Below are 57,671 nucleotides of genomic sequence, written 5' to 3'. Positions count from 1 at the left end.
GCTTTTAATAATGAATTCAAAATAATCAATCAAATCTTCCAGATCGGCATCATTTAAACCCGCATAACTTGAGCCACTCATTCGGGAATTCGGGAGTTTTCGAACGGATTCTGGATTCCGGATAAATTGTTTCAACTGCTTATTGTCGGGATAATAATCAAAGATAGTTTTCGGAATTATAAGGTCTGGACCTATTGTGGCTTTTCCAATATGTTTTATTGTGTGACATGATGAACAATGGCTAACATAAATATGGTATCCATTTAGATTTTTGTTCTAATTTTTTTCGGTATTTGAGTGGGGGCTGAAATAACAATCGACTCATCAATCTGTTGATGTTCAATAATTTTAACAACACTCCAAGCCCAGTATTCATCCGAGATATAAGAGCGTTCAGGATGAGTCCATATAACAGCATAGGGGCCGGCAGTTGTATTGGTATGGTTGAAAAGGATAGGCCATTTGGTATCAGGTTCAATAGCTAAATAAGCAATAGAAGCCTCTTTTTTACAATTTAAGACCTTTTGAGCTGGTACCAAAACGGAAAAATGGTCATTGGCAACAAACTCTAAAGTACTAGCAGGGCTTATTTCAAATTGTTTCAGTAAATCACATAATCTAATACTTTGATATATCATCCTGGTATTAGGATAAGCTCGATTATAATCCATCTCCACTGCTTCTGTTTTCAAACCGCGTAGTTGTTTCGTATCTAAAATGGTGGTTTGTTTTAGACCAACAATGCTTAATGTGGACGCCTGACTGGGCTGCACAGGGTATGTCAGAATGGCAATAAGGAAGGCCGCGATAATGCTTGAAAATTGTCTCATTGAAATCCCTTCCAATATAAATTTGACCACTTAAATGATCATACAAATTTAAATGAAAGATCATCTAAAACGTATGAAAATCATTGTTTGTTCTAATGGCCTTGAAACCAGTTCCAGTTTACTTTATACAGTATGTCTGGCTTCAGAACCAACACTTTATCCGTACGTACAGGAACTTGGACCATAACATGAATAACAACCTAACTCTATATCCTGCCAAAACAGAAAACCTGATGCTTGTAAATGAACTTATGCGTAATTCCAAAAAATATTGGGATTATGATGAGGAATTTATGAAGAAATACATGGATATTTTTCAGATAACAAACCATTACTTGAGAACAAGCGATACATGGCTGTTATATGAAAACAAAAACCTCATAGGGTTCTTTGGTCTAAGCATGAATTCTGACAATCTGCTTGAACTGGGATACTTTTTTATTGCTCCGAATTATATTGGGAAGGGATTTGGAAGAATATTATGGGAGCATGTAATTGCTACAGTTAAGAATCTAAACAAAAGTGAATTCATTTTATGGAGCGATCCTGGGGCTGAAGGATTTTATAAAAAAATGGGCTGTATAAAAATTGGTTCAAAAAAATCACCCATAATGCCAAACAGAAATCCCGCAATTTTCCAATACATTATATGAGTAACGCTATTATGGTCAGGTGCGGATTGGCCATTAATATAAATAAAGGTAAGCAAACAGCGAAAATGAAGATTTCTCTGCGGTAATTATAGTGATATCTACACAAATGCAATCGAATCCCCGCGGCAGCGACCGCGGGGTATACATGTCTGGCAGTCGAAAATGCTTTTAGATGAATCCGATGTTGCCGAATAGCAATTAAAAGCAGTTAGAAACAAGTCTTTCAAACATTATCCTTCAATTAGCAAAAAACCGATATTCTAAATAGGCTTCGTGTGGGCCCCGCGGTCGATGCCGCGGGGATTCGGAGCGGAAAAACATTTTGTAGATAGCTATGGCCGTAATTATGGAGTCTTAATGCCTGAGCTAATTTTCAAGAGAGCTTACCACCTTGTCTGAAAGATACTCACTCTCGTTAAAACGGAACACTACCTTAAGCTTTTATTAATATTAACACCCTATAATATTACTTAATCCATCCATGTACACTATGGTAATTTTATGACCCCATTATTTCCGGAAGATGGCGAACACCTGACTATGAAGCAGGGAGATACCGGGGACTGCTATTTAATCGCTTCTATCGACTGTATATATAATTCCAGTAAAGAAGGCAGGGAACGGTTTAAATCGATGTTTCACATGCTGGAAAATGGCGATGTCGAAGTATGGATAAAGCGTACAGCGCAGAGCGCCAATCTCAAGCCAGAGATGATTAGTGTAAATTATGAGCATCGCATCGAACAGGTCACACGAGATGAAGCCTATGATGTCATTACTGTTGGCAAAGACTATCTTGCTACAATTGATCAGTCAACCGAGGGGGTTGAAAGCAATTCGCTGGCGGTCAAAATAATAGAACGGCTGAGCTCCTATTATTATGCGAATAATTGGAAATACAAGCCCAATGTAGAAACCAGCATAAGCGCGCATAACACCTCAGGGCGCCACACGACCACCTCAACCCATTTTGTTGCGGCACTTCTTGATTTACATGCCCACGATATTGAACAAATTGGCAATGACAAAATTATTGCTCTAAAAGCCCGCTGGCCGGAGGCCCCAGTTTATATTAGTCTCGATTATGGGCAATTGAATGCGCAGGGCCATTACCATGGCCGTCACGGGTTGAGGCTGGATCGCATCATCCCTAATGACAGCATTCCTGGCAAATTTGATTATATATTAGTTAATCCCTGGAATAATCTTGGCACCGAGACTGTCAATGATATCGAAAGACGTAACACCCGGTTTTGTCTGTTCAGCAAAGATGAGGCCAGTAATAAATTAACTTGGTTAATAGTCAATAATTCAACTGTAGAAGATGGTCAGTATATCTTCGCCAATGAGCAATTAAAACAGGTATTATCCACACTTCAACAGCAAAAAATCGAAATTAATGGAACACTTCTGGAAAACATAGTCAGATTGCATAAAACAGCTCCTGGCCTTTTTGCAATATTCCCGCAACTTCTGGCAAATCCTCCCCAGCGTAATGCTATTTTAATGTGTCTTAAAAGCCCTTCCGCTACTGTATTTGACGATCGATATCAGAAAATGAAACAAAACTATCCGGTGATCAGGGAAAAGGCGAATGTGGCACCTGCTGCAGAGCCAGCACGAGGAGCCAATAATCCTATTCCCCGAAAGCCCGGCTTCGAAGAGGCGCTGGAATTGGCCATTCGTGAGAAAGCGAAGCAACCTGGATTTGCCGACACTGCCAGGGAAACGGTAGAGCAAGGCCTGATTACTTATTATTTTCAGGGTAGATTTATAAACCTGACCGCAGCCGGCGGACTTCGTTCCAAATTTACTCAGGGGGAATTCACTGAAAAAACCATTGCAGCGAGCCGGGTAAACAATAAGTTACTGCCAGGAGGGCTGTTTTTGACCATGAGCGGTAATGTTTCAGGGTTAACTTCCCACGGCAAAACCATGCTTCAGGGCGATTACCCTGTGAGCCGGGAGCTTTATCAGCAGACAATATCCGAATATCAAAATAGTAATACCGATGAATTGCTTGTAGGTTTATATAACTTAAGTTTAATAAATCCCTCAACCGCCGAGAAATTTCTAAAATACGCTAAAGAAGATTTACTTGCAGGCAGGGACTTAAGCGAAGTTATTGCCCGCCAAAAAACTGGCCCTGCCAAAGATTGGCTAGGCAGGCAACTACTTCACAACACACCTCAGCCGGATCCCGGGATTCGCCGTATTGCAGATTTCAAGGCAAGGCTTGATTCATTCCCAGTCGAATATGATGCCTTTGAGGAGCAAAAATACAATGATCGCCTGGCTGCACTGGAGCGGTTTGCTGCAGATTTTAAACGGAACTATGCGCATGAATTAAGTTCCTCCTCTTTGGCCCAGATTGATGAACTTGTGGGAGAAAAAAAGCAAGCCCTGAAAAAATCAGTTCAAACCTATTTGCTTGCAGAAGCAGTATTAAAAACGGCCGCGGAAAAAATTAATTACATAAATACCAAATTTATTACCCATAAGGTATTACGCACGATTCGTCCAGATAAAGAACTTCGAAAAGCAAATGCAAGCAAAATCCTGAACGACCCGACTGTTATTCAGGCCGAGCGATTTCTCGGTTACGAGCCTGGGGAATCTCCCATTATAAAAGGGGCGAAACAGGCGTTTTTTGAAAAAATCGATGCGGAAAGCTCCAAACAAGTGCAGTACTTAAAAAGGCGTGCCCAAAATCTGGTCGCACCTAAGATCGCTGCCATTCATGCATTTCATTACAACTTTGCCGGTTGCACTGATCTCGTACAGGTTCAGAAGCGAGAAAAAGCCATTCAGGGGCAAATAGATATTTTGGTGGAACATGATGCGGCATCCAGAGAAGCAGCAAATATTGAGGGCGCTTTGGGATTCTCACGTCCTCTAAGCAAAGCATACCACGAAAAACTCAAGGAAATCCGAGCCAGTGCCCGGGCGGCTGAAAATAATATAAAAAACGAGAGCTCCAGGGTTATAGATAGAATTATAACCAGACTGCGCAATTTTCCAATCAATTTTACAGGCTGTAAATCTGAAAAAGAAATCGAAGCCAGAAGGGAAGAACTCGAAAAGCAATTGCAAACAATTATTCAAACACCAGCCTATCGAAATGCTGTTGCCAATGGCGCATCCAATGTCCAACAGGTAAATAATATTCTGTCCAATCAGCAAAGGGCTATTGAGCAGAAGTCAGTCGCTGCCATTGTCAGTATTAGAAAGGCAGCTGCGCCGCAGATTCTTGCCAGCATTGACCTGAAAAAATACATGGATAACCTTGAAGATAAAGTTAAGCGGATGGAAAAGGATGCACTCACCAAGCCTGATTATAAAATTCCGTCTAAAAAAGCAAGGCAAATGTACAATAGCCTGGAGCACAATCGGAGAAAATTTTTAGAGGGTGAATTATCTGTGCAAGGGTTTAAACTTGCTTGCAAAACAGCCGTTGATATTGCAATGCCTGATTTAAAGATTCACCGGGGCTGTAAGGAAGCGGTGTATAAGGTTTTAAATCGAGTGATTTCCATTGTAACATTTGGTATATCCGCTGCCATTACCTATGGGTTAACAGGCCGGTATAATATGTTTACACCAAAAACAGAATCCGAGGGCAAAGCCCTGGATGTGGACAAAGCGATTCAGAATATAAAACCACGATAAGCGGTGTCGGCATGTATTACTTTTTAAATTCGAACAATAATTGTAATATAAGCTGCTAGGCTATATAGATTGGTTCAAGATAATTTGAACACTAATTTGGATGAAGCATGTACAAGTGGTTACTCCTGATCGTTCTCGCCATTTTCTCCGGTTTTGGTTTTGCAGCCCCTCTACCCGCAGAAGAAGTGTTTACAGTGAAGGTCAAGCCGATGGACCCCAACACTTTCTCAGTCATTTGGCAAATCAAACCCGGTTACTTCCTTTATCGCGATCGCATAAGCCTGGAGGAGCCCAGTGATTCTGTCCTGCAGTTTGGTTCTATTATTTTCCCGCAGGCCATTGAGAAGAAAGACCGTCAAGGCCATGTCTACCCGGTTTACCGAAATGACCTGTCGCTTTTAATTCCTGTTCTGGGGGAACACTCTGGAGAATCCCTGGTGACCCTGCATTATCAGGGCTGCTCGGATGATGGGTTTTGTTATCCACCAGAAAGCAAACAGCTTAAGCTGGCAGTTAATGATCAGCTAGCGCTTATTTCAGCGTCTGTCGTTACCGAAGTCAATACGCCTCCTGTCGAGCAAGCCAGTGCTCAGGAAGGCAATGCCATAGCGGATATTTATGAAAATTCGCACTGGTTTATGGTCATCCTGAGCTTCTTCGGCTTTGGGCTTTTGCTTGCCTTTACACCCTGCGTTTTACCGATGGTTCCTGTTTTGTCGGGGATTATTGTTGGACATGGCCATGAAATTTCCACCCGGAAAGCCTTTTTTCTCTCCCTCAGTTATGTACTAAGTATGTCACTGACTTATGCAGTGGCCGGTGCAATTGTCGCCACGCTGGGAAGTAATCTGCAAATTATCATGCAAGCTCCCTGGGTGATTGGTTTATTCAGCCTGGTATTTGTGCTGCTTGCGCTTTCAATGTTTGGCTTTTTTGAGTTAAAACTGCCCGTCACCTGGCAGGCAAGATTGGCAAAAGCGAGCCGCAGCCAGCATGGAGGCCATTACCTGGGCGCAGCAATTATGGGTTGTTTGTCAACCCTCATCCTATCTCCCTGTGTCACTGCTCCCCTGATTGGTGCCCTGGGCTATATTGCACACTCAGGAAACGTCCTGTTTGGCAGTCTGACACTGTTCTTTCTCGGATTGGGAATGGGCACTCCCCTGCTTTTGATTGGTACCTCTGCCGGCAAATGGCTGCCCAAAGCAGGAACCTGGATGAATTCAGTAAAGAATTTTTTTGGGGTTTTATTGCTGGCCGTTGCTATCTATTTAATGGGCCGTCTGCTTCCCGCTCCAATTACCATGATTTTATGGGCAGCCCTTCTGGTTTTTTCAGGCATTTTTGCCGGTGCGCTAAGGCCTGCATCAAGTAACTATGAGAAAATGCATCAAAGCACTGGGATTTTGCTGTTGGTTTATGGGCTGTTGATTCTGGCTGGCGCCAGCATGGGCAGCAAAGATCCTTTATTGCCCCTTGCTGGCATCTTCAGCAAAGCCACTGCTGCCAGCATGGAGCAGGAAGAGCTGATCATCAAAACACCGGCGCAATTGCGTGAAGCCTTTCAAACTGCTGAAGGCCGGCCCGTCATGCTTGACTTCTATGCGGACTGGTGTGCCTCTTGCAAAGTCATTGCCTCTTCTACATTAAACAACTCAGAAATTAAAAAGACCCTGGGAAATTTCCTGGTATTAAAGATTGATGTCACTGCCAATGATGCCGCAGCGCAGGCCATTATGGCGCAATTTCGGGTTGTAGCCCCACCCACCTTTCTTTTCTTTAATTCAGCCGGAAAGGAGTTAAGCGGATTACGGTTAGTTGGCGATGTCTCGACCCAGGAATTTTTGGATCGTTTGCAAAAGGTTGAGACTTTAGCAAGAAATTAAATTTATTATTGTAGGGTGCATAAAAGCCTGAGAGATCCTCATCAAGTTTGAACGGCCCAAAGCTTCAGCTTTTATCTCAACCGTTCGGCCTGAGGAGCCGCTTTAGCGGCGTCTCGAAGGCTTCGAGACGGCGCTTTGCCTCCCCAGGCCAAACGGGTCTAATAGAAGAGCAAACAGTATCTAAAGACATTTTAATTAAAACCTGGCTTAATTACCTCACCTTGCTCATTGATAACACTCATCTCTCTTAAAGTCTGGAAGGTACGATTTTTAAAGCCAAAGAATGTTGTCTTTTTAGCGTGGCTAAGAATGGTTTGCATATTATCGTAAGCAGGGAGATTTGTCCGGCTGAAAAAACTCCCGAACCAGCCGCCATGGAAAGATGCTTTATGCTTTTGACGAAACTCGGCTAACATTTGATATTTCTGAGCAGCCTTGTCGTATTCTTCTGAGTTAAAGTGATTTCTGTCTATTGTTGGCACATTTAAATTGCCAGAATTGGCAATACAGAACTTCATCAGCAAATCCACTTTATCCGCCCTGTCTTTCAAACCCGGGAAAACCGCTTCTCCCGGACCACTGTCCGTTAATCGCGTTTGTCTTTTAAATAGTTCCCCATTGAATGCATGCGGGAGGTTGCGCAGGGCTTCCTCGCCGATAGCGGTCATATATTCAAGCTCATTGACCCTCCCATGCAGCATCCCCCAACTTAGGTCTCTTCTCATGTTGGCAACGGTTTCTGCAGGATAAAGCCGGATAGGGTATTGACACTCCTGATCATCCTGGTTTAAAGCATAAATAATCCCTCCCATAAACAGAGCAATCATTTTATGCTGAGTATTCTCTTCGTCCAGGAAAGCGAGGCGCTCCAGTTCATATATCATGAGTTGCAAAAACCATCTCGAATTCACACTTTGAGTTCGTGAAACGTCATTCTCCATTGAATGAATTAATTCATTCAGTAAACTGCGAACGTCTATTTTCACAACGGCAACCTCTTCAATTTAGACTATGCACATTCTAACACAATAAGAACAAACTTTGAACAAATATTTGCTAATTAATCTGCTTCCCCGCCTTCAAATTAGACAGCATTTACTTCAAAATGTTATAATTCAGCATTTTGCAACCGCCTTGCATTATGCGGGGATGGTTTGATTAATCGTATTAACTGGAGACTTATCAATGAATCATCGCGTGGGCTTTGTCAGTCTGGGTTGTCCCAAGGCATTGGTTGATTCAGAGAGAATTATTACCCAATTGCGCGCCCAGGGCTATGAGCTTGTTTCCAGTTATCAGGATGCTGGCGTGGTTGTCGTGAATACCTGCGGTTTTATAGATTCCGCCGTGACTGAGTCCCTGGATACGATTAGGGAAGCAATGGCTGAAAATGGCCGGGTAATTGTCACTGGCTGCCTGGGCGCTAAAGCCGATATCATTCGCGAAGCCTGTCCCGATGTGCTGCATATCAGCGGTGCGCATGCTTATGAAGAAGTACTGCGCGCAGTCCACCGCCATCTTCCGCCGCCGGCGGATCCTTTCACGCAATTAGTGCCTCCCCAGGGGATTAAATTAACGCCCAGACACTATGCTTATTTGAAAATATCTGAAGGCTGCAATCAGAAATGCACTTTCTGCATCATCCCGACTATGCGCGGAAAACTCCAGAGCTACCCTCTGACACAAGTTCTTAGCGAAGCGCGGAAATTAAAGGAGGCCGGTGTTCAGGAGCTTCTGGTTATTTCCCAGGATACCAGCGCCTATGGCATTGATACGCGCTATCAATCAGTTGAATGGCAGGGGCGCAGCATCAATACCCGTTTTCTTGATCTTTGCCGTGAATTGGGCGAGCTGGACATGTGGGTACGGCTTCATTATGTGTATCCTTACCCTCATGTGGATGAAATCATCCCCTTAATGCGAGACGGCCTGATTCTCCCTTACCTGGATATCCCCCTGCAGCATGCCAGCTCTCGCGTACTGAAAGCGATGAAACGCCCGGCCAGCAGCGAAAATACCTTGCTGCGTATTGCCTCCTGGCGGGAAGTTTGTCCTGAAATTACCATTCGCTCTACTTTTATCGTTGGCTTTCCTGGCGAAACAGAAGCGGAATTTGAAGAGTTGCTCGATTTTCTTGAAGAAGCCCAATTAGATAGAGTAGGCTGTTTTCAGTACTCTCCTGTAGAGGGAGCCAAGGCTAATGAGCTGGCTGATCCGGTACCCGATGAAGTGAAGGAAGAGCGTTATCATCGATTTATGCAATTACAGGCAGAAATCAGCCGCAATAAGCTGGCTGCCAAGATAGGCAGTGTACAAACAGTCCTGGTTGATTCAGTCAATGAAGAGCAAATCATTGCCCGCAGTAAAAGCGATGCGCCAGAAATCGATGGCCTGGTTTATTTACCACCCGATAGCAAGGTTCAAACCGGCCAGATGCTTGATGTGAGCATTGTTGATAGCGATGATTATGATTTGTATGGGGAGTATCTTTAGGGGGCACACCCTAAACCCCTAGGTATCGCGACTTGTTCGCGATATCCAGACTAGTACCTGCTGAGCCATCCACCATTGCTGGAAACTGCGGACAAGCCGCAGTAAGTAGCCGCCTTGAAACGGTCATAACAGGAGGCACTTTAGCGGCTTTCTCCTTAGCCCGCTTAAAATTTTAATCCCTTCTCTGTACCTGATCCCCATTCCATGCGTATACTCATAGGATATTAATAAATAACAGGTTTGCTTTTAATGAAGTGGACTTTTTGTAACTCCCAATCGCGTTTACTGCGACCGCTTCTTCTGATATCGCCGCTGATATTGCTGACGGCCTGCGGGGATAAACCAGCTCAGCAGGGCTGGGGGGAGCCCGAAGTAGGCGTTGTCCAATTAGCGTTTCAGCCCTTTCCCATTACGGTTGAATTACCAGGCCGTGTACGCTCTTACCGTATTGCTGAAGTTCGCCCTCAGGTCAATGGAATTATTCTAAAAAGGCTATTCGTTGAAGGGACTGACGTTAAGGAGGGGCAATCACTGTATCAAATTGACCCTGCCCCTTACCAGGCTGCTTTGGATACGGCCAAAGGTGATCTGAGCAAGGCAGAAGCCAATCTCGAAATCGCGAATCTTACCGTCAATCGCTACAAGCCTTTGCTGGGCAACAAATTCGTCAGCAAGCAAGACTATGATACCGCCGTTGCCAATGCCAAACAGGGAGAAGCCAGTGTTGAATCGGCCAAGGCAGCGCTTGAAACCGCAAAAATTAACCTGCAGTACACTAAAGTGCTTGCCCCCATTAGTGGCCGTATTGGACGCTCGAGTGTTACCGAGGGCGCATTAGTCACAGCCAGTCAGCAAAATGCCCTGGCCATCATTCACCAGCTGGATCCCGTTTATGTAGACATCACTCAATCAAGTAATGAATTTTTCAGACTGCAGAATGAATTAAGTAAAGGGGAAAAACAAGGAAAATCACAGAATATATCGGTCAATTTATTCCTTGATGACGGCAGTACTTATAATCAGACCGGCAAACTGGAGTTTTCAGAAGTGCAGGTCGATGAAACTACCGGCTCCATCACCCTGAGAGCCATTTTTTCAAATCCCAAGAACAAACTTTTGCCTGGTATGTTTGTCCGCGCCCAGTTGAATATGGGTATTAACCCTAAAGCGCTGCTCGTGCCGCAACAGGGGATTACCCGCAATAACACGGGTAATGCGACTGCCCTGATTGTTAATAATGAAAATAAGGTGGAGGAACGCAAGGTGACGGTCACTGAAGCGGTTAATGACAAGTGGCTGGTTACAGAGGGATTAACTGCCGGGGACAAAGTTATTGTTAGCGGTCAACTCAAAATAAAACCTGGTTCAAAGGTCAAAATTCTAAACAATCAGGCAGAAAAAGACAATAAAAATACCAAAGTGGATAGCTGAATATGTCTGATTTTTTTATAAATCGTCCTATCTTTGCCTGGGTTATCGCCATCATGCTGATGGTGGCCGGCCTCATTGCAATAATCCAGCTGCCTATTTCGCAATATCCGACGGTAGCCCCTCCTGCTATTTCAGTACAAACCGTCTATCCCGGTGCAGATGCCCAAACGATGCAGGATACTGTAACCCAAATTATTGAGCAGAACATGACAGGCCTGGATAATTTGCTCTATATGACCTCCCAGAGCGATTCTTCAGGCAGCATGACCATCACCCTGACCTTTGATCCAAAGGCTGATCCGGATATCGCCCAGGTGCAGGTGCAAAATAAGCTCCAGCTCGCCACACCCTTACTTCCCATTGAAGTGCAGCAGCAAGGAATAGTGGTGCAAAAAGCCAGCAGCAGCTATCTTTTGGTCGTGGGGGTATATTCTGATAATGACAATTTGGATCAATATGATTTAGGGGATTATCTCGCCTCCTATCTGCAGGATCCCATTGGCCGTATCAATGGCGTAGGGAATGTGGAATTATTCGGTGCGCAATACGCAATGCGGGTCTGGATGGATCCGAACAAACTTAATAATTATCAGTTAACTCCTACCGATGTTATTTTAGCCATTCGCGCCCAAAATAATCAGATTGCGGCCGGTCAATTGGGCGGTCTCCCCGCCCTGCCTAATCAACAGCTTAATGCGTCCATTATTGCCCAAACCCGATTAAAATCCCCTGAAGAGTTTCAGAAAATTCTTCTGAAAGTGAATCCTGATGGTTCCCAGGTACGCTTGAAAGATGTGGCAAAGGTTGAGTTGGGCGGTGAAAATTATGACATGATTGCGCGTTATAACGGCCGTCCTGCCGCAGGCTTGGGCGTGAGGCTTTCTACCGGCGCTAATGCGCTCGATACTGCCAACGCTATTAAAAATGAATTAAAACGGATGACCCCTTATTTCCCCGCCGGATTAAAAGTGGTTTATCCCTATGACACGACCCCTTTTGTAAAGATTTCAATTCATAAAGTCGTTGAAACCCTTTTCGAAGCGTTCGTACTGGTATTTTTGGTAATGTATCTGTTTCTACAAAACCTGAGAGCCACTCTGATCCCTACCATTGCTATCCCGGTAGTGATATTAGGTACATTTGCCATTCTCTCCCTTTTCGGTATGTCGATTAATACGCTTACCATGTTCGGCATGATATTAGCGATTGGTCTTTTGGTTGATGATGCCATTGTGGTAGTCGAAAACGTTGAACGGGTGATGGCCGAAGAAAACCTGCCGCCTAAAGAAGCGACTCGCCGCTCCATGAAGCAGATCCAGGGCGCTTTGATTGGAATTGCAATGGTACTCTCAGCAGTTTTCATCCCCATGGCTTTCTTTGGCGGATCAACAGGCGCGATCTACCGTCAATTTTCGATTACAATTGTTTCTGCCATGGGACTTTCAATTTTAATCGCACTTATTTTAACACCCGCCCTTTGCGCAAGCCTTTTGAAGCCTTACTCGGAAGAACACCATGACAGGCGGCTTTTCAGCTGGTTTAACCGCTTTCTGCACTCAGCAACAAATGGCTATCACAATTCAGTCGCCAGAATTTTAAAGCATACTGGCCGCTATCTTTTAATATATCTGATAATTATTATTTCCATGGTGTATCTATTCTTTCGTTTGCCCAGCTCCTTTTTACCAGAAGAAGATCAGGGAATGCTGCTGACCATGATCCAGTTACCTGCGGGAGCGACCCAGGAGCGCACGCAAAAAGTCGCTGACGATATTTATCAGTATTTTGCAAGCAAGGAAAAGAACAATGTTATCTCCGTCTTCTCAGTAGTGGGATTTGGATTTAATGGCAAGGGACAAAATAACGGGATTGCCTTCCTCACCTTAAAAGACTGGGCAGAACGCAAAGGAAAAGAAAACTCTGTCCAGGAGATTATTAATCGGGCAGGACAGAAGTTCGCAGAAATAATTAATGACGGTATGGTTTTCCCATTTAATTTGCCAGCGATTATCGAGCTGGGCACCGCAACAGGATTTGACTTTGAATTAATTGACCGCGGTGGCCTGGGGCATGACAAATTGACCGAAGCCCGGAACAAGTTAATGGAGTTAGTGGGCGAGCATCCGAATGTTCTGGTGAGAGTACGGCCGAACGGATTGGAAGATACCCCGCAATATAAACTGATTATTGACCAGGAAAAGGCAGAAACCCTGGGTGTATCTATTGAAAACATTAATAATACTATTGCTGCCGCCCTGGGCAGCGTGTATGTCAATAACTTTATTGATAGAGGACGCGTCAAGAAAGTATACGTTCAGGGAGCAGCCCCTTTCCGTATGCTCCCCCAGGATATCAATGAATGGTATGTTCGCGCCGCCAATGGGCAAATGGTTCCATTTTCGGCTTTTGCCAGTTCAAAATGGGTGAAAGGCTCTCCCCGTCTTGAACGTTATAATGGGTTACCCTCCATGGAAATTTTAGGGGAAGCTGCAGAGGGTAAGAGTACCGGTACTGCGATGGCGTTAATGGAAAAATTAACTTCACAATTACCGGCCGGCATTGGTTTTGACTGGACAGGCATGTCTTATCAGGAAAGACTCTCTGGCAATCAGGCACCAGCTCTTTATGCCATTTCGCTTTTGGTTATATTTCTATCGCTGGCAGCGCTTTATGAAAGCTGGTCGGTTCCTTTTTCTGTAATGCTTGTCGTTCCATTGGGGATCATTGGTGCATTGATCGCTGCCAAACTGTTTAATATGTATAACGACATTTACTTTAAGGTAGGCTTGCTAACCACCATGGGCCTTTCCGCCAAAAACGCCATTCTTATCGTTGAATTCGCAAAGGATCTGATTGAAAAAGAGCATAAGCCCCTGATTGAGGCCACATTGGAAGCCACCAGAATGCGTTTACGCCCCATTCTTATGACTTCACTGGCCTTCATTTTCGGCGTATTGCCGCTGGCTCTGGGAACAGGCGCGGGATCTGGGGCGCAAAATGCGGTAGGGATTGGCGTTGTCGGCGGCATGTTCACCGCCACCTTTCTGGCCATCTTTTTTGTGCCAATATTCTTTGTGATTATCAGACGACATTTTGGAAAGAAGGTGATCGAGGAGAGTAATTAATTGGCTCAGTTAAGCCTAGCCTACACACCACGCATTATGCCTGCAATCCGTTCGGCCAGAGGAGCCGCTTTGCTCCCCCTCAGGCCGAATGGTGCTAATGCAAAAATCGCGGTATCTCGGCGATGAGCTCAAGCCTATATTTTAGCCCTATCCAGAATTCGACCCAATTCACCTAAATCAAACTCAGAATCATTATTTTTCTTTGAGTTAGCAAGGGTGTAATGTTTTGAAAAAAACCATGAACGATTAAATTCACTCTTAACGAGGTCTTTATTCGCCTGTTTATATTTCCCAACATTAATAGAGGTCTCTTTTTTAATTTGTTCAGCCAAAGCTTGTTTTTTTGCAGCTAACCCAAATTGGCCAAAAGAAAAAATCAGCTTTCCATATGCGATTACTTTATTAGAAAACGAAGTGTATTGGTCTAAATCTTTCAGCAGTTTTTGCGCTACATTGTGTCTGCGTGCAGCAGATTGTCGCTCAACTTCTGCTTGCCGGAACCCTACTTCCACCCCCAGCTCCACTGCCTTTTGTATGTTTAAGCCCGTTTTTGCTGAAGTTTCAATATAGGACACATTGTATTGCTGTTCTCGCAGATTATTAACTATCTGTTGGAATAGAGTATGATCACAGGGGCGCTCATCTGCTTTAGTGACAAGTAAAACAATTGGCTTTTTAGGGTGAGTGTGTGAAACCCGATCAATATGAAATTCAACTCGCTTAACCCAATTGGCATTTGATAAATCGACAGTGATGAAGAAAGTATCTGCCTTTTCAGCCCTGCTAATTTGCTGATTTTCATGTTTGGGTTCAAAAAAAACTATAATCTCTTCATTCCCATAGGAATAAGTCTTAGCTTTGCCTCCCGGAAATAAGTGGCCATAAGGATTAAACAAATCAAGGGCAGCTCTGTCTACGAAGCTTCTTTTACCTGAACCTTCATCACCTACCACTATAAAAGACAAGTGTTTCATAATAAATTTGTCAACAATAAAATTCGCAAAAATATCATTAATTGGTCGATAAGTAAACAAAATTATGTTTATTAAAGCTTGTAGAGCCATTGGCTCAGCCCTGTGTAACACTGGATCGTTGTCAATCTACACCAAAATAGTTATACTAATAATAACCACTTTGTAAATTATTTAGCGCTGTATGCCTAATTATTATCAAATCCTGAATGTTTTACCCTCATCTTCCGATCGTGACATCAGGATTGCATACAGAAAGCTGGCATTGAAACATCACCCGGATAAAAATCAATCCGCCAATCCTGAAGCCTTTCATGCGATTCAGAATGCTTATGAAATTTTATCGAATGAAGCTCGCCGCAAAGAATTTGATAGCTTATTGTCAGCAAGCCAGAATAATGATTTAAACGCTTTTTTTGATCGCTTTTTTGGCATTCATCGGGACACTTTCGATACCTGCCGATCGTATCTTTTGTGCATTCCAAGCTGGAAAAACAAAATATTGGAAAACCTGATTCCCCTTCAGAGAGAAGCCCATGAGTTGAGAAATTTGTTTGAATACTCATTTTCGGACTTTTCAGAGCAGGTAACCCGACCCAGTTTAATAAAGGAAAAAATCACTATTTATCTTGCCTGGATAGCAAGCAAGGATGATGCCGAAGCATTGGCTAATAAATCTTTTCGCTCAATTTTTGGAAAAAATTATCCCTTCAGCAAAAGCTACTCTGGTGACTCATTTATTATGACTGCAGCCGCTTTAGGTGCCAAACGAGTCATTAAAACCGCTTTTGAATTGGGTTTATTTAATATTATTGACCTTCGTAAGGGGCTCTCGGTAGCAATTGCCAATCATGACCATGATATGACTTTTTTCCTGCTTAGTTGCGCTGAAAGCCGAGCTATCAATGTTAGCCACCTCAATGATGCAGCCTTCTATAAAGAAAAATACGACCCTTTTTTCTGGGCAATACGCACTGATAATGTGATCGCAGTTAAATTGTTATTACACTTAAATATTGACCAGCAGAATTATCAACTGGAATCGATAGAGAATGAAACTTATCTGCATCTTGCTGCAAGGGTTGGCAATATCGATGTGGTTAGAGTACTGGTCAGCGAAATAAATATAGGGCATAAAGATGTTTGTGGAGACACCGCTTTGGATCATGCCCTTGACCATAAAAACACAGCGATAGCCCAATTCCTGAGTAATTACATGAGCTGCATCCGAAGTAGAAAAAACAAAGATCCCGCTTTTTTCAGCAATGAAAATAGTAACGCAATAGAGGGCGATATTGATATCGAATTGCTGCAAAGCCAGCTATATGATTGCATGGAACCCTTTGTTTATTACATCAATGAATCACCAAAGTTACTAGAATCTGTAATAAAAATAGCAGACAAGCCAACCAGGGCTGATCTAGAAGAAATAATTCACCAAACAATTACTGATCCTTGCTTAACATCAAAAGAACTATCGAATTTATGTAATGCATTAATAAAGATTAGCGATATAGCTTTTATGGACGAGCAGCCATTCAGAAAATTCCAAGGCTTATATGCATATGACGATTTGAAGCAATTGGTTTATGATTTTTCCATTGTTAAACTGGCTGAAAAGGCCAGTGCTTTGAGCAGCAAACGTTATGACATCGCCTTGCTCAGGGTAATGGTAAGTTTTTATATCAATAAAATTGCAAAGTATTATATGCATGCAGAAACCTTGCTGAACTGTGCGACTAAAATGGGCTTGAAGACCGAGACTGACTTTGAAGAGATCGTCAAAAATTTTTCGGAAATCAATGAGAATGATGCTCTGACTTTAATTGACGATCTGGTTGAAATTAATCGTTTAGCCCACACTGATCATAAAACATTACGGTTAACAAATTCTACACTTTATCTACCTGAGGAAATTGCTGAAATGGTATGCGGCATTTCATTAAAAGCAGCGAAAGAAAAACATCTGGCAAAAATAAATAAAAATGCGAAATCCATGAGTCTCTCCTCCATTGAATTGCCGCATAATTCTTTCCAAGTGACCTTTAACCCTTAATGATGTATTATTCATTATCATTTTGTATTTAAAAAATTATGCTAGAAATCTACCTGCAACGCCTCAGTCTTATGCTCGAGCGCATTAATTATTTAAAGCTGGATGAACCCTCGCTGACAAAGAGGATGCATATCCTCCAAAACCAACTTGCCAGCCCTGAATTTAGTGCAGAGGTTTGGGAATCCGGTTTTCAAGAGATTGAGCAGTTGATTAATAATTTACGCCTGGCTCAGGAAGCCTGTGAGTATGTCGATCGCCGAATGAAGGCTGCCAATATGCCCCTGTCTCTTGACGGTATGCGCATTCTTGAACACTGTCGTACAAACATTAATGATATACACCTCAGGCAAATATTTAACCGCTTTAAAACAAGACGCGAAGAAATAGGATATCCTGAATTCGAACAAACTGCATTTCGCAAAGGCACGGGCTACAGTATCATCATGCACATAAGCGAAGCCAGGTCTATGGCAATTGCTCTGAACAGGCAAACTGCGCCTTTGTCTTCCTCTATAGTCTGGCACGGGAAGCGCTCAGCAATCATACCGCTTCGCCCGTGCATAGCATTTATCGTGTCGATATTGATAACAAGCCCGGCGGACATACACTCCTTCTGATGAATCTTGAGCATACCAGCCCTTTTCCCAAAACCGCGGAAGCCCTGATAGCCTATTGTAAAAAGCTCCCTTTCACTGTAGTGGTTATTGATCCCTGGAATAAACAACGACCTTATTATCTGGCAGTTGATATGGAACGATATATGCCTGACTGTGGGCGAACGGGTATAGTGAATATTGAGTTCGGTTTAAAATTTACAGCTGAAGAAGCAGAAATGAAACCCCGCCTGTAGGAGCAGGGCTTTGAAAGAAGAGATAATTGCAAATGTCAGAATTTTGATTCTAAATACTATTATTTGAATCCTTTTTTCCCAAAAAACAACTTAAGGTTTAGTTAATATTTATCCAATATAATAAGCGGTTTTGCACTTAGCTTTAATCTAATTGTCCTACGATTAGCTTTTAGTAATAATAACGAGTTAATGATGCTTTTTGATGATTTAAAAGAATTAATTACGCGCTATGAAAACCCTGAGCCTGAACAGTTAAATTTAGCGGAAAGGGATATTGAGCGCTTGACCAGTGATTTTGAGTATGAACCATTAGCCCGGCAAATTGAAGAGCAAAAATTAACAATGCAGGCTAAAATGCATTTTTATACCTGGCAAACTAGTCTAAATCGTCAAATCGTATCCGGTAGCTTCCTGTGTAAACATTTCAGTACTAAAACCCGATCAAAAATATTTGAAATGGCGAACCAATCTTCCGCCAGGAAATATGATAACCTGGTTCACTTCATCGAAGCACTATATGCTCTGAGAGGCTCTCTCGAAGATAAGCAAGAAGCCCAGGCGGTTCTACAATGCATAGTGCTGCTCACAGCGTACAAAACGCTTGCGGAAGCATCCGGAACACCCAAAAAAGAAGTCAAGCGGCCGCAACCAGCGGCGGATTGTGTCAGCAGTAGCGCTCCAAAAACTGCAAACCCTGCAAATAATCCAGTTTCATCTTATGCTGAACTCTTAAAGCTTTTAAGCACCGATCCAGAGTTCGCTGTGCCAGAAGTTATCCGGGTAAACCAGGGAATTAATAGCCGTAAAGAGGCATTACAGCGGCTCGACAATGGTGAAGCGGTTAACTCTGTTGCCGCCCTCATTTCTCAACTAAAGCATATGTGCTCAATGCTTGTCCTGGACTTCAGCTTATATAGCTATCTTGCTGGCACTATCAAGCTATCCAAAACGCATATGGACAATCTAAATGATTTAATTCATTACCTGGAGCATTACACTGCAACCTCACTAAAAGACTTTCTGGAAAGCTATCTGTACATTGCCCCGGGCAAAAAAACAGATGTTAGCGCTTTGACTTGCCTGTTGAAAAATCCCCTGATCATTCCACTCTTTGAGATGAAACCAGAGCTAGTGAAGGCTATCTCCGACCGGGCGATGAACAATTTAATCAGGGAAAACAAGGTTAGAGGCGAATTCCCGGTGTTTATCCTGTTCCTTATTTTTGATGAACATTTCAATTATTTCCAGAAGCAGCCTCGATTGGTATCACTAATTTCTAAACACTATTTTTTGCAAAAATTTTCAAAACTTGACAATTTATCCCCTGCTGAATATTTAATGAACAGGCCTGATAGACGAAGCTTTTTTACTTTAAATCCAGGCTTAATCAACTGGCTGCCGAGCAAGCTAAAAATAACATTTGAGGAACATTTCAGCCCTCGAGTAAGCCCAGTTGGAATAGCCCTACGGGCTCAAGTTCCAGCAATCAAATCCGCTCCGCCAGCCATTAAAATAAGTACAGATATTCCAGAAACCAGGAAGGCAGCCGAAGCGCCGCTTCCAGATAAAATTGAAGAAATCAGCCAAAAAATGGCAGAAACCAAACTGACTGAGCCAACACCGCCGAAACCTGGAAAAGACAAGTCTTCCCAACCTGCCAGCCAGGAGCAGCAAATTTCAAGCTGGAAAAAAGCAATTGCCCAGCTTTTTGGCGAAGCTCAAAACCTGGTTATCAGTGAGGTACAGCGGGAAAGCGATTATTTCAGATTAAAGATACAACCCCCGGAAATTAATAGCTACTGGCATGTAAAAACGAGCAAATCTGTTGATCGAATTAGCCGCTTTTATGCAAGCAAAGCCTGGTTTGAGTCATCAATTGTGCGCAATATAAGCCAGCTATTCACTACTGGCCAGGTAGAAGTCATCGAGCAGCAGGTTCTATGCAAGATAGCATGGACCAGGACAATCAAGTCTGAGCAATTAAACAAACTCGCAAAGAAAATAATGAATGCTCTTAAAACCAGCTCTGCAGAATATCATAATGCCCTGCGAAAACCGGTAATTGTCTCAAAGCAAGAAGAAATAATGGAGGAACACCCTGCCCCGGCAGCTCCTGAGAACTTGCCAAAGAAGCAGGCGTTTGAAAAAATTCCACCGGCTCCCAAAGACCCGAAGCCAGATCAGGAACCAGTAGTTGAGACAGTAGTGGCGGATACCCGCCCCATTGACTTTTCAGGGCTGAAGTTTGATCCCAGAGACGTCACGCTGGTGTACAGGGATGGATTAAGAGCACGATATAAATGCTCTTATTTGAATGCTGAACATCATTCTCTCCTACGAAACAATGAATTCTGGCATTTTAAACTAATTCAGCATTTCGGCGCGTCAGTGATGCAGGCAAGTTCTGCCTCATTTCTGCCATTTACCGCTCAATTCCCAGTTATTGCTGCGCAGGAATACCAAAATCTTCCTGACGATGTAATTGATATGTTTATTTATGCAAAGGAGCAGATGCTTGTCAGTTCAATCTATGAACGCCTATTCCCGGTATTGTGGTATAAGGAAAAGTCAGGACGTTCACTGCTGCATTGCATTCGAGAAACCAACAGCCAGCAGGTTATTGATAGTATTTTCTCTTTTGGGATTCAATTTTTTCAGCAGCAGGCAATTCAGGTGGACCCTGCATTAATACAATCCCCCCTTCACTGGGCAATCTGCTGTAATCAAGGAAAGGAGGTTATCAGCGAACTGTTGCAAAATGAACCTCCCCATATCCCATTCGCGGTGGGAAATTATCACTATGCTGCCATACATCGGGCTGTCTATGAATCAGCTTATGAAGCGGTTGAGGGTATTTTAGAAGAAAGTCTGATGCAGCTTTCCAGTGTTGATTCTTTAAACCGCACTGCTTTCGATATTGCTTACAGCAAACAGGATAAGTTTATGCTGGATTTGTTGGGACAGTATCAAAGCAAAGCGATGCGGACCCAAAACTCACGTTTTTTTGTCCCTCAGGAGCCAGGAATTAAGCAGCAAGCTATGCATTCAATTCAAGAGGGGACGCCTTCCCTGGAAATAATGCCTCTTTGAAAAATACTCCCTGCGCAGGAAGTCACTGTTTGAGAACACTTTCGAATTCCCGCGGCGAAGGCCGCGGGACCCACACAAAGCCAATTTAAAGTTAAGAACACTTGTTTATGACTACCTGTTAAATCCTATTTTTTAGCAACATTGAAACTTGTCTGAGGACCATGCTGACTCCAACAGGCATGGCCCCCGCGGTCGGTGCCGCGAGGATTCGGACGGGGAAAACATTTGTGCAGATAGCTATGGGGGATAACCGCACCATTCGCACTAGGATCCTTCAATCTCCCTGTAAATTTCCTCACAAACCTCAAAAACCTGCTGCTGTTGCGCCAGATAGTCAGGCTGATAATCTTCTTCTAAAAGCCCTCGATGTAATATCTGATGATATTTTTGATAAGCGTCTTTCAGACATAGGAACTGCCTCTGGCTTAAATGTTGATCCTTCATTAACTGCCGTAAAAGACTTAAGGTATGCGTAAAACGGCTGTATCCTTTATGTGCATGAATTAAAACCAGGCATTGTACCAGAAATTCCAAATCTACCAGCCCGCCCGGGAGTTCCTTAATAGAATTCCCTATTTGAAACCGAAGCATTTTCTCGCGCATGGACAGCACTTCACTGAGCACATCTCTGGCATTGCGCTTGTCAGCATAAATGGACGACTTTAAACGGGAAAAAATGGCCTTGACACGAGGGCTGCCCAGTAAAACACGTGAGCGGATCAGGGCTTGATGCTCCCAAGTCCAGGCTTCTGTCTGCTGATAAATGATAAAGGATGACAAACTGCTCACCAATAATCCCGAAGAACCGGAAGGGCGCAGACGCGTATCAACCTGATATAAAATTCCTGATTGGAAACGTGTGGTTAACATATGCAAAATTTTTTGGGTAAGGCGCGTGATTAGAGGGCTGTGTTCTGCATGTGAGGTATAAATAAATACCAAATCGATATCAGAATTATAATTCATCTCGCGGCTGCCTAATTTACCATAGGCAAGAACTGCAAACCCCTGAATAATCGTTTCCATAACAGGATATTTTAAAGCCAACTGCCTCCATGCAATGTCTATGACGCGGATCACTATCAGTTCCGCTAAATCAGCCAGGAAACGCCCGGCGCGTACTGCATTCAGCTTTCCATGCAGCTCCGCCCTGGCTGCCAGTAGCCAGTTGCTTAATTTAAATTGCCTCAAACATTCTTCTTCTGCTTCCTGATCTTCACAATGAGTGATCCGTTTTTCAAGTAGCAGTTGTAATTGCATCCGGGAAGGAGGTGTCCAATCTGGCATTGGCTCAAGTAAAGTTTCCAGCAGGAAGGGATGCGCGACCAGCAATTGACTGATAAAAGGACTGCGGGAAAACCAGTGCAATAGTTCAATCAGTGTCTGAGGATTTTCGGTCAGCAAAGCCAGATAAGCACTTCGCCCCACTACATTTTCCAGAAGATGCATAACCTGCAGCAGCACCGCCTCCGTATTGCGGACATCTGCAAGTTCTTTTAATAACAGCGGCATGAACCGGTCCAGAATCATTCGGGCAGCCTGGCTTAAGCGCAGACATCTTGGCGAATGCCGAAAAGAGTGAATAAGCTGATAACAGCGTTCAGGGTGTTGGAAATTTATACTAGCCAGCAAATTTGTTGCCATCTCTGATTCAATATGCCCCTGCCATACACTGGCTAGCTGATGTTCGAGAAGCCTTGAATTATCTTCCAGGTGCCCGCTGCTTTTTTTATAGGCCAGCATGGAATTAAATAAATGGCTGACAATACGCTGGTATTGTTTAAGCCGCTGGTAGACCGCTGGCCAATCCGAATCGCCCATCACCAGGCTTACCTGATACTGCCTTTGCTCATCCTCCGGTAGGACATGGATCTGCTGGTCATTGAGAGCCTGTACAGTATTTTCAAGCTTTCTATAAAACAGATAAGCTTCCTGCAACACCTGCGCACGTGTCAGCAGCTTTTCCTGTTTTATTATTGCGAGGGCATCCAGCAAATTGGTTTTTTGCAACTGAGGTAATCTTCCGCCGCGAATCAACTGTATATTTTGGACAATGAACTCAATTTCCCGGATACCGCCAAACCCTCGTTTGATATCATTGAGGCGGGGATTAAGCTGGACCTCTCTGATAATCATGGATTTCATGCTGCGCAGTGATTCTATAACACTGAAATCGACATAACGGCGATAAACGAAAGGGGTAATCAGCTGGTAAAACCATTGGTTTGCAGCAGTCGACAAGCCCAATGGCCTGGCCTTCACCATTGCATAGCGTTCCCAATCCCTTCCCTGCTCCTGATAATAATTTTCAATGGTGGCCAGATTAATAACCAGGGCCCCGCTGTCACCATTCGGCCTCAGCCTCAAATCCACTCGAAACACAAACCCGTCAGCAGTTACTTGCTGCAATAACAGGATAAAACGCTGGGCTGTTTTAATAAAAAATTGCTGATTGCTAATCGGCTCATCGCCATTGGTCCAGCCGTCTTTTGAATATGCAAGAATCAAATCAATGTCGGATGAATAGTTTAATTCCCTACCCCCTAACTTTCCCATGGCCAGCACAAAAAGCTGCGCACGCTCCCCGCTTTCCTCCAGTGGGATCCCATGCCGCTGGCTGATTTCCTGTTCACAATAAGCCAATGTCCGCCGGATAATTTCATCAGCAAAATCTGACCAGGATCTCATTGTCTCTATCGTATCGGCGAGACCGGCAGCCTCTCTTAACTGCAAGCGAAGAAAGCAATAATGCCGATATTGACGGATATCTTTACTAAACTGGTGGAAAGGCGAGTCCGGTAAGGCTTCCAGATTTTCCCGGTATTTCTGCGCTGACAGAGAAGACAGGCAATCCTCTTCGCTCACCAGCCGCTGCAAAAGCTCAATATGGCGAAGCACATAGTCACTGCCTAGCAGAATTGTTCTTATCCCCTGTTTTAAATACGGGGCAACCTGGCTGAAATATTTCTCCACCAGCATGGATCGCGCATCAATAAACACTTGAATATTGGCCATAATTGCTGTCCCGGGGTTTATAATAAACCAAAAAGTACTATATATTAATTAACTAACTATAAACTGGTAAAACCATGAAAATTATTTGTTATTTCCTATTATGCCTGCTATCACTTTCAAATGTAACGTTTGCTCAAGGAGAACCCCTGGTTGTCGCAGTGGACAATTTCTCCCCCCCTTTTGTGATGCGGGCAGGCAATAATGTTTTTAATGGTTTCGATGTTGAAATGATGGAACACATTTGTAAAATTATTAACAGAACCTGTCAGTATAAACCCGTTCATTTCCATTCTCTTTTGGCTGAGGTTGAGGGTAAAACCAGTGAAATAGCGGTGGGAGCCATTACGATTACCCCTGAGCGTGCTAGCCTGGTTAACTTCACTGCCCCTTATATGCTGAGCCAATTTCGATTTATGAGTAAACAGGCTTTGAGCCAACAGCCTTTTAGCCTGGATCTCTTGTCTAATAAAAAAATTGGCGTCGAAGAAGGCACATTATTTCCTCAGTTGGTACTAACACTGGGCATTAAAAATCCAAAAATTGAACTCTATGATACAGAGGACGATATATTGGTCGCCCTGCAAAATGACGAAATTGACTTGGCTTTACTGGATAATGCCACTGCTGTTTACTGGGCTAATCACTCTTCAGGAAGCCTGGTTGTCCTGGGGCAAAAGGAGACTTATGGCTTTGGCTATGGAATTGCAGTAAACAAAGACAATCTTAATTTACTGCAAGCAATCAACACTGCAATTAGCCAGTACCATGCCAGTGAAGACTTCAAAAAAGATTACGACAGGTATTTTGGCGATTTCAAGTAAGTATAAGGAGGACATGATGAGTCAATTAGCTCCTTTACCAGCAGGGGAAATATTGCATCCGCTCATTTTGCAAGATGGCTATTTTCCAAACAATTCTGTTTACCCACTGCTGATTTATAAGAATGTTCTGGATTTAAATGGGCGTTCCGTGGAAGAGATACAGGCTTTTCTCCAACAAAATCAATGGATTAATTCCTGGCTGGATACTGTCTACGACTACCATCACTACCATAGCAATACTCATGAAACATTGGTGATTTATAGCGGTTATTGCGATGTGCAGTTTGGCGGTGATCATGGCAAAATTTATCAGGTCAGCCGCGGCGATGTGGTCATAATTCCTGCGGGCGTAGCTCACAAAAATACCGGCTCATCCCCCGATTTTAAATGCATAGGCTCTTATCCATTCGACCTTGATTATGATGTCTGCTATGGCAGGGCCGAAGAGCATCCCCGAGCTGATCAAAATATAGCCCGGGTAGGATTGCCAGCCTGTGACCCCGTCTTCGGGAACCAAGCTGGGTTATTTAATTATTGGAAAGCCTAGGGCTTACCCAGATCTTTGGGTCTTCTAATCGGTTCACTCCTTCCCCTTCTTGATGAGATTTCCTTTAAAGTTAAGGTCTCTGCTGGTGACGGAGATGGTTTATTGAAGGCGTTTACTTTTTCAAAATTAGAGGACAATGCCCGCCTTAATTCCTTATCGTTAACCACGCCGCCGGACATTTTCTCTAATTGATTATCATCGAGGTGGTGTTTTTTATGACGTAAATGTTTGGAGATGTGTTTACGGTGCTTTTTCATGGAACTTCTCTATGAACTGCTGTACTTTGAGTATAGTAGAAGAAGGATCAAATAGGCTGCGGCAAATCCCTTAGACCATTCGAATCCCCGCGGCTGCGACCCATAGCTACACAACTATTTTCTCTGTCCGAATCCCCGCGGTCGTAGCCCATAGGTATCAACACATCACCCCTACTCCCTGCGGCTATGTCCGCAGGGTCCAGTGTTTTTCTCTGAGTCTTCTGGATCCCTCGGACACACAAGCCGAGGGACGTAGAAGCTAGGTAGATACCTATGGGTCGCTGCCGCGGGGATTCGAATAGAGAATGCGGGCTCGCAATGACGATTAATGAATAGTATGATCTTTGATCAAACAATGACTGATGACTCGACGAGTAACCACATCACCCTGAGTCGCACCATAGACAGATTTGAAATATTCGGCAAGTGTACGGACCCAGCCGGAAATGCGGAAATCCATACGTTTTTCCTCTTTATCGACCACCAACTCAAACAGTCCGAGAGATTCGCTTTTATTTTTATTAGCATACTCCTCCATAATGACTTGTGCTGTGTACATGTCTTTCGCTCTGGTTGGCCAGTCTTTATTCATAATCACCCCTTTACTTCAATAGTATGGCAACTCTTGTTATCTGACTGCTATATGGGGACGGCATTTCCATATTTCAATCAGATTAGGATTATAGAATGCCATACTTTCTGTACAAAATCAATACAGCTTTATCTTATTTTTTACTGACTCGCGGCTTTCGCGGGGATCCCCTGTTGCTCTTGCCACAGAGTCACGAATAAAACCATAACAATAGGCCCTACAAATAAGCCTAATAATCCCAGGGTTTCAACCCCGCCTAATATACCAAAAAGTACTGCCAGGAAAGGGAGTTCAATAGCGCCGCCAATAAGCACTGGTTTGATGAAATGATCGGCAACAAACATTACCAGAGTCCCCCAGACCACTACGACAATAGCCGCGGCAAGACTTCCGCTTGAAATCAATATCAAAGCCACAAAACCAAACACAACCGGAACAACAAAGGGAATCATCGCAGCAAAGGCGGTAACAAAACCAACCAGAGTGGGTGCCGGTACTCCCACAAAGCCATAACATAATCCCATCAACACCCCTACTCCCAAGCCCACTAGAATAGTGCCATTGACTGTCCCGCGCAGTGCTGAGGGTAAGCGATCCGCATAGCGAAACCAGCGTTTTCCCAAGCATGTTTCTCCTACGCGATTGATCTCCTGGAACAACTTGTCGCCATCACGGTAGAAGAAAAATAGCGTCAGCAAGGTAAATCCCAGTTGAAAACCGCGATGCGCGAGACTCACACCGACTTGCTTAATGTAATAACTTGCAGGAGTAAGCGAAATATGCAGGTTGGATAAAACATTCCTTAAGTTTCCCGGCTGGCCGAAATTATTCTGCCAATAATTTGTTAAATCCTTGCCAAGAACGGGAAGCTGTTGAATAAAACCTGGCGCTTCCCCTCCTTCTTTATTAATTAACTGTAAATAATTAATAAAAACCTGTAACTCTTTTACCAGCAAAGTAACCAACCAGCTCAGCGGCAATAGAAAGATCAAACTGAGTATAGTGGTAAATAATAATGCCGCCCAATTATGATGACGACCAAAAAAGAGCCTCCAGCGTTTATAAAGCGGATAAGTAGCAATAGCGATAATCGCGGCCCATACCATGGAGGGAATGAATCGATGAACAATAAACAATGCAAGAAGTACAATGCCGACCGTCAGGGCTATATTAATTAATTCTTTATGATTTTCATTCATCAGGAGAAACTCCAGACTAATAACTGTAAAATGCCCCAGGCAGGAATGGCAGCAAGAACATCGTCAAACATGATTCCAAAACCGCCTTTAATTTTCTCATCCGCAATGGTGATAGGCCATGGCTTCCAAATGTCAAACAGCCTGAATAAGAAAAATCCAACAATGATCCAGGGTAAGCGGGGAGGAACCAGTAGCATTGTCAGAAGGAATCCTACCACCTCGTCCCAGACAATACCTGAATAGTCATGTTCTCCCAGATCGGCGGATACCCGATTACTGACCCATACTCCCAGAATAAAAAATAGAATGGTCAATAAAACATAGACAGGAAGCGACAGTGAGGACATCAGTAAATACAGCGGAAACGCCGCCAGAGTGCCCCAGGTACCGGGAGCTATGGGCGCTAACCCCGTTCCGAAACCAAATGCAATAAAATAAACAGGATCTTGCCAAACTTTGCTGGATAACTTCACTCCGGGCATACCAACCTCTAAAAATGAGCAAACCCTTTGGGTCTTAAAGGAGAAACTCTGCCTGTTTCTTGCAAAGATCGCAAGCCTTTTTCTTCTTCGATTACCCCAATGGGATGACAGATTATTTTGCAGCGATTGATCTCATCCATAAAGGCCTGTTGATTTCTGGCAGGAATAGTAAAACATAATTCATAATCATCACCGCCACTCAATGCAGATTCGGTTGCATCCTGGCGGTATTTGCCAATCAGCGGATGGGCAGGAATTTTAGACAGGGATAAACAGGCACCCACCTGGCTTTCTTCGCAAATGTGATTGAGATCAGCAGACAGGCCATCAGAAATATCAATGCAGGCGCTTGCCCATTGCTGTAAGCAATCTCTAAGGTCTGTCCGCGGCACGGGGCGCAGCAACTTTTCCATGAGTATCATCTTGTCTTCAATCGGAATACTGTCATCCTGCAGGTAATCAACAGCCAAGGCGGCGGCACCTAAATCACCGCTAACCCAAATAACATCGCCAGGTCTCGCATTACAACGCCTGACCGCTTTTCCTCGCGAAACAGTACCGTGAATGGTCAAACTAAGGCTAAGAGGCCCCCTGGTGGTATCACCGCCAATCAAGGCAATATTGTATTTGGCTAAGGCCGCTTTTAGCCCCTCAGAAAAGCGCTCAAGCCAGCTCTCATTTGCAGCGGGCATAGTGAGCGCCAGGCTCATCCAACAGGGAGTTGCGGCCATCGCCGCCATGTCGCTTACATTGACCATGACCGCCTTCCAGGCAATATCATAAGGATCCCAACTGCTCAGGAAATGGACTTCAGCCACCAGCGTATCCGTGCTGACCAATAATTGGCTATTTGAAGGGATTTCAAGGCAGGCCGCGTCATCGCCGATGCCAAAAACTACATCTGTTCGTTCGACAAGGCCTGATTTGAAAAATCGGTCAATGAGGGAAAATTCATTTAGGCTCAAGATCAATTTCCATAGAACGAACTGTTCTTGAAAGATTATTGAGGACGCCGTTAACATATCGATGGCCATCCTGAGAGCCGAACTCCCTGGCCAGGCTTACAGCTTCATCCAGTACGACTTTATAGGGAATTTCCGGACAGTGAGTCAACTCATAGGCACCAATCCTTAACACAGTATGCTCAATTGGATTTAACTCCTGGAGGGAACGATCCTGAAGATATGTCTCAAAGCCGCTTTCCAGTTCCTGCAAATGTTTTGGCACGCCATAGAGCAAACGGCAAAAATAGTCGGCATCGACTTTTTCCATATTGTTGGCTACTCGAAACTGTGCCTCTATTTCATGTAAATCATGACCGGACATTAACCATTGATAAAGCGCTTGCAGTGCTAATCGGCGCGCTCGTCTTTTTCCTCTTATTGCTTCTTTTTCCACTATTACCTCAGGACGTTTTGTCGTTTTTCATTTGATCAATAGTTTGTCTGAAATCACTCACATCCTTAAATCGTTTATATACAGACGCAAACCTTACATAAGCTACATGATCCAACTTTAACAGTTGCTCCATAACCAGCTCACCTACCTGACGAGAATGTATTTCCCGCTCGCCACTACGTCGAATGTCCTGCATAATGGCAACTATCGCTTCCTCCAGCAAATCCTTGCTTACCGGTCTTTTCTCCAGCGCTTTTTCCATTCCAAGACGCAGATTATTTTCATTAAAAGGCTCCCTCGCCCCATCACGCTTGATAATATGCGGCATAATTAATTCAGCGGTTTCAAACGTGGTGAACCGCTCATTGCACACAACGCATTGACGCCGCCTGCGCACTTCGGCTCCATCAGCAACCAGGCGGGAGTCAATTACTTTCGTTTCTTCTGCGTGACAAAAGGGACAATACATGATTAACGATATACCGGAAATTCACGGCATAATTGCAGAACCTGCGTCTTAATCCGGTCTACAACTTCTTCATCGCCCATGTGATCAAGTACATCGCAAATCCAGCCAGTGAGCAATTCTATCTCTTTTTCCTTAAATCCACGTGTTGTGACCGCCGGTGTACCCAAACGCAGCCCACTGGTAATAAAGGGCGAACGCGGGTCATTAGGCACAGTATTCTTGTTTACCGTAATATTAGCCCTGCCTAATGCGGCATCGGCATCTTTACCGGTATAATCTCTGCCAATCAGGTTAACAAGCAGCAAATGATTCCTGGTGCTGCCAGAAACAATGGGATAACCCCTGTTAATTAATGTTTCGGCCATCGTTTTGGCATTGATCAGCACTTGTTGCTGATATGCCTTGAACTCAGGCTGTAGCGCTTCGGCGAAAGCGACCGCTTTGGCTGCGATGACATGCATTAATGGACCGCCCTGATTACCGGGGAATACAGCTGAATTCAGTTTTTTTTCAATGGCTTCGTTGGCGCGCGCCAGAATCATACCGCCGCGGGGCCCACGCAGAGTCTTGTGTGTTGTTGTGGTCACGACGTCAGCATATGGCACTGGAGAAGGATAGAGGCCAGTCACAATCAAGCCGGCAACATGGGCAACATCCGCCATTAGATAGGCGCCTACCGAGTCTGCGATTTGACGGAATCTGGCCCAGTCAAGCTCCTGGGAATAAGCAGAAAATCCGGCAATAATCATTTTGGGGCGATGTTGTCTTGCCTTTTCTTCCAGCTCATCGTAATTAATCAGGCCGCTATCTGGATCAACGCCATATTCATGGGATTCGTAAATTTTTCCGGAAAAATTAACTTTTGAACCATGCGTCAAATGACCGCCATGTGGTAAAGCCATGCCGAGGACTGCATCACCGGGTGATAGTAATGCCATCATTGCAGCAGCATTTGCCTGAGAACCAGAGTGGGGCTGAACATTGACGTAATCTGCTGCAAATAATTGTTTTGCCCGCTCAATAGCCAGATTTTCTGCAATGTCCACATATTCACAACCGCCATAATACCGCTTGCCTGGATAACCTTCGGCATATTTGTTGGTTAATACACTGCCTTGGGCTGCCAGCACGCGCGGACTGGCATAATTCTCAGATGCGATTAATTCAATATGCTCTTCCTGACGTTTATTTTCAGCCTCAATGGCTTGCCAAAGTTGGTCATCAAATCCGGCTATTGTGTACTGGCTATCAAACATGACTTTCCTTACATGACTTACGATTGAATAATTGTAGTTTAATGAATGTTCAACAGCAAAAATAATGTATCATTTTGCTATGAATCCCCGCCGGGACGGGGATGACACGATTAGTGCATACTATTTTACGATCAAATCATTGCGAACGCGTCTTACATCAGGAATGCTTCTTACGATAACCGCAGCGCGATTCTTTATGATTGGGTTATTAACGAATCCGCTTAACTGAACTTCGTCTTTAAATGTTTTAACCTGAATGGAGAGACCTTCCGCACCCAACTCGTCAACGAGCTTGGCCTTTGCCCTGGCAGTGATTGATGAACTATCCAGGTATTGACCTGTGCTTTCACGGGTGGGAGTAGCAGAACAGGCAATCAAGGCAAATGCTGCTACAGCAACTAGCAGGCTCTTAGTAAAAGACAACATTTTCACGCGAGACTCCTCCATTAAGAATTTAAGCAGGCAAGCGTATCATATCCTGGGATTTTAGTAAAAGCACCTGCAGGCTGGGCTGTAAGCTCAGCATTTACCCTTACGCTGGGCTTTACAGCCCAGCCTACATTGTAATTCTTAGCTATGCGCGTGCGTTTTACTCTCAGCAGCGTCATGATGCCCATGCGTGTTATTCGCATATTTTCTGTGATGGCGGGTATCGGGTGCCGGCTCACGGGCGATATGGCTGGGGCGGTGTCCACGATGAGTACGTTCCAGGGGTCTTTTGCGAACGGGTGTAACTGTATGTCCATGGGTATTGATGGCAGCAACATAATGTTTGGCAATAATCTGCACGTAAGCGGAAGGCTTGTAGTGCGAGTGGTTCTCAACTTGAACCGCAGTAGAATTTCCAATTGCTGGCAGCAGCGCTAATATTCCTAAAAAACGTTTCATATTAACTCCTAACCATTAATTCGTAAAAAAAAGGCACGAGAATCTCGTGCCATTGGGTATAACTTATTTGGATTTCAATTCAAACTTGGGTTGTTTATTCAAATAAGGAACAATGCGGACAGTGCTGTTAACACGAGTGTATCCAGAGTAAATGTGGTAACCGCTAAATGTTACAACATCCAGATAAATTGTTTTGTGACAGTAGCCGTAGTAGAAAAGGTCAATATAGTGAGGGCTTTCGAAAGTATAGACATCAAATGGAGTCAGGGGAGTACCATCATCAAAAGTACCGTAAACAGTTACATTATCAAAACTGCTGTTGATAATTTCAACTTCACAATAACCGGGAAGCATTGCACCTTTTTGAGTGCTAGCTTGAGCTTGCGCAGCGTCAGCTTTTGGATAAACATGACGGTTTTCTGCATAAGAAGAACCTAACAAACCGAAACAGCAAACAAACAACAAGGCTTTTAATTTCATAACAATTCCAAGTGATAAATGGAAACTGAATGTTAACAAAGTGTTGTATTTAGTCAACAGGTTTTTTTTGTGCCCATAAGTTCAGGCAGATAGCTATTGAATTTAATATAAATTTACGCGCTGGAAGTAGCGCTCATTTATGATATATTACTCAGCCATTCAATAGTCTTGAAACACTTAGTTCTCATAGGAAGCAGCATGAAAAAACGCATGGCAATTATGATTTCCGCTTTAGTGGTGGTTTTCGGTGGATTAATTGCTTTTAATTTATTCAAAAGCTTTATGATGAAGCGTTTCTTTGCCAGTTACGAACCACCCGCAGTGACAATCTCCAGTGTCACTGCAGCCCAGAAAAATTGGGAACCCCATTTGCCTGCGGTCGGTAATTTTGTAGCGATAAATGGCGTTGATGTGAACTCACAGGCTGCCGGGAATGTAGTAAAAATTCATTTTGAATCGGGGCAATATGTTGAAAAGGATCAACCACTGATAGACATCGATGACAGCGTTGATGAAGCAACATTAAAATTTAACCAGGCACAGCTTGCATTGCGGGATATCAGCTATAAAAGACAGGCTGATCTCTTCAAACGCGGAGCCACCCCTATTTCCAATGTTGACGAAGCAAAGGCCAGTCTTGAGCAAGCCCAGGCCAATGTGGAAAAAACAGAGGCAGAGATTCAACAAAAGCACATCAAAGCGCCCTTCTCTGGCCAACTCGGAATCCGGCAGGTTAATCTGGGGCAATATATAACGCCTGGACAAACAGCAATCGTCAGCCTTCAATCACTGGATCCGCTTTATCTCGAGTTCTATTTACCTGAACAGTTCCTTAAAAAGTTACATCTGAATCAGCAAATTCAGTTCTCAATTGAATCTTATCCCAATATGATTTTTGAAGGAAAAATTACCGCCCTCAACTCAAAAGTTGATACCAATACCCACAATATTCTAGTTCAGGCAACCCTGCCTAATTGTCCTCTGGATGCCTTGAAAGCCCCTGAACAGTCAACACTGATTAAGACTGGCAAGCAGGAAAACAGCAGCAGGCTTATGATTTACTGCAATAGTGAATTGAATGCACAAAACCATGTGAGTCAATTTGCATTTATTCCCGGGATGTTTAGCGCAATATCTGTCGAACAGCCGCCTGTTCCCAATGTTATTGTGCTGCCTTCTACAGCTATTTCCTACAGTTTATATGGTAATTCTGTCTTCATTATCGAGAAAGACAAAGACGGTAAAAAAGATCAGGACGGCAAGGATTTATTATTTGTAAAGCGCGTCTTCGTTAACACCGGCGAACAGGAAGGTAATCTAACGGTAATCACCAAGGGTGTTAAAGCCGGACAGGAGGTAGTCAGTTCCGGAGAATTGAAATTACAAAACGGAACAAGAGTCATTGTTAACAACAGCATTCCGATGAACACCGTTAGCAATCCCGACAGTCTGGGGCAGTGACAGTGATTATCGTCTTTGCGCAGAGTGGAGCCAGAATAAGGCACCGGGACTGAGTTGCTTCACTTCGTTCGCAAAGACCGGAGACGGTAAGAATATGAGTGCCTTAGCACATTACAGGATTTTGTTATGAATTTTACTGATGTATTTATCAAGCGGCCAGTACTGGCTACTGTAGTGAGTTTATTGATTTTTCTATTCGGATTGAACTCCATCAGCACCATGCAGATTCGGCAGTATCCAAGAATGGACAATACCATCATTACGGTAACCACTGCCTATCCGGGCGCGGATGCCAACCTTATTGCCGGATTCATTACCACCCCGCTTGAAGCGGCAGTTGCCAGCGCCGAGGGCATTGATTATATGACCTCTTCCAGCACCCAGGGATTAAGCACAATAACCCTTAACATCAAGCTGAACTTCAATCCGCAGGTTGCTTTTACCGATGTAATGAGTAAGGTACAACAAACACTCAACCAGTTGCCGCCTGAAGCGCAGCAACCAGTTATTATTAAAAGCTCTGATACCTCCACCCCCTTGATGTATATCAGTCTTGACAGTGATTCCATGACGCCGCAGCAGATTACTGATTACGCGGTACGGGTAGTCCAGCCTCAACTACAGACAGTTGACGGCGTGGCACAGGCCCAGATTCTGGGAGGGGCGACTTATTCCATGCGGATTTTCCTGGATCCGATCAAAATGGCTGCCTTGAATGTCTCCCCTGCTGAAATTTCCAGCGTGCTTGCCAAAAATAACTTTCTAACCGCAGCCGGCAGTACTAAAGGCGAATACGTTGCCGTCAATATGACCGCAAAAACCGATTTGAATAATGCTGAGGAATTCGGCCGCTTAATCATTCGCAGCGACAAGAACTCCATCATTCGCCTGAGAGATATCGGAGAGGTTATTTTAGGATCCCAGGATTACAACACCACAGTAACCTTTAACGGTAAAAAAGCAGTTTTTCTCGCGATTACCCCGACACCGACAGCCAATCCACTGACTGTCATTAAGGATGCCCGCAAGCTGTTCCCGGGGATCGTGCGCGACTTCCCCCCATCATTGACGGGAACAATTGTTTACGATGCCACGGATTTTATCCGCGCTTCGATTAAAGAGGTGATTCTAACGATTGCTGAAGCGGCTCTCATTGTCATCGTCGTGATTTTTTTATTCCTCGGCTCTTTAAGATCGGTCATCATCCCGGTGGTTACTATCCCCTTATCGCTGGTAGGGGTTTGTACGCTGATGCTGTTCCTCGGCTACTCCGTTAATCTATTAACGCTATTGGCCTTCGTATTAGCGATTGGTCTGGTTGTCGATGATGCCATTGTCGTTGTGGAAAATGTGCACCGGCATATTGAAGAAGGCAATAGCCCGTTTCAGGCGGCTTTAACAGGTGCCCGCGAAATAGCGGTGCCGGTGATAGCGATGACCATAACCCTCGCTGCTGTCTATGCCCCCATCGGGTTTATGGGAGGGTTGACGGGCGCCCTCTTTAAAGAGTTCGCCTTTACCCTGGCCTGTGCGGTCATTATTTCCGGTATCATAGCGCTGACCTTGACCCCAATGATGTGCTCGAAATTGCTGACCGCCGAGATGAGCAGCGGACGATTCGTCCAGTTTCTAGATAAACGCTTTCATAATCTGAAAATCCGCTATCAGCGCATGCTGCACAGTTTACTGGATACTCGCGCTATTATGCTTGTATTTGCAGCGGTGGTCTTATTGATGCTTCCCTATTTATATAACAGCATTCCGGCAGAAACAGCACCAGAAGAGGATCAGGGTTTTTTCATTGTTATCCCGACTGCACCGCAATACGCCACTATTAATTACATAGAAACGTTTACCCGGGCATTCGATGAGATTTATAAGACATTTCCTGAAACCGCTCATTTTTTTAATCTGAATTCTGTATCCACCCAATCCATTTCCGGTATGGTTTTGAAACCATGGGATGAGCGGAAACGCACTGAATTTGAGATGAAAGAGCCGCTCCAAAGTAAACTGGATGAAATAGCTGGATTGAAAGCCTTTGCCGTAATTCCACCGCCTTTACCTGGCGGCGGGTCAGGAACTCCTGTTCAGTTTGTTATTAAAACAACCAATGACTTTCAAACCTTGTTTGAGGTTTCCAACCAATTGATTGCCAAAGCCCAGGCCAGCGGGCTATTTATTTATCTTGATAACAGCCTCAAATTTAACCAGCCTGAAATTGAATTTGAAATTAACCGCTCGAAAGCATCTGATTTAGGGCTTGATATGCAGGCAGTAGGAAGCAGCCTGACCAGTGCCCTTTCGGGTAATTATGTTAACTATTTTAATCTGCAAGGCCGCAGTTATGAGGTAATACCCCAGCTCGATCGACGTTATCGTTTAACAACCGAGCAACTAGGATGGATTTATGTGAAAACTGCCAGTGGAACCATGGTGCCTTTATCCACTGTCGTAACGCCAAAGGCGAAGACCCAACCTAACGCAGTTTCTCATTTCCAGCAATTAAACTCTGCTACCATTCAGGGCGTAATGATGCCTGGAACTACTTTGGGTCAAGCCTTAAACTTTCTGGAAACAGAAGCAAAAAGCAGTCTGCCAAAAGGCTATACCTATGATTTCGGCGGGCAATCACGGCAATTTGTTCAGGAAGGCAATGCCTTAATTTTTGCTTTTTTTATGGCGATTATCGTTATCTTTCTGGTGCTCTCAGCCCAGTATGAAAGCTTCCGCGATCCACTGATCGTATTAATCAGTGTGCCTATGTCAATCTGCGGGGCGCTTATTCCTTTAAGCCTGGGGGCTGCCAGTATAAATATTTATACGCAGGTGGGTTTAATTACCTTAATTGGACTGATCAGCAAACATGGCATTCTGATTGTTGACTTTGCCAACCAGCTGCAAAAGGAAAAAGGGCTTGATCGCCGTGCGGCGGTGGAAGAAGCTGCGGGAATACGGTTAAGGCCTATTTTAATGACTACTGCCGCCATGGTGTTCGGGGTTATCCCTTTATTAATGGCAACAGGTGCTGGGGCAGTAAGCCGTTTTGATATTGGTCTGGTGATTGCAGCCGGATTACTGGTTGGAACCTGCTTCACCCTGTTTGTGGTTCCCACGATGTACTCTTATATTGCAGAAGACCACCGCGAAAAAGGAAAACCCTGATGAGGACGCCGGCAGCATCAGGGTTCTTCATCACTTATAATATACGCTGCGAGATTAAAAAATCTTGTGTTAAAATCGCAGGTTTCAGCATTACAGGCTAGACAATGGATAAGACGTATTCACCTAAAGCAATTGAACAAGCATGTTATGACAATTGGGAGTATCATAATTTTTTCAAACCCCAGGGTGAAGGAAAACCTTACTGCATCATGCTGCCCCCCCCCAATGTGACTGGCAGTCTGCATATGGGCCATGGCTTTCAGCATACGCTGATGGATGCCTTGACACGCTACCATCGCATGCTTGGCGATCGCACTCTCTGGCAACCTGGTACGGATCATGCCGGAATCTCCACCCAGTTAGTGGTAGAGCGCCAGCTTGAAAAAAAGGGCTTGTCCAGAAAAGACATGGCTCGCGATGAGTTTTTAGAACATGTATGGGCATGGAAAGAAGAGTCAGGAAACAATATTACCCGGCAAATGCGGCGCATTGGCTCCTCTGTTGACTGGTCCCGCGAGCGGTTTACGATGGATGAAGGATTGTCCGCAGCGGTTCAGAAAGTCTTTGTTCAACTCTATGATGAAGGGCTTATTTATCGCGGAACACGTCTGGTTAACTGGGATCCTAAACTGGGTACGGCCGTTTCCGACCTGGAAGTGCTTTCTGAGGAAGAAGATGGGCAAATGTGGCATATCCGCTATCCGCTGGCCAACTCTGATGAAAGCCTGGTGATTGCAACAACCCGCCCTGAGACCATGCTTGGCGACGTGGCAGTAGCGGTGCATCCTGAAGATGATCGTTATAAGCACTTCATTGGAAAAATGATTACGCTTCCCTTATGCGACCGCGAAATTCCGGTCATCGCAGATGAATACGTTGATAAAGAGTTTGGAAGCGGTTGCGTCAAGATTACCCCTGCGCACGATTTTAATGATCATGAAATCGGCAAACGGCATAATCTGCCTTCGATTAATATCCTGACTAAAAAAGCCACCATCAATAAAAACGCCGCAATGAAATACCAGGGCATGGATCGTTTCGTGGCACGTGAGCAGATTTTAAAGGATTTGGCCGACGCAGGATTACTCGTAAAAACAGAGGCGCACCGTTTGAAAGTGCCGCGCGGTGAAAAATCAGGTGTCATCATTGAGCCTTTATTAACCGATCAATGGTATGTTAAAACCAAACCGCTGGCAGAACCCGCCATTGAAGCGGTCAAACGCGGCGACATTCAATTTGTACCGGAAAACTGGAGTAAAACCTATTTCCAATGGATGGAAAATATCGAAGACTGGTGCATCAGCCGGCAATTATGGTGGGGGCACAGAATCCCGGCCTGGTATGATAACCAGGGCCATATCTATGTGGGTTATAGTGAAAACGATGTGCGCTTCAAATATAAACTGGACGATTCAATTCCCCTTAAACAGGATGAAGACGTATTGGATACCTGGTTTTCGTCTGCCCTCTGGCCCTTTTCGACTTTGGGGTGGCCGGAAAAAACAGCGGAACTCGAAACCTTTTATCCAACATCTGTCCTGTTGACCGGATTTGACATCATTTTCTTCTGGGTCGCCCGTATGATTATGATGGGGCTTAAGTTTACCGGCAAAGTGCCTTTCAAACACATCGTCATTACCGGTTTAATTCGCGACAGCGAAGGCCAGAAAATGTCCAAATCCAAGGGCAATGTGCTTGATCCCATCGACCTTATTGACGGGATTGATATTGAATCACTGGTTGATAAGCGTACTGACAGCCTCATGCTTGGCTCGGTACGCGATAAAATCATTAAGGCCACCCGCAAAGAATTCCCCGAGGGGATTCCGGCTTACGGAACTGACGCGCTTCGCTTTACCTTCTGTTCGCTTGCATCCACAGGCCGTAATGTTCGCTTTGATCTGGGGCGTGTAGAAGGTTACCGTAATTTCTGCAATAAATTATGGAATGCGGCACGCTATGTCCTTTTAAATACTGAAGAGGAACGGGCTGATTTAGGTGACGGCGCTTTCCAGTATAGTCCGGCTGATCAATGGATTATATCAAGGCTCCAGCAGACGATTGCCTCCTGCCATCAGTATTTTAATAATTTTCGTTTTGACTTGTTAGCTAACACCCTGTACGACTTTGTCTGGCATGAATACTGTGACTGGTATCTGGAATTATCCAAACCGATTCTTTATGCGGAGCAGTCACTGGGTGCGATGAAACGGGGTACTCGCAGGACATTGTTGAATGTGCTTGATCAAATATTAAAGCTTCTCCATCCTATTATGCCCTTCATCACTGAAGAAATCTGGCAGCGGACAAATAACCTGACCAGTCTGAATGGTGAAAGTATCATGCTTTGCCCCTATCCAAAGGTTATCCCAGAATTTATAAATGAAGAACTGGAAAAAGAAATTGTCTGGCTGAAAGAGGTTATCCAATCCCTGCGAACTATCCGCAGTGAAATGGCAATTTCACCCGCCAAGCTTATTCCTTTGCAGGTTAAAAATGCTTCACCAGAAATCCGGGAACTGCTGAAGAAATACCATGCCATTTTAGTTGCTCTTTGCAAACTGACCCCTATTCACTTCATTGAAGCGAACGAGCCAGTCCCTCCTTCTGCCTCGGCAATTGTGGGTGAAGCGGAGTTCCTTATTCCGATGGCTGGGTTGATTGACAAACAGGCAGAATTGCTTCGTCTGGATAGAGAATTGGCCAAGCTCAACAAGGATATTTCATTGGCTGAGGGTAAATTAAATAACCCGAAATTTACGGATAAAGCACCCGCTGAAATTATTGCCAAGGAAAAAGAGAAGCTATCGCAGGCTGCTTTGACCAAGGAGAAATTGCTGGCGCATCGGAAAACGGTCGAGGATTTGGAGTAAGGATGGGCCCCGCGGTCGAAGCCGCGGGGATACGGGTGTGTGTTGCGATTCCAGGATTTAATGAAGGTTCGAATCCCGGGCCTTCGGCCCATAGCTATCTACACAAATGTTTTTCCCGCTCCGAATCCCCGCGGCCTCGACCGCGGGGCCCACTTTCCTGGCTTAGAAACATCACAACCCTGCAGACACTCCCGACACCCGGGCCTTATCAAAGCTATCCTTTTTATCCGAAATTCTCCCCGCCAACTGTAACTTACCCGCCTCTTTAGCAAGCTTAATCCCCTCTATGCAAGCGGCATCAGCTTCTTCGCTTTGTTTCAATTTATTGTAGCAGGACGCCAATGTAGAGTAGCAAATTGCACGCTCGTCTTTGGCCTGTCCAGGAAAATAGCTTATTAAATACAATAATTGATAAACCGCGACGACATAAGCTTGCGCCTGATAATTTTTTACTGCCTTGTCATAAATAAATTTAAAATCAAATTTACCAAGATTCATAGAGTCATTAAATTTATTCTGCGTACGCTTCAGTAATTCAGTATGCTCTTTATTGCTGTTCAGTGGATAAAATAGCGAAAGAGCCTTTTCAAATGCATTAATACTTTCAGGAATGAGATTCTTCTTCGCATTACAAGATCCCAGCACGGAATAGCAATGACCTAGTTCCAAATCACATCCCTGGTTTTGCTCATAGCCTTCTTTTGCAGCCACACAATAGTTGAAAGCCGTTTGGAAATCCTCCAACTTATAATGAGCCACTGCTTTATCATATAATTCACGCGGTTTCAGCGAAAAAAATCCTGACTGAACTTTCTTCGCTGCCTCCTCCTGTGGAAGACTGGCCTGATACAACAGATGGCTAAGACCTGCAAAAGCGGATTCTTTATTCATTCTTGCCAGGTTCAGTTTGGCGAATTGCTCCTGAATCGTTTTTTGAGCCAGTTTAAGATCCATATCCCGGACATTATGGTCCAGTGTGCTATAAAAAGAAGCCCATTCCTCGTTAATCGATTCAATGAAAAGCTGCTTATACTGTTCAATGAAGGAGGACCAATCAACTGCTTTGCCTTCTTTGTGGTAACCAAGCAAAATCCTGGCCCTGTTGCAAAGCGAATGCCAGGCTGGAGAATGCGCTAAAGGATCAGCCTGTGAAGGCGCTGCATTAATCTGACAGGTTTGCTGCCACTCTTGCGGGCTAAGGGTATCAAAATCCTCACGAATTGCCTGCAGTTTGCTGAAAAACTCCTTCAATACGCTGTAAAGCATTGTTTCCAGTTCTGAACTATAGCGGCGTTCTTTCGAATGCCTTTCGGTCTGCTCGTTTCTTAGCTGACGAAGAAAATTTATTTTTTCTTCATTTGTCCCCTTGAGCCAATTCTGCACTAAAGAATCCAGTGCTTGGGTGCTTAATAAAGTTAATATATTGGGATCTTTGGCTTGCAAAATCATTTCCGAGCTGCCCGGTTCTCCCTGTCTTGCGGAGCGCCCATCCCCTTGTTCCTGTACTCTGGAATCCTCAGGATGAAAGGTGAAAATAAAATGCAATCCGCCGGCAGCCTTACTTCCGGGAGACAGGATAATATCAGTTCCCCTTCCTGCAATATTGGTGGCAATCGTCACCATCCTTTCCTGTCCGGCTCGCGCAATAATGTACTCGCCCGATTCCCGCTGGGTTTCATTTAACAACTGGCTCTCAATGCCTTTTTCAGCAAGATATGCATTAAATCGTTCGGTTTCAGCGATACTTTCAAAAAGCACCAGCACTGGCCTGTTAAGCGCCTGCATTTCCTGAATGCGTTGATATATAGCCAGGTACTGATTAGGGATATCATCGAGAATTCTGGGAGGCAATGTCTTTCGCTGGCAGGGAAAATGCGGCGGTACATCGAAGCTCTTTATTTTATAAATATCCTGAACTTCCTCCCGCTCAATTTTCTCTCCCATTGTTCCTGTTAAACCAAAGAGCAATTGATACTCATTAAACATGGAAGGATGGGAAATGGAAGCCACCATGAGGGACTGAGGCGTTATTTTCAGTTGATGCCGGGCTTGCAGCATTTGATGGATACCATGCTGCCACTGGCATCCTTCACTAATACTGCCGGTATTGGAATAATCAACAATCCGAATGTCATCCGCCTGAATAATATAATCTTTGCCTTCCTTCTTGTAGTAATAAGCAATTTGCGCGCTTTTAATCCATCGGCTGAGGGCAGTATCCGATAGCGAGCGTAACTCCTTCAGAAACGCGGGGCTGTTAAACTCCATACCCAGTTGATTTCTTAGTTTTGAAATATGTTCTGGAGTAATTCGGCCTGCTTTCACAGTTTCTATAGTAAATTTCAGGATTGGCGCGTAAATCCAGGTTAAATCGTCTTTTCCAGGATAGGAAATACGGGCAGCACCGGTTGTATTCAGCAGGAGATTATCCACCTCGTCAACCACCGCAGCGTCGTGGGTCCGAGGGACAAGTTCTCCATTGAGATTGTAAGAAAACCGTAACTTTTCCTTATTCAGACCGTCTCTTAATTGTGCAAATTCATAATCCCAATTTGTACCAAACAAAACCTGTGCATGGAAATGCGCTTGCTTTTGCTCGACACGGCTGATATGGGAGCTGGATATTCCCAGGGCTTCAAAAAACTCTGCATATTTTCTGTAATCGCGGATTGCCAGCACCGAAGAAGACGTGATGACATCGACAAAATGCCCCTGCCCTGCCAGAAAGGCAACCAACATGGCAGAAATAGTCGACTTGCCCTCGCCCGTTCTGATTTGGGCAATCCAACCCTTGATATCCTTCTCTTCCTGACCTATTAAAGCCAATAGGGCCATGATTTGAGTATCGTAAGGGGATATTTTAAAAAAGCGGCGCAGGGTTTCGATAATTACAGCAATCATTATTTGCTTGGCTTCATTATCCTGTTGCTCACGAAATCGTTTTGCCGCTTCGAGAAATGAAGTTTTCAAAGCATTCTGGCTCAATTCCTCAAGTGTTTTTGCCTTTGCCCTTATGCCAAGATATTCCGGTTTAAAACGCTGTAGGACTGCCGCGGGCAAGGGGTTTGCCGTAAACTCATCAGCCGTTGCAAACCGCTCCAAAACTGTATCAATATCGCGGTTGGGATAACGCTTTTCCAGATAAAGACCATATTCTGACTGCAGAGCCTTGCGCAGCGCCTGTAGATCAGGCAGGTGGCCCTTAAGCAGAGAAGAGATTCCTTTGACATCCTGAAGATTTATTAATAATTGCATGACAGCAAGATAATCGGCAATACGGCGTTTGCTATCAGGCACTTCTGCTTCTAATAATCTTCGATACAGTTCAAGGCCATAAATTGATTTGAAATAGGAAGCCAGGGTGATGAGCTGAGCTAATTCCTTCACAGCCAAAGGCTGCTCAAAACATTGAAAAACAAGCTCCTGTAATAAAAATTTCTCGGCTGTCTTATCCTGGCTGGCATTTAAGTGATTGCAAAACTGGTTCCATTGCTGCCAGGATGGCGCTGTATGGAAATTCTTGAAAAAAATTTCAGCTTTCGCTTGATGCGAAAAATAATCCACTTCATCCAGGACTGCCTCTTTTTGACTTTGAAAAGTTGTCGATTGATACGATTCAGGGGTTCTCATTAGTATTTTCTCTTAAAACATTAGCTTGGGACGTTTGTTTTTGACTGTTCAGCTGAGGGCTGCATCGGTTTATCAAGGCTTTTATAAAAACTGTGCATCATTAAACCTTCTTTCACTTTAGACACCGCATAGTATTGGCTAAGCGCGCGATTTAACTCGTCATTGCGCTCCTTGGGTAAATGGGCAAAACTTGCAGGGCTTATACTTTTATCCCCCGCTTGCACCAGTGCCCTGACAATTTTAAAATGCCCTTTACCCAGAGCCGTTTGTGCAGACGTTAAACCATCAGCATTGATGGGGTTTAAATCAGCTCCATGCTTTATCAATGCCAGCACTGCAGGCATCTTTCCATTCTGGCAAGCGAGGTGTAATGCAGTGCCATTGCCGCTTGCTGGTTGATTCAGGTTTGCACCCGCTTTAGCCAGCAATTCAATCAAGCCCACATGATTAAGTTGGGCAGCATAGTGAATCGGCGCATACCCAAGCCGATCAGTATCATTGAGAACAAGATCCCCTCCTTTGAGCAACAGCGCAGCAGCGTCCCTGGCATCGTTAATAGAGGCCAAGTGCAAAGCAGATCGCCCATTCTTATCCAGGACATTGAGATCCACATCATCCAGAATCAGCTCTGCCAATGCATTTTTGTTATTTTTTGTTACAGCTGCATGCAAAAGCGATCGATTGCGTTCTTTGCTATGATAAAGCGGGATTAATTTAACAAAATCCAGCATTTCCTGATTCTTCGAATAAATGGCATACTCGCATACCCCAAAGCCATGCTTATCCTCTTTTTCAAGGTCAGCTTTTAACTCGAGCAGACAAAGTACGGCTTTAACATGTCCATTCAAAGCAGCCAGATGCAAAGCGGTTCGTCTCGCACTTTTTTCAAGTTTTTTAGTATCCTCAGGTGTCTCGGGTTGATTTATATCAAAGCCCTGCCCCGCTAGATACACAATACTTTTTACTTTTCCAAGCATTGCCGCATAATGAAGGGCATTGTTTCCGGATTGATCAACAGAAGAAATACTATGTCCTGACTCGCAAAGGTATCGCAAGACAGGCAGTGATTCCTTGGCTGCAGCTAACATCATTGGCGTTATGCCCAGACGATTACTCTGATTGGGTGTTTTCATCAGAGGAAGAAGCGTTAATGCGGCGGCCTCGGAAGGCTTTTCAAGGGCATAATGCAAAGCACTATTACCTTTTAAATCAACCTGATCAACTCTTGCCCCTTCTTTTATTAGCAGGTTCATCAGGGCGACATTGCCAGTAGCTGCTGCAAACATCAGGGCAGTCTGCCCTTTATGATTGGGGCGGTTAACCGCATAATAGGGCAGCAACTGTTTCACCAGTTCATACTTATTGGCCTTTATGGCTTCATGCAAACCATTATGATCCGATGTTTCAGCACTACGGCAAACCGTATCCATTTTGGCAAAGAGCAAGCTATGGGACTTTGCTGAAGCTAACTGCTGCATACTCAGGCCGCGGATTTTGTCGGAAATTAAATCGGCAATGCAATCAGGAAAATACTTGACCAGGACGTCAAAGCGATAGCAGGCCGTTGCGTCATCATTGGCGTTGATAATCGCCCGTAATACATTTTTATCTCCTTTAAACAAACCAGGAGAGACTCCATCCTTTGTTAAGGCGGCCAATAATTTTTCCAAAGAGGAATCAAGATTACCCAGCGCCAAGCCTTCTTCACCTGCCTGAAGTGAAGCCAGATGATAGGTATTTGCGAAAAGATGTTGCAGTAAAGAAGCCCCTTTTGTGGACTTGAAAGCCGTCAACAGGATTTTTTCTTTGTTAAATAATGACAATGCTTTATCAAATTGCAGTTTTTGTAGATGCAGTTTGAATTTTTTTATAACCTCCCTCCCCTTTTTATCAAGGACAGGGTTGGGAAGCGGCTTGCTGGGAGCTGAGGAGGGCTGAACTGGAGCTGCTTTTGATTTAGCAGCCTCTCGAGAGGGAGATTGACGCTTTTCATATTTACTCAGCAGCTTACGAATATCAGCAGACACTTCTTCCAATACAAACAAGTCTTTCGGCCATTCACTCGGCTGGCTTAATTTTAACAAACGTTTAAGAAGCGCAGCATCGTCCTGTTTTACAGCCAAATGAAAAGCCGTTTGCTGCTTGCTGTTGACGCTTGCGAATTGACAAGCCCTTTCCTTTAACAAGGGCAAAATACGATGGGCGCCAGTCTTTATCGCGATATGGACTGGATAGTTTCTCTCAGTATCCAGCGGCTGATCGATAGCTTTGCAGTATCTGAAAACCAAAGAAGCTATTTTTTCATCATTGCTTTCAATTGCCGCAGCTATTAAACGAGACGTCTGAATAGAGTTCTTTTGACCTTTTTTGAATAAATATTCCAGGCAGGAAAATGCTCTATTTTGAATTGCTTTCAAACTCAAAGCGGTCAGATCATTGTCTTCTTGCAGATTATCCCGCAAATAACCCATTTCATCAGCCATTACTGCACAATCAAGCAGAGTCAGCGATGAAGAGGTTTTATAGGCAACGCCTTTTTCAAGCAAAGCATAAACAATGAGGAAGTGGCCAAACTGTGCCGCTACCGCTGTTAAACTATTGCCTTCATACAACTCCCTGAAATTTACACTCTTTCGAAGCAGCTGCCTAACGCGTGCATAATCCCCATTGCGCACCAGAAAATACAGACTTGAAAAGCCATTTCTGTCTTTGGCGTGATAGTCTTCACCGCGCCTGAACAAGATATCGCTAACGGCAGGCAGCGCATACTGAATAGCCAATTGTGAAGCAGTCTGTTTTTTATGATTAGGCTGGTTAACAGCTGCCCGCTCAGCAAGCCATTGGGCTGTTTCAAGCTGTCCCGCCTTAATAGCGAGGATTAATGGGGTTTCTCCCTCCAGGTTTTGGGCATCGATTAAAGCGCCTTTTCCAATGAGAAACTGAACTGCAGCTAACTGCCCTGCCTGTGCCGCAAGATGCAAGGCTGTTTTTTTAGACTCCAAAGGTATATCCACGGCTAAATCCGGGTTAGCCGCTAACATGATTTGAAGCAGTTCAACTTCACCCTGAGACGCCGCACAATGAAACGCGGTGTAGCCATCGGATTTTCTGCGGATGTCGGGCCGGGCTTTTCGGCGAACCAGCTCTTTAGCAGCTTCTATTTCACCGCCTTGAATGGCCAGGTGTAAACTGGTCATACGGCTGTCAATCATTTGATTGAGATCCAGTCCTGGGACATGCTCAATCATCCATAATGCAAGCGATCTGAAATTTTTCTGGAACGCCATGAACAAGGGAAATAGACCATTGGGAAGCGCATAGTTAAAATCGGCTCCTGCCAGCTGCAATGCTTCCATTACCTCTTGTTTACCATGCTGCACAGCTAGCATTAGCGGTGTCAGTCCACGTTTGTTTTTGGCGTTCACCAGATCAGGGGCAATGCCAAGCATTAACCGCAGCGCTTCTACATGGCCCGATTGTGCTGCCATGTGCACCGGCAAATTACCTGCTTTATCCGCCAGTCGAAGCACTTCTGCACCGTTTGCCTGGAATATAGTTTTTAAAATAGCGGGATTTAAGGACGCTGCCGCATAGTGCATCAGGGTGGCGCCATTGCTGTCAACAATTGTTTTTAAGCTTTCCTGACTTAAATGCACAGCCTGGGCGGCATCATTATTTATGCGATTAATCGCCTCCACGGCCAGAGTATCCAGTGCCTCATGTTCCTCTGAATCAGCGAGCACCAGTTCAGAATCTTTGGCTCTTAATCGATAAGCAATATAGCTTTGCCCTTGGAACTGAAAGCTGGCTTTGTCCTGTCTGCCCGCTTTAAAAGCGGCAGACAGTGACTCTGCAAATAATTCCCCATGCGCCAGCGGGACAGCTTTTATATTGGGAAGCTCGGGGGCACAGCCGCCGACATATTTTCGTGTTAAATCCGAGCTGGTAAAAGAGACGAAGCTGTGGGTGTATTGCCTACTGACAGAATTTTCTGCGATTTCCTTGTGAGAAAGCAGGCAATCAATGAGATGCTGTATATTCTGCAGATAACTGGTAAGTCGTTTGATTTCATGGGCGAAATAATGCCCCAGCTGTCCTAAGGCCTCCTGATAACACGCACTGATAATGTCTTCGGCTACCGCCGCTTCGATATTTTTAGCCTGTTCCTGATTAAGGTTTGTATAATGCTGTTTGCATTTTATTATTTCCTCATCATACTTTTCTTTTAATTTTTCGCTGTCTTCTTTAATGAATTTTTCAACTTGTGGGTTAATTAGTGCTGCCAGCTCTGTTTTTCTGGTTCGCAATAATTGTATAGCCTCTTCAGGATTTGGGCTTGTCCCGGGAGCTATTTCGCTCGCTTCAAGTTTAACCTGCTCAATCGACTGCCGAATCCCTTCAATCCGGTCGTTCTCCCCTTTAATGAACGCCGTAATTTGAACCGCATTTGCCGCACGGAGATGCACCGGTACAGCGTCGACTTGAGCCTTTTTGTTGGCTTCGATTTTTTTTATTGCTTCCTCAAGCTGCTTGATAATAAGATCTTTAAGCGCTGTGATTTGTTGGGAAAAGGCTTCTGCAGCCTGTTTTTCATGACGCTCTTTATTTGCCAGCAATCCAGCCTCGTAGGCTTTTGACAGCTCTGCGAGATCCTTGGCTAAATTCGACTCGCTTTGCTGTTTAATTTCAGAAATAGCAGCTTGTTTCGTAGTGTCCAGACTTTGCTTGATAGCCTTGAAATTATCGCGTATGCTCGCCCGCAATGAGATTAATTTTCCCTCTTTGTCTTTTACCAGAGCGTCTTCCGGAATTACCGCAAGAATTCCGTCCTCTGCTTTCCGAGGATCTTTTTTCCATTCAGCCTCTAACAATGCCTGCTTTTGAGTAATGGCGCTTATGACATATTCAATCCGCGAAGCTAATGCTTTTTCTTTAGCCATCACTTGCTGTTCCCTGGTCAAACCGGCGGCCATTTTGTTAGCGGCTTTTTCAATGATGCTGTGCAATTGGCGAATATTATTCAGTAGATAATTGCTCGCGGCTTTTGTGATCCGCTCACATTCATCCTCATTAATTTCCATAGCTTCACTCTGCGGAAGCTTAGGGCTTAGTTTTTCCTTAATCAGCGAAATAACACTTGCCTGCATTTTCTCAACAATGCCCTTGGGAAGCGCTTCTGCTTTTTTAAATTTAAAAAGCTCGGAAAATAATTGATCGCTTTGCTCACGCCCCTCTGTTTGCCTGAAGCGCTCAAGTATCTCATTAAACTGAATGCTCAAAGGATAGGTCTGAAAATGACGAACTGGAATTGGCGGTAAAGATTTTGGGAAATGGGGGTGAATAGCAGCCTCTTTTAAAGGCGGAAGCTGAGGAAGCTTGCCCATCTTCTCGAAGGTTACATAAAGATATGACAGCACAGTGATTATCCCTAAACGCTTGAATAGCTCTTTACAGAACTGCAGTTGCGGCATTTTTTCAGCCACTTCCTGGGCAAACAATTCATAGCAGCGTAAATTGCTCTCATATTCCGGGGGGTATTTTCCATGTTCCAATAAATAGGAATCGACATATTGTTTATAGTCCGGCATTAAATCAACACTGTACTCAATCCTTATATCGGGATGGGGAAGCAGTATATTGTCAATCGTTTCGATTTTTGGAAGTATGGAAATAATGCGAAATGAGGTCATGAAAGGCTGCTGATAAGCTGAATCGCTTGATTTATATTGTACTCCATAACGGCTTTCCAACTCGCGCAATGAAATATAAGCAAGGCCCGGCATCTTCTCTTTGCAGTATTTCTTAAGGTCAATCATGTTGGCTCTTAAAAAAGCATCATCACAATTTTCCTGCTCATGCCATCGCTCTAAAAACGCCTCATCAAAAATGCCGCCATTTAAATAGCCTTTCAGCCAGAAATCCAGGAAGCCAATGAGCCTGCCAACGGATGTGTCTTGTAATGCCTTTGGCAAGACGGGATAGTTAAAACCCTGTTGATTAATGTGCAAACTAAAAATCGGCAGGGTCTTTTCTTTGTGATAAGCATTGGAAAGTTCATGCTGAACCTGATTAAACCACTCATCAGAAACAGACATTTTGTCCTGGGGAAAGCACAGATAGAAATGATCGGTAACTGCATGCGCTTCACTGTTGAGGAGGTTCTCAATAAGGGATACTTCAGAAGCAACACCGCCAATTTCCCCGGATGCCTCCATTTGGGAATAGACTCTGTTGACTATGTTGTACGTATTGAAGCTATTTATCAGATTGGTTGCCATAAGCACATGCGAAAAATCAGCCAAGCCGGATGTTTGAAAATAAGCGCCATTCCAGGAGGACGTCGATAAAGAAACTTCACGGTAAATCGCCGACTCAATCGATGGCGACATGAAGCCGTAACGCAGCTGAAACTCCCTGACTGCCTGTTGTTGCGCACCCCAGGTCATCATTGAAAGATTATTAAATGCGAAATAGCGCGGCTGATAAGATAAATTAAACTGGTTACTTGTGCAGATGAATTGCTGGAAAGAGGTATTTTTCGAATGCAGATTAGTCGCCTGATAACGGGCGGTGTTCGTTGACGCCTGTTGCTGAGCTGCCTGCTTTTGCTCTGCTTTTGGCGATGCAGGCATATTTCTGCCGTTTAACCAGCCAAATGTGGCATGACAAACATTGCGGGTGACTTCACCAAGCGGCTTCACGATTGGAGCAACCGCGTCAGACGCCAATTTTGCCCCGGTTAATCCCCCAACGACCGCTCCGACGCCTTTAACATAGGGATTGGGTACAGGTCCCCCAGCCGCTAGACCACCAGCAGCTGCACCGCGTACTAAACCCCAGGTCACTACTCCTGCACCAGCCCCCACTTCGACAACATTTTTGAGTCCATTGCACACCAGGCTTTCACCAAAACCGTATTCGGTATCCTTGGCAGCATCCGATACAACCGTTGCTGCCCTTGAAATTTTTCCTACATAAGGAATACTCTCCCCAACCGCTTTGGCACTTCTGTTAACCTGCCTTGCAGAATCTGCAATGACATCAGCGGCTTTTCCAAGATTTTCACGTAAAGGGGTTTGGTTATCGTTTTTTTCTTTCTTTTCATTCATGGTAGGACTGACTCTTTTAAAGTGCTGCGGAGTGAACTTACTTTGCAAACAGATCTTTAGGGAAGGGTTATTTTAAACCAGGGTGCGATAAAAAAATACCGTAGAACTACGGGGTTGACTATCCTCCTAATTTACTCAGCATAAAGGCAATCAGGAATCCCATCACAGTGACCAGACCTGCAAAATTATGCGCTACTGCGAAAGCTTCCGGAATCATGGTGTCAACGAGCATGGTAAGTATCGCCCCCGCGGCAACCGCGATGGTGGCAGCAATGACTTCAGGGGAAAAATGTTGAAACACTGTATAGCCCAGGAAGGCAGAAATCCCTGAAAATAAAGCAATCCCTCCCCAAAGGTAAAAAACATAAGCGGCACTCCGACCGGCTTTTTTCATCCCTGCCGCGCTGGATAAACCTTCGGGAATGTTGGAAAGGAATATGGCAATTACAGTTACCACACTAACCGCTTCCCCCTCAAGCATACTCACGCCGATAGCAATGGATTCAGGAATACCGTCCAATAAAGAACCGACAGCAATTGCCATTCCATTGTCGGTCGATTGTTTTTTTGTCAATGGATGACCCGCGCGTTTCCTGTGTTTCGCGCCCTGACGCGCAAGAACCCAGTTTGCCGCCGTATAAACTAATGCGCCAGCCAGAAAGCCTATTGATGTGGAATCAAATCCTCCCATATTATAGGCTTTATCCATTAATTCAAACGATAAGGCTGAAATCAAAACGCCGCTGCCAAAGGCCATGACTGCTGCAATAACCCGCCGTGAAACCGATAAAAAATAGCCTCCCATGGCGCCGATTATCAGGGCAAAGCCCGCAAAACCTCCCCAAAAAAATGCTTGCAGCCAAAGCGGTATTTCTCTCATAATCTCCCTTCGTGTTATCACCAGCCTCAGCAGGATAAACCTATGTCAAAAATGTTTACTCTTATTTTGGCCGCCATTCTTCTGACAGGCTATCAGTTGGCTTTTTCCATGAGCAAAATCCAGTCCCAGGAAACCTATTTATTTCCGGCCATAAAACCCTATAAAGAGGATTATCTTAGCGTAAGCAGCCTGCATAAGCTATGGTATGCGGAATATGGAAATCCCAAAGGCAGGCCAGTGGTTGTCCTGCATGGCGGTCCTGGAGCCGGCTGCGGGGATAATGACATGCGTTTTTTTGATCCGGCTTACTGGCGGATTATTCTTCTCGATCAGCGGGGAGCTAAACGTTCACAGCCTTTCGGAGAGATGCGCGAAAATACGACCCAGGATTTGATTGCTGATCTGGAGCGCTTGCGAGAGCATCTCCAAATTAAGCAGTGGCTAGTATTTGGCGGCTCCTGGGGCAGTGCCCTGGCACTGGCATATGGCGAGGCCCATCCTGATAAAGTGACCGGTTTTATACTGCGCGGTATTTTTTTGGGGCGCCAGCGCGAAAGTAATCAATTATTATACGGAATGCGAGATACATTTCCCGATGCCTGGCAGGAATTTAGTGACTTTATTCCTGCAGAAAAGCGGGATGATTTGGGAGATGCGTATTATCAACTGGTCATGAATACCGATCCCGGTATCGCGTTGCCCGCAGCCAAGGCGCTGATGAAGTATGATTTAACCTGTTCGTTTATCAAACTAGGCCAGACACAATTAAACGCGCTCCTGAGTGATGATAAACTCGTTCTCGGAATTGCCAAGGCGTTTATTTATTATAATAAAAATCATTTCTTTCTCAAAGAAAACCAGCTGCTGGATAATATCGGCAAGATTAATCATCTGCCGCTAATTATCGTGCATGGACGCTATGATACGGTAACCAGAGCAAGCACTGCATTTGAATTGCATCAGGCCTGGCCGAACTCCAGGCTGGTTTTTGCAGATGCATCTGGGCATTCGGCGATGGAAATTAATGTAACGAAGGAGCTGGTAAAGGCCACTGAGGCGATGAAAAAATTGTAGGGGTTTGTGATTATTACTGCCCGTCTATTTTAAGCCCAATCCGTTCGGCCTGAGGAGCCGCTTTAGCGGTGTCTCGAAGGCATCATTCGCCGCCAAGCCTTCGAGACGGAGCGGTGCCCCCCTCTGGCCGAACGGCTCTTCTGCACTCTGAACTCCTCTCCTATTCGTGTCGACGTTGTGAGAATTACTCAGGCAATAAGTTTATGCCATCTATAAAACAATACACGTGCTGGAGGCTCCTTCAACAGGCCGTATTCCACCCCGTTCCAAACGAGGAGCTGACCAAAAGCCGAACATTCTTTCTGCAAATGATTTCTCACTCGCAATACTTTGTTTGAACTCCTCCAGTGAGACAAAATAACAATCCTCCTTGTCGGCTTCAGGCTTGTACCAAAAACCAGCAAAGTTTGCCGGTGCAAAGATCTCTCTTATACTGGATCTGCCAGTCCAGAACTCATTTGACTGGCCGAAATGGCGGGGGTTTATATCATTGTCGCGATAAATAACGTCTTCCGTAACTGCCTGCTGAAGGGCTTCAGGAAGATTAAACTGAAGAAGTATTGCTGGATTTTTCAGAAACCTAAAAGTGTCCGTAGAGGTATAGAATTCACCGCCGCCACGATTTGTATGAATAGTCAGGGCAAAGCGGTACAAAATTTCTTTATTCTCACCATTAACCAGACTGTCAATCGGGTAGGTATCTTGTATTTCCCGTTCATGGCTCCATAGTTTCAGATCACCATCAATTAAATCATATACTACCGTTTTCACTTCACACTCCTTGTTAAGCGACTAGGTTATTTAAAAAGCAATCCTGCTTAAAACACTTATTGGCACTTCCCTCGCATATCAATTTCCCAAACATCAACCACCACATCATTCTCAATAATATTAAAATGATCATGCAAATTGATAGTAGGATCGCAATGGGGAACGATTAATTCCAACACATCTCCATTTTTCGGCAAAGGGGCATTGACTGGCGAATAAACGCGGCCATGCTCATCGCCAAAACCCGCCCAATCATACTCCAGCCCAGGGCGATTGATGATAACCGGTTTACAACGATCTACGTATAAGGCTTTGGTGCCCGCATCCACTGTTACATGGGTGCTTTGGTTACTGCTGATAACAGTCGTTAACAGCGTCATGGCGGGTTGGAAGGGGCTTAAATGATTATCAGCAGCCGAAGCAATCTCAGTATATTGAACGTCCATCACCGTATAAGATCCCGGTTGAATCTCGGTCACCTCTGAAGCCTGGCAATCAATATCAAAGGTTCCAGTTCCTGTTCCAGTTAGGATCGGGCAGGGCAAACCTGCATTTCTGAATTGACGCAGTAATTCACTGGCCATTTCCATAACGGCAAGCGATTTATTTTTCCGTTCCGCATAAAGCATCAGATGCTGCAGATTTCCAGCATAACACTGGATACCGCCTAATCGAAGCCCTGGCATCTGCTGAACGAACTGGCCCAAGGCCAAAGCATCTTCAGGATTGACTCCAGTGCGGCCAATTCCGGAATTAACATCGATCAGCACCGACAGTGCTTTCCCTGTAATGAGAGCTGCGTTATTTAACTGCCTAATGTTCTCTTTATTATCCACCACCGCAGTCAAGCTGGAACACAATTGATGACACATCATCAGTTGCTGAATTTTATAGTTGCTAACCACCGGTGAAGTAATAAGGATATGGTCCATTCCATTACGGGCAAGCACTAAGGCTTCACTGACTTTTGCAACGCAAAGGCCGGCAGCGCCGTAATCCATCTGCATTTCTGCCAGACGGGAGCATTTATGTGTTTTACAATGCGGCCTTAACTGAATACCCTGGCGCAGGCAGTGCTCCCGCATATATGCGAGGTTATATTCCAGCTTTTTCTTATCAATAACAAGACAGGGAGTATCCAATTGGTATTTGTGAATCCCTGTCAGGGAAGATTTATTCATAGTCAATCAATCAGTTTTTGCAGAGCGGCAAACTCGACGCTCGATCCATAATGCCAACAGGATAGTCGAAAGAACTCCCAGGACCACCCCATAATTATGCCAACCCTCTCCCACCAATTTCAAAGCATCCGGTGAATGCAGGATGGAGAATGGAATTGCCAGTAACACATCGACGATAGCTGAACCAGCGACCAGTCCACAAGCCAGCAAGATACCGATTTGCTTGCGCTCTTTCTTTTCCTCATCTCCCACTTTTTTACGCTTGAGTGACCATTGAACCAGCATATAAACCAAGCCCCCGAGAAACAAGGGAAAGGAAGAAGCTATGGGAAGATACATACCAATCGCGATCCCTAAAATAGACAATCGAATGACACGGTGTATTTTAAACACTTTATCAATAATGATTATCAGGAGAATAATTGCGCATCCGATTAACATCATCGTCCATGGCAGGGTATTCCTGAAAACTGCTTCGGTAATCGCAGCCATCAGCGCAGCTGTTGGAGCCGGTAAGGATAAGGCTGGATCCATTCCAGCCCGCGGCATCACTCCGGCAATCCCATAAACATCAAAAAGCAACTGCATCACCGGAGGAATAACCAGTGATGAAACGATGACACCTAAAAGCAGCATCACCTGCTGACGCCAGGGAGTGGCACCCACTAACTGCCCCACTTTCAAATCCTGGGTATTATCATTGGCAATGGCAGCAATTCCCGTCACTATTGAACCGATAATAATGGTAATCGCTTCTGCGGCCTTGATTTGATCTTCAGTAAACGGTAAGGGCAGTGCCTTATTGATAAACGTTAATAAAACCCAAGCAGCGAATAGCATGCCGGCAATAACCACCGAACTCCCGGGGCTGGCAGTCACTCCGACCATGCCAGAGAAATAACCGGTCATTACTGAAAACAGGAACCCAACAATAAGCACATACAGAACGGCTGCAAACGCCAGTCCCGGCGCATAATCCTCTGTAAACCCAACCGCTTCCGTAGGAAAAATATATTGAAAAAAGAAAAAGAGCACACCCGATACCAGCATGATCCCAATTAATAAAAACGGTAGTGGAATATCGCGATCTGTTCTTGGCAGGGCATTGTCCCTGCGGTTGTTGCTGACAAAGGCATCGAAGGAAATTGCAATGCTTTTTATCAATGGTTTTATTAGTTTAAGGAATGTCCAGACACCGGCAAACAGCATCGCACCAATTCCCAGATAACGCATTTCGCTGTCCCAGAGAAAGCCTGCAGCTTGATCTACCGGGTATTGGTGCAGAAATTCGGGATAAAATCGACTGACAATGGGCAGTGCAATCAGCCAGGACAAGACAGAGCCGATGAAAATACTGATGGCCATTTCATAGCCCACCAAATATCCTGCGCCGATCATTGTGGCGGAAAAACCAGCGCCAAAACCGAAGATGGAACGCTTGGCCACAAACCAGAAGCTCCAACTGCTGGCAATCAGCTTAAATCCCATCTGGAATAATTCAATTAATCCACCTACGGCTCCGCCTAGAAAAATCTCGCGGATTCCAGAGCTTCTGGATGATTTCAACACCTCAGCAATTGCCCTGCCTTCCGGAAATTTTAAAATGGGTTCATTCACAAGGACGCGGCGTAAGGGAATTGAAAAAAGAACACCCAGCACGCCTCCGCATACAGCAATCAGAAAATTATTGATATAGTCAAAATGATGCCAATAGTGGATGATGATCAATGCCGGGATAGTGTAAACAATCCCTCCCGCTACAGCTTCCCCTGCGGAGGCGGCGGTCTGCACCGCATTGTTTTCAAGAATGGTGGCATTTTTAAAAAAACGCAAAATTCCCATTGAAATAATTGCCGCTGGAATAGATGCCGAAGTCAATATCCCTAATTTTAACGCCAGATAGGCATTGGACATCGCTAGCAGGATGGTTAAAAATACGGCCAATAAAATACTGCGCAGGGTTAGCTCGGCAATATAGGGTTCCTGTTTCTCTTTCACAGCTGGTTTGGTCATGCACTACCCCATGCCGCCTTGGCGATTTCGGGTTTAACCCAGGGCTTAATCATTGAATAGGGAAGAAGGACTTTCTGCGGCCCATACACATAGGCAGCGACCTGATAAGTATCAAACACAACCATCAGACCCGATTTTGTGAAATACCAGCTTCTATAATTTTCTGCAGTTGCTTTTGTGCCTTCACTAATCCAGTTTTCATCGGAACGGCCAAGTTTTACGAAATGATCATGGCAGAATTTGGCTATTTGATTTGCCGCATCACTGCCTGTTGTAAACAGGGAGTCAAAATCAAGCGCCACGCCATTGTAGTAATTAAAGGTTTTAATGCTGTTGGCAGGATGGGCAGCCCCGCGCGTATTGCTGGAAACAGTGAATACCAGACTGAGAAGATTATTCCGCGCAAATTTTGTTTCGTAATTGATGTATATACCGTTTTTACCCGGAATATCTGCAGATAAATTATCCTGTTTGTTTATCTCCAAGATGGCTTCTTTCTGTTTGTTAATAAAGCGTTCAATCTGCTGGTTTATCGTATTGTTTGCATAGCCCTGGGGATAGTTAATATCCAGAACCAGTTTTGCGTTTTCCTGCTTGATTGTAACTGTTTTAACTGACGCCAGTGCATCTAATGCAATTCCAGTCATCAGAGTCAATCCCATCAGCAATTGAACTATTCTTTTCATAACGATTCCTCTATTGCTCTAGCCATTTTCCGCCAATCATTGTTTTATGAGAAAGGGGGTAAGCAAAGTAATAACACAGCGAAGCACTATCTTTCACTGACCAGCGAACAAGATCCGCTGCAAAACCAGCGGCAAGTATGCCAGTTTCCCGATGAATACCCAAGGCTTTTGCTGCATTTCCTGTAACTGCCTTTAGCGCCTCAGGGACAGTCAGGGAAAAAAATCGACAGGCCATGCTCATCATAAGCAATAAAGACGCTGTCGGCGATGAGCCGGGATTACAATCCGTTGCAATTGCCATATTGACCTGATGCTGGCGCAGAAGCTCAACTGGCGGCTTCCTTTGTTCTCCCAGAAAATAAAACGCACC

40 protein-coding genes (2 of these 40 running past the window's edge) are annotated in these 57,671 nt (G+C 44.5%); 16 read left to right on the top strand and 24 right to left on the bottom strand.

Annotation, left to right across the window (positions count from 1 at the left end):
- Positions 1-252, bottom strand: the 5' portion of a protein-coding gene (locus DYH42_RS04160; RefSeq protein ID WP_083503193.1) for a c-type cytochrome. It extends 18 nt beyond the left edge of the window; 252 of the gene's 270 nt are visible here — the first part of the coding sequence; its start codon is at positions 250-252; the stop codon falls past the left edge of the window.
- An 11-nt stretch (positions 253-263) separates the two neighbouring features.
- Positions 264-830 carry a hypothetical protein gene (locus DYH42_RS04155; protein ID WP_058524798.1) on the bottom strand — a complete coding sequence of 189 codons (567 nt, stop codon included), beginning with the start codon at positions 828-830 and terminating at the stop codon, positions 264-266.
- Between the two features lie 188 nt (positions 831-1,018).
- Here DYH42_RS04155 and DYH42_RS04150 point away from each other — a divergent pair, with 188 nt between their 5' ends.
- The 3 genes from DYH42_RS04150 (at position 1,019) to dsbD (ending at position 7,038) form a co-directional block, all read left to right on the top strand.
- A complete protein-coding gene (locus DYH42_RS04150) occupies positions 1,019-1,483 on the top strand; it encodes a GNAT family N-acetyltransferase (protein ID WP_058524799.1) in 465 nt (154 codons plus the stop codon).
- A 501-nt stretch (positions 1,484-1,984) separates the two neighbouring features.
- On the top strand, positions 1,985-5,152 hold the full coding sequence (locus tag DYH42_RS04145; protein WP_058524800.1) for a hypothetical protein: 3,168 nt from the start codon (positions 1,985-1,987) through the stop codon (positions 5,150-5,152).
- 107 nt (positions 5,153-5,259) lie between these two features.
- Positions 5,260-7,038: a protein-disulfide reductase DsbD gene (dsbD, locus tag DYH42_RS04140; protein WP_058524801.1), complete on the top strand. Its 1,779-nt coding sequence runs from the start codon at positions 5,260-5,262 to the stop codon at positions 7,036-7,038.
- Between the two features lie 191 nt (positions 7,039-7,229).
- Here dsbD and DYH42_RS04135 read toward each other — a convergent pair whose 3' ends face one another.
- Positions 7,230-8,024, bottom strand: a complete 795-nt coding sequence (locus tag DYH42_RS04135) for a hypothetical protein (RefSeq protein ID WP_131793014.1) — start codon at positions 8,022-8,024, stop codon at positions 7,230-7,232.
- Positions 8,025-8,223: 199 nt separating this feature from the next.
- On the opposite strand from DYH42_RS04135, the gene rimO reads away from it, so the two are divergent.
- The 3 genes from rimO (at position 8,224) to DYH42_RS04120 (ending at position 14,087) form a co-directional block, all read left to right on the top strand.
- The gene (rimO, locus tag DYH42_RS04130; RefSeq protein ID WP_058524803.1) at positions 8,224-9,531 is read left to right on the top strand and encodes a 30S ribosomal protein S12 methylthiotransferase RimO; all 1,308 of its coding nucleotides are present in this window, start codon (positions 8,224-8,226) and stop codon (positions 9,529-9,531) included.
- Between the two features lie 249 nt (positions 9,532-9,780).
- Positions 9,781-10,962, top strand: a complete 1,182-nt coding sequence (locus DYH42_RS04125; protein ID WP_058524804.1) for an efflux RND transporter periplasmic adaptor subunit — start codon at positions 9,781-9,783, stop codon at positions 10,960-10,962.
- Positions 10,963-10,964: 2 nt separating this feature from the next.
- Positions 10,965-14,087 (top strand): efflux RND transporter permease subunit, encoded by a 3,123-nt coding sequence (locus tag DYH42_RS04120; RefSeq protein ID WP_058524805.1) that lies wholly within the window; start codon positions 10,965-10,967, stop codon positions 14,085-14,087.
- Positions 14,088-14,221: 134 nt separating this feature from the next.
- Here the strand turns inward: DYH42_RS04120 and DYH42_RS04115 are convergent, their stop codons facing one another.
- Positions 14,222-15,151 carry a GTPase domain-containing protein gene (locus tag DYH42_RS04115; protein WP_058524806.1) on the bottom strand — a complete coding sequence of 310 codons (930 nt, stop codon included), beginning with the start codon at positions 15,149-15,151 and terminating at the stop codon, positions 14,222-14,224.
- Positions 15,152-15,242: 91 nt separating this feature from the next.
- Here DYH42_RS04115 and DYH42_RS04110 point away from each other — a divergent pair, with 91 nt between their 5' ends.
- The 4 genes from DYH42_RS04110 (at position 15,243) to DYH42_RS04095 (ending at position 21,054) form a co-directional block, all read left to right on the top strand.
- Entirely contained in the window at positions 15,243-17,114 is a 1,872-nt protein-coding gene (locus tag DYH42_RS04110; protein WP_058524807.1) for a DnaJ domain-containing protein, read from the top strand.
- A gap of 38 nt (positions 17,115-17,152) precedes the next feature.
- Complete coding sequence (locus DYH42_RS04105; RefSeq protein ID WP_058524808.1) at positions 17,153-17,731, top strand: hypothetical protein; 579 nt, start codon at positions 17,153-17,155, stop codon at positions 17,729-17,731.
- Positions 17,731-17,964 carry a hypothetical protein gene (locus tag DYH42_RS04100; RefSeq protein ID WP_058524809.1) on the top strand — a complete coding sequence of 78 codons (234 nt, stop codon included), beginning with the start codon at positions 17,731-17,733 and terminating at the stop codon, positions 17,962-17,964. The genes DYH42_RS04105 and DYH42_RS04100 overlap by 1 nt, the downstream gene beginning before the upstream one ends.
- Before the next feature lie 189 nt (positions 17,965-18,153).
- Positions 18,154-21,054: an ankyrin repeat domain-containing protein gene (locus DYH42_RS04095; RefSeq protein WP_131793015.1), complete on the top strand. Its 2,901-nt coding sequence runs from the start codon at positions 18,154-18,156 to the stop codon at positions 21,052-21,054.
- A 264-nt stretch (positions 21,055-21,318) separates the two neighbouring features.
- Here the strand turns inward: DYH42_RS04095 and glnE are convergent, their stop codons facing one another.
- Positions 21,319-24,069 (bottom strand): bifunctional [glutamate--ammonia ligase]-adenylyl-L-tyrosine phosphorylase/[glutamate--ammonia-ligase] adenylyltransferase, encoded by a 2,751-nt coding sequence (glnE, locus tag DYH42_RS04090; RefSeq protein ID WP_058524811.1) that lies wholly within the window; start codon positions 24,067-24,069, stop codon positions 21,319-21,321.
- A gap of 74 nt (positions 24,070-24,143) precedes the next feature.
- On the opposite strand from glnE, the gene DYH42_RS04085 reads away from it, so the two are divergent.
- Positions 24,144-24,890, top strand: a complete 747-nt coding sequence (locus DYH42_RS04085; RefSeq protein ID WP_058524812.1) for a transporter substrate-binding domain-containing protein — start codon at positions 24,144-24,146, stop codon at positions 24,888-24,890.
- A gap of 13 nt (positions 24,891-24,903) precedes the next feature.
- Positions 24,904-25,437, top strand: coding sequence for a cupin domain-containing protein (locus tag DYH42_RS04080; RefSeq protein ID WP_058524813.1), 534 nt, complete (start codon positions 24,904-24,906; stop codon positions 25,435-25,437).
- Here DYH42_RS04080 and DYH42_RS04075 read toward each other — a convergent pair.
- From DYH42_RS04075 to DYH42_RS04025, 11 genes are all read right to left on the bottom strand, one after another.
- Positions 25,434-25,694 (bottom strand): hypothetical protein, encoded by a 261-nt coding sequence (locus tag DYH42_RS04075; RefSeq protein ID WP_058524814.1) that lies wholly within the window; start codon positions 25,692-25,694, stop codon positions 25,434-25,436. The genes DYH42_RS04080 and DYH42_RS04075 overlap by 4 nt on opposite strands.
- 325 nt (positions 25,695-26,019) lie before the next feature.
- Complete coding sequence (locus DYH42_RS04070; protein ID WP_058524815.1) at positions 26,020-26,286, bottom strand: hypothetical protein; 267 nt, start codon at positions 26,284-26,286, stop codon at positions 26,020-26,022.
- Positions 26,287-26,426: 140 nt separating this feature from the next.
- Positions 26,427-27,485 (bottom strand): AI-2E family transporter, encoded by a 1,059-nt coding sequence (locus DYH42_RS04065; protein ID WP_058524816.1) that lies wholly within the window; start codon positions 27,483-27,485, stop codon positions 26,427-26,429.
- Complete coding sequence (locus tag DYH42_RS04060; RefSeq protein WP_058524817.1) at positions 27,485-27,967, bottom strand: phosphatidylglycerophosphatase A family protein; 483 nt, start codon at positions 27,965-27,967, stop codon at positions 27,485-27,487. Before DYH42_RS04060 ends, DYH42_RS04065 begins: the two co-directional genes overlap by 1 nt.
- An 8-nt stretch (positions 27,968-27,975) precedes the next feature.
- Entirely contained in the window at positions 27,976-28,932 is a 957-nt protein-coding gene (thiL, locus tag DYH42_RS04055; RefSeq protein ID WP_058524818.1) for a thiamine-phosphate kinase, read from the bottom strand.
- Positions 28,919-29,365 (bottom strand): transcription antitermination factor NusB, encoded by a 447-nt coding sequence (gene nusB, locus DYH42_RS04050; RefSeq protein WP_058524819.1) that lies wholly within the window; start codon positions 29,363-29,365, stop codon positions 28,919-28,921. The genes thiL and nusB overlap by 14 nt, the downstream gene beginning before the upstream one ends.
- A 7-nt stretch (positions 29,366-29,372) precedes the next feature.
- Complete coding sequence (gene nrdR / locus DYH42_RS04045; RefSeq protein WP_058524820.1) at positions 29,373-29,834, bottom strand: transcriptional regulator NrdR; 462 nt, start codon at positions 29,832-29,834, stop codon at positions 29,373-29,375.
- Positions 29,835-29,836: 2 nt separating this feature from the next.
- A complete protein-coding gene (glyA, locus tag DYH42_RS04040) occupies positions 29,837-31,090 on the bottom strand; it encodes a serine hydroxymethyltransferase (protein ID WP_058524821.1) in 1,254 nt (417 codons plus the stop codon).
- Positions 31,091-31,210: 120 nt separating this feature from the next.
- Positions 31,211-31,516, bottom strand: coding sequence for a BON domain-containing protein (locus DYH42_RS04035; RefSeq protein ID WP_058524981.1), 306 nt, complete (start codon positions 31,514-31,516; stop codon positions 31,211-31,213).
- A gap of 144 nt (positions 31,517-31,660) precedes the next feature.
- Positions 31,661-31,978 (bottom strand): hypothetical protein, encoded by a 318-nt coding sequence (locus DYH42_RS04030; RefSeq protein WP_058524822.1) that lies wholly within the window; start codon positions 31,976-31,978, stop codon positions 31,661-31,663.
- A gap of 63 nt (positions 31,979-32,041) precedes the next feature.
- Positions 32,042-32,458, bottom strand: coding sequence for a hypothetical protein (locus DYH42_RS04025; protein ID WP_058524823.1), 417 nt, complete (start codon positions 32,456-32,458; stop codon positions 32,042-32,044).
- Positions 32,459-32,656: 198 nt separating this feature from the next.
- Here DYH42_RS04025 and DYH42_RS04020 point away from each other — a divergent pair, with 198 nt between their 5' ends.
- The 3 genes from DYH42_RS04020 to DYH42_RS04010 all read left to right on the top strand — a co-directional run bounded on the left by DYH42_RS04020 (position 32,657) and on the right by DYH42_RS04010 (position 39,957).
- A complete protein-coding gene (locus tag DYH42_RS04020; protein WP_058524824.1) occupies positions 32,657-33,919 on the top strand; it encodes an efflux RND transporter periplasmic adaptor subunit in 1,263 nt (420 codons plus the stop codon).
- A gap of 126 nt (positions 33,920-34,045) precedes the next feature.
- Positions 34,046-37,084, top strand: a complete 3,039-nt coding sequence (locus tag DYH42_RS04015; protein WP_058524825.1) for an efflux RND transporter permease subunit — start codon at positions 34,046-34,048, stop codon at positions 37,082-37,084.
- 104 nt (positions 37,085-37,188) lie between these two features.
- On the top strand, positions 37,189-39,957 hold the full coding sequence (locus tag DYH42_RS04010) for a valine--tRNA ligase (RefSeq protein WP_058524826.1): 2,769 nt from the start codon (positions 37,189-37,191) through the stop codon (positions 39,955-39,957).
- Positions 39,958-40,128: 171 nt separating this feature from the next.
- Here the strand turns inward: DYH42_RS04010 and DYH42_RS04005 are convergent, their stop codons facing one another.
- The 3 genes from DYH42_RS04005 to DYH42_RS03995 form a co-directional block, all read right to left on the bottom strand.
- Positions 40,129-43,587, bottom strand: a complete 3,459-nt coding sequence (locus DYH42_RS04005; protein WP_058524827.1) for a preprotein translocase subunit SecA — start codon at positions 43,585-43,587, stop codon at positions 40,129-40,131.
- Positions 43,588-43,607: 20 nt separating this feature from the next.
- Positions 43,608-50,696: an ankyrin repeat domain-containing protein gene (locus tag DYH42_RS04000; RefSeq protein WP_058524828.1), complete on the bottom strand. Its 7,089-nt coding sequence runs from the start codon at positions 50,694-50,696 to the stop codon at positions 43,608-43,610.
- A gap of 118 nt (positions 50,697-50,814) precedes the next feature.
- Positions 50,815-51,576: a ZIP family metal transporter gene (locus DYH42_RS03995; RefSeq protein WP_058524829.1), complete on the bottom strand. Its 762-nt coding sequence runs from the start codon at positions 51,574-51,576 to the stop codon at positions 50,815-50,817.
- A 42-nt stretch (positions 51,577-51,618) separates the two neighbouring features.
- Here DYH42_RS03995 and pip point away from each other — a divergent pair, with 42 nt between their 5' ends.
- Entirely contained in the window at positions 51,619-52,650 is a 1,032-nt protein-coding gene (gene pip / locus DYH42_RS03990; protein WP_058524830.1) for a prolyl aminopeptidase, read from the top strand.
- Between the two features lie 210 nt (positions 52,651-52,860).
- On the opposite strand, the gene DYH42_RS03985 is transcribed toward pip, so the two are convergent.
- The 5 genes in view from DYH42_RS03985 to hutI are tightly spaced (at most 56 nt apart) and all read right to left on the bottom strand, a layout consistent with a single transcriptional unit that may run on beyond the window.
- Positions 52,861-53,421, bottom strand: coding sequence for a hypothetical protein (locus DYH42_RS03985; RefSeq protein ID WP_058524831.1), 561 nt, complete (start codon positions 53,419-53,421; stop codon positions 52,861-52,863).
- Positions 53,422-53,477: 56 nt separating this feature from the next.
- Complete coding sequence (locus tag DYH42_RS03980) at positions 53,478-54,602, bottom strand: DSD1 family PLP-dependent enzyme (RefSeq protein WP_058524832.1); 1,125 nt, start codon at positions 54,600-54,602, stop codon at positions 53,478-53,480.
- A 6-nt stretch (positions 54,603-54,608) separates the two neighbouring features.
- A complete protein-coding gene (locus tag DYH42_RS03975) occupies positions 54,609-56,615 on the bottom strand; it encodes an OPT family oligopeptide transporter (protein ID WP_058524833.1) in 2,007 nt (668 codons plus the stop codon).
- Positions 56,612-57,301 carry a DUF3298 and DUF4163 domain-containing protein gene (locus DYH42_RS03970; RefSeq protein ID WP_058524834.1) on the bottom strand — a complete coding sequence of 230 codons (690 nt, stop codon included), beginning with the start codon at positions 57,299-57,301 and terminating at the stop codon, positions 56,612-56,614. Before DYH42_RS03970 ends, DYH42_RS03975 begins: the two co-directional genes overlap by 4 nt.
- A 10-nt stretch (positions 57,302-57,311) precedes the next feature.
- On the bottom strand, positions 57,312-57,671 hold the final stretch of the coding sequence (hutI, locus tag DYH42_RS03965; RefSeq protein ID WP_058524835.1) for an imidazolonepropionase. The gene runs 849 nt beyond the window's last position; only the last 360 of its 1,209 coding nucleotides appear in the window; its start codon lies beyond the right edge, outside the window — the gene reads right to left on this strand; the stop codon is at positions 57,312-57,314.

Source organism: Legionella birminghamensis (assembly GCF_900452515.1).
Taxonomy (GTDB): domain Bacteria; phylum Pseudomonadota; class Gammaproteobacteria; order Legionellales; family Legionellaceae; genus Legionella_C; species Legionella_C birminghamensis.
Note: the sequence above shows the minus strand (reverse complement) of the source record. Positions and strands in the feature narration are given on the sequence as shown.

What these genes read in the sequence shown, in the direction of transcription:
- DYH42_RS04155 (WP_058524798.1), bottom strand. Translation starts at nt 830, where the DNA reads ATGAGACAATTTTCAAGCATTATCGCGGCCTTCCTTATTGCCATTCTG.
- DYH42_RS04150 (WP_058524799.1), top strand. Translation starts at nt 1,019, where the DNA reads ATGAATAACAACCTAACTCTATATCCTGCCAAAACAGAAAACCTGATG.
- DYH42_RS04145 (WP_058524800.1), top strand. Translation starts at nt 1,985, where the DNA reads ATGACCCCATTATTTCCGGAAGATGGCGAACACCTGACTATGAAGCAG.
- dsbD (WP_058524801.1), top strand. Translation starts at nt 5,260, where the DNA reads ATGTACAAGTGGTTACTCCTGATCGTTCTCGCCATTTTCTCCGGTTTT.
- rimO (WP_058524803.1), top strand. Translation starts at nt 8,224, where the DNA reads ATGAATCATCGCGTGGGCTTTGTCAGTCTGGGTTGTCCCAAGGCATTG.
- DYH42_RS04125 (WP_058524804.1), top strand. Translation starts at nt 9,781, where the DNA reads ATGAAGTGGACTTTTTGTAACTCCCAATCGCGTTTACTGCGACCGCTT.
- DYH42_RS04120 (WP_058524805.1), top strand. Translation starts at nt 10,965, where the DNA reads ATGTCTGATTTTTTTATAAATCGTCCTATCTTTGCCTGGGTTATCGCC.
- DYH42_RS04115 (WP_058524806.1), bottom strand. Translation starts at nt 15,151, where the DNA reads ATGGCTCTACAAGCTTTAATAAACATAATTTTGTTTACTTATCGACCA.
- DYH42_RS04110 (WP_058524807.1), top strand. Translation starts at nt 15,243, where the DNA reads ATGCCTAATTATTATCAAATCCTGAATGTTTTACCCTCATCTTCCGAT.
- DYH42_RS04105 (WP_058524808.1), top strand. Translation starts at nt 17,153, where the DNA reads ATGCTAGAAATCTACCTGCAACGCCTCAGTCTTATGCTCGAGCGCATT.
- DYH42_RS04100 (WP_058524809.1), top strand. Translation starts at nt 17,731, where the DNA reads ATGAATCTTGAGCATACCAGCCCTTTTCCCAAAACCGCGGAAGCCCTG.
- DYH42_RS04095 (WP_131793015.1), top strand. Translation starts at nt 18,154, where the DNA reads ATGATGCTTTTTGATGATTTAAAAGAATTAATTACGCGCTATGAAAAC.
- glnE (WP_058524811.1), bottom strand. Translation starts at nt 24,069, where the DNA reads ATGGCCAATATTCAAGTGTTTATTGATGCGCGATCCATGCTGGTGGAG.
- DYH42_RS04085 (WP_058524812.1), top strand. Translation starts at nt 24,144, where the DNA reads ATGAAAATTATTTGTTATTTCCTATTATGCCTGCTATCACTTTCAAAT.
- DYH42_RS04080 (WP_058524813.1), top strand. Translation starts at nt 24,904, where the DNA reads ATGATGAGTCAATTAGCTCCTTTACCAGCAGGGGAAATATTGCATCCG.
- DYH42_RS04075 (WP_058524814.1), bottom strand. Translation starts at nt 25,694, where the DNA reads ATGAAAAAGCACCGTAAACACATCTCCAAACATTTACGTCATAAAAAA.
- DYH42_RS04070 (WP_058524815.1), bottom strand. Translation starts at nt 26,286, where the DNA reads ATGAATAAAGACTGGCCAACCAGAGCGAAAGACATGTACACAGCACAA.
- DYH42_RS04065 (WP_058524816.1), bottom strand. Translation starts at nt 27,485, where the DNA reads ATGAATGAAAATCATAAAGAATTAATTAATATAGCCCTGACGGTCGGC.
- DYH42_RS04060 (WP_058524817.1), bottom strand. Translation starts at nt 27,967, where the DNA reads ATGCCCGGAGTGAAGTTATCCAGCAAAGTTTGGCAAGATCCTGTTTAT.
- nrdR (WP_058524820.1), bottom strand. Translation starts at nt 29,834, where the DNA reads ATGTATTGTCCCTTTTGTCACGCAGAAGAAACGAAAGTAATTGACTCC.
- glyA (WP_058524821.1), bottom strand. Translation starts at nt 31,090, where the DNA reads ATGTTTGATAGCCAGTACACAATAGCCGGATTTGATGACCAACTTTGG.
- DYH42_RS04035 (WP_058524981.1), bottom strand. Translation starts at nt 31,516, where the DNA reads ATGTTGTCTTTTACTAAGAGCCTGCTAGTTGCTGTAGCAGCATTTGCC.
- DYH42_RS04030 (WP_058524822.1), bottom strand. Translation starts at nt 31,978, where the DNA reads ATGAAACGTTTTTTAGGAATATTAGCGCTGCTGCCAGCAATTGGAAAT.
- DYH42_RS04025 (WP_058524823.1), bottom strand. Translation starts at nt 32,458, where the DNA reads ATGAAATTAAAAGCCTTGTTGTTTGTTTGCTGTTTCGGTTTGTTAGGT.
- DYH42_RS04020 (WP_058524824.1), top strand. Translation starts at nt 32,657, where the DNA reads ATGAAAAAACGCATGGCAATTATGATTTCCGCTTTAGTGGTGGTTTTC.
- DYH42_RS04015 (WP_058524825.1), top strand. Translation starts at nt 34,046, where the DNA reads ATGAATTTTACTGATGTATTTATCAAGCGGCCAGTACTGGCTACTGTA.
- DYH42_RS04010 (WP_058524826.1), top strand. Translation starts at nt 37,189, where the DNA reads ATGGATAAGACGTATTCACCTAAAGCAATTGAACAAGCATGTTATGAC.
- DYH42_RS04005 (WP_058524827.1), bottom strand. Translation starts at nt 43,587, where the DNA reads ATGAGAACCCCTGAATCGTATCAATCGACAACTTTTCAAAGTCAAAAA.
- DYH42_RS04000 (WP_058524828.1), bottom strand. Translation starts at nt 50,696, where the DNA reads ATGAATGAAAAGAAAGAAAAAAACGATAACCAAACCCCTTTACGTGAA.
- DYH42_RS03995 (WP_058524829.1), bottom strand. Translation starts at nt 51,576, where the DNA reads ATGAGAGAAATACCGCTTTGGCTGCAAGCATTTTTTTGGGGAGGTTTT.
- pip (WP_058524830.1), top strand. Translation starts at nt 51,619, where the DNA reads ATGTCAAAAATGTTTACTCTTATTTTGGCCGCCATTCTTCTGACAGGC.
- DYH42_RS03980 (WP_058524832.1), bottom strand. Translation starts at nt 54,602, where the DNA reads ATGAATAAATCTTCCCTGACAGGGATTCACAAATACCAATTGGATACT.
- DYH42_RS03975 (WP_058524833.1), bottom strand. Translation starts at nt 56,615, where the DNA reads ATGACCAAACCAGCTGTGAAAGAGAAACAGGAACCCTATATTGCCGAG.
- DYH42_RS03970 (WP_058524834.1), bottom strand. Translation starts at nt 57,301, where the DNA reads ATGAAAAGAATAGTTCAATTGCTGATGGGATTGACTCTGATGACTGGA.